Annotated in this window: 42 protein-coding genes and 2 pseudogenes; 20 read left to right on the plus strand and 24 right to left on the minus strand. The window is 60.5% G+C overall.

Annotated elements, in window-relative coordinates; translation table 11 throughout:
- Window positions 1-26 precede the first annotated feature (26 nt).
- The 4 genes from FJ398_03005 to FJ398_03020 all read right to left on the minus strand — a co-directional run bounded on the left by FJ398_03005 (window position 27) and on the right by FJ398_03020 (window position 4,509).
- Window positions 27-497, minus strand: a complete 471-nt coding sequence (locus FJ398_03005) for a hypothetical protein (GenBank protein ID MBM3836928.1) — start codon at window positions 495-497, stop codon at window positions 27-29.
- Window positions 498-507: 10 nt separating this feature from the next.
- The gene (locus FJ398_03010; GenBank protein ID MBM3836929.1) at window positions 508-1,050 is read right to left on the minus strand and encodes a hypothetical protein; all 543 of its coding nucleotides are present in this window, start codon (window positions 1,048-1,050) and stop codon (window positions 508-510) included.
- 371 nt (window positions 1,051-1,421) lie between these two features.
- On the minus strand, window positions 1,422-3,554 hold the full coding sequence (gene glgP, locus FJ398_03015) for an alpha-glucan family phosphorylase (protein ID MBM3836930.1): 2,133 nt from the start codon (window positions 3,552-3,554) through the stop codon (window positions 1,422-1,424).
- 250 nt (window positions 3,555-3,804) lie between these two features.
- The gene (locus FJ398_03020; GenBank protein MBM3836931.1) at window positions 3,805-4,509 is read right to left on the minus strand and encodes a sel1 repeat family protein; all 705 of its coding nucleotides are present in this window, start codon (window positions 4,507-4,509) and stop codon (window positions 3,805-3,807) included.
- 329 nt (window positions 4,510-4,838) lie between these two features.
- On the opposite strand from FJ398_03020, the gene FJ398_03025 reads away from it, so the two are divergent.
- On the plus strand, window positions 4,839-5,327 hold the full coding sequence (locus FJ398_03025) for a cupin domain-containing protein (GenBank protein MBM3836932.1): 489 nt from the start codon (window positions 4,839-4,841) through the stop codon (window positions 5,325-5,327).
- Here the strand turns inward: FJ398_03025 and FJ398_03030 are convergent.
- The 3 genes from FJ398_03030 to FJ398_03040 form a co-directional block, all read right to left on the minus strand.
- Window positions 5,309-5,536, minus strand: a complete 228-nt coding sequence (locus FJ398_03030) for a hypothetical protein (protein MBM3836933.1) — start codon at window positions 5,534-5,536, stop codon at window positions 5,309-5,311. The two genes, FJ398_03025 and FJ398_03030, sit on opposite strands and share 19 nt — an antisense overlap.
- 54 nt (window positions 5,537-5,590) lie before the next feature.
- The gene (locus FJ398_03035) at window positions 5,591-6,100 is read right to left on the minus strand and encodes a hypothetical protein (GenBank protein MBM3836934.1); all 510 of its coding nucleotides are present in this window, start codon (window positions 6,098-6,100) and stop codon (window positions 5,591-5,593) included.
- 180 nt (window positions 6,101-6,280) lie between these two features.
- A complete protein-coding gene (locus FJ398_03040) occupies window positions 6,281-8,230 on the minus strand; it encodes a tetratricopeptide repeat protein (GenBank protein MBM3836935.1) in 1,950 nt (649 codons plus the stop codon).
- Between the two features lie 116 nt (window positions 8,231-8,346).
- On the opposite strand from FJ398_03040, the gene FJ398_03045 reads away from it, so the two are divergent.
- Both FJ398_03045 and FJ398_03050 read left to right on the plus strand, forming a co-directional pair.
- On the plus strand, window positions 8,347-10,512 hold the full coding sequence (locus tag FJ398_03045) for a DUF2339 domain-containing protein (GenBank protein ID MBM3836936.1): 2,166 nt from the start codon (window positions 8,347-8,349) through the stop codon (window positions 10,510-10,512).
- Window positions 10,506-10,988, plus strand: coding sequence for a DUF2339 domain-containing protein (locus FJ398_03050; protein ID MBM3836937.1), 483 nt, complete (start codon window positions 10,506-10,508; stop codon window positions 10,986-10,988). Before FJ398_03045 ends, FJ398_03050 begins: the two co-directional genes overlap by 7 nt.
- 7 nt (window positions 10,989-10,995) lie before the next feature.
- Here FJ398_03050 and FJ398_03055 read toward each other — a convergent pair whose 3' ends face one another.
- Window positions 10,996-12,459, minus strand: a complete 1,464-nt coding sequence (locus tag FJ398_03055; GenBank protein MBM3836938.1) for an MFS transporter — start codon at window positions 12,457-12,459, stop codon at window positions 10,996-10,998.
- 601 nt (window positions 12,460-13,060) lie between these two features.
- Between FJ398_03055 and FJ398_03060 the strand changes: the two genes are divergently transcribed.
- Window positions 13,061-13,999: a dihydrodipicolinate synthase family protein gene (locus FJ398_03060; GenBank protein MBM3836939.1), complete on the plus strand. Its 939-nt coding sequence runs from the start codon at window positions 13,061-13,063 to the stop codon at window positions 13,997-13,999.
- Between the two features lie 388 nt (window positions 14,000-14,387).
- Here the strand turns inward: FJ398_03060 and xylA are convergent, their stop codons facing one another.
- From xylA to FJ398_03080, 4 genes and pseudogenes are all read right to left on the minus strand, one after another.
- A complete protein-coding gene (xylA, locus tag FJ398_03065) occupies window positions 14,388-15,701 on the minus strand; it encodes a xylose isomerase (GenBank protein MBM3836940.1) in 1,314 nt (437 codons plus the stop codon).
- A gap of 98 nt (window positions 15,702-15,799) precedes the next feature.
- A pseudogene (locus FJ398_03070) lies at window positions 15,800-15,934 on the minus strand (gfo/Idh/MocA family oxidoreductase).
- A gap of 314 nt (window positions 15,935-16,248) precedes the next feature.
- Window positions 16,249-16,584 carry a hypothetical protein gene (locus tag FJ398_03075; protein ID MBM3836941.1) on the minus strand — a complete coding sequence of 112 codons (336 nt, stop codon included), beginning with the start codon at window positions 16,582-16,584 and terminating at the stop codon, window positions 16,249-16,251.
- 157 nt (window positions 16,585-16,741) lie between these two features.
- Window positions 16,742-17,875 carry a hypothetical protein gene (locus FJ398_03080; protein MBM3836942.1) on the minus strand — a complete coding sequence of 378 codons (1,134 nt, stop codon included), beginning with the start codon at window positions 17,873-17,875 and terminating at the stop codon, window positions 16,742-16,744.
- Between the two features lie 457 nt (window positions 17,876-18,332).
- On the opposite strand from FJ398_03080, the pseudogene FJ398_03085 reads away from it, so the two are divergent.
- Window positions 18,333-18,503: pseudogene (locus FJ398_03085) on the plus strand (hypothetical protein).
- A 168-nt stretch (window positions 18,504-18,671) separates the two neighbouring features.
- On the opposite strand, the gene FJ398_03090 reads toward FJ398_03085, so the two are convergent.
- On the minus strand, window positions 18,672-20,750 hold the full coding sequence (locus tag FJ398_03090; GenBank protein ID MBM3836943.1) for a hypothetical protein: 2,079 nt from the start codon (window positions 20,748-20,750) through the stop codon (window positions 18,672-18,674).
- Between the two features lie 110 nt (window positions 20,751-20,860).
- On the opposite strand from FJ398_03090, the gene FJ398_03095 reads away from it, so the two are divergent.
- Both FJ398_03095 and FJ398_03100 read left to right on the plus strand, forming a co-directional pair.
- Window positions 20,861-21,490, plus strand: coding sequence for a hypothetical protein (locus FJ398_03095; protein MBM3836944.1), 630 nt, complete (start codon window positions 20,861-20,863; stop codon window positions 21,488-21,490).
- 49 nt (window positions 21,491-21,539) lie between these two features.
- Window positions 21,540-23,819, plus strand: a complete 2,280-nt coding sequence (locus tag FJ398_03100) for a hypothetical protein (GenBank protein MBM3836945.1) — start codon at window positions 21,540-21,542, stop codon at window positions 23,817-23,819.
- A 142-nt stretch (window positions 23,820-23,961) separates the two neighbouring features.
- Here the strand turns inward: FJ398_03100 and FJ398_03105 are convergent, their stop codons facing one another.
- Window positions 23,962-24,207, minus strand: a complete 246-nt coding sequence (locus FJ398_03105; GenBank protein MBM3836946.1) for a CopG family transcriptional regulator — start codon at window positions 24,205-24,207, stop codon at window positions 23,962-23,964.
- A gap of 858 nt (window positions 24,208-25,065) precedes the next feature.
- Here FJ398_03105 and FJ398_03110 point away from each other — a divergent pair.
- From FJ398_03110 to FJ398_03130, 5 genes are all read left to right on the plus strand, one after another.
- Window positions 25,066-26,394, plus strand: coding sequence for an ATP-binding protein (locus FJ398_03110; protein ID MBM3836947.1), 1,329 nt, complete (start codon window positions 25,066-25,068; stop codon window positions 26,392-26,394).
- On the plus strand, window positions 26,391-28,067 hold the full coding sequence (locus FJ398_03115) for a ribulokinase (protein ID MBM3836948.1): 1,677 nt from the start codon (window positions 26,391-26,393) through the stop codon (window positions 28,065-28,067). The genes FJ398_03110 and FJ398_03115 overlap by 4 nt, the downstream gene beginning before the upstream one ends.
- A gap of 10 nt (window positions 28,068-28,077) precedes the next feature.
- A complete protein-coding gene (locus FJ398_03120; protein MBM3836949.1) occupies window positions 28,078-28,257 on the plus strand; it encodes a hypothetical protein in 180 nt (59 codons plus the stop codon).
- A gap of 354 nt (window positions 28,258-28,611) precedes the next feature.
- Window positions 28,612-28,977 carry a hypothetical protein gene (locus tag FJ398_03125; protein ID MBM3836950.1) on the plus strand — a complete coding sequence of 122 codons (366 nt, stop codon included), beginning with the start codon at window positions 28,612-28,614 and terminating at the stop codon, window positions 28,975-28,977.
- A 118-nt stretch (window positions 28,978-29,095) separates the two neighbouring features.
- Window positions 29,096-30,523 carry a DUF1501 domain-containing protein gene (locus tag FJ398_03130; GenBank protein MBM3836951.1) on the plus strand — a complete coding sequence of 476 codons (1,428 nt, stop codon included), beginning with the start codon at window positions 29,096-29,098 and terminating at the stop codon, window positions 30,521-30,523.
- Here FJ398_03130 and FJ398_03135 read toward each other — a convergent pair.
- The 3 genes from FJ398_03135 to FJ398_03145 all read right to left on the minus strand — a co-directional run bounded on the left by FJ398_03135 (window position 30,520) and on the right by FJ398_03145 (window position 31,759).
- A complete protein-coding gene (locus tag FJ398_03135) occupies window positions 30,520-31,077 on the minus strand; it encodes a hypothetical protein (protein ID MBM3836952.1) in 558 nt (185 codons plus the stop codon). The two genes, FJ398_03130 and FJ398_03135, sit on opposite strands and share 4 nt — an antisense overlap.
- A 71-nt stretch (window positions 31,078-31,148) precedes the next feature.
- Window positions 31,149-31,568, minus strand: coding sequence for a type II toxin-antitoxin system VapC family toxin (locus FJ398_03140; GenBank protein ID MBM3836953.1), 420 nt, complete (start codon window positions 31,566-31,568; stop codon window positions 31,149-31,151).
- Complete coding sequence (locus FJ398_03145; protein ID MBM3836954.1) at window positions 31,550-31,759, minus strand: hypothetical protein; 210 nt, start codon at window positions 31,757-31,759, stop codon at window positions 31,550-31,552. The genes FJ398_03140 and FJ398_03145 overlap by 19 nt, the downstream gene beginning before the upstream one ends.
- An 84-nt stretch (window positions 31,760-31,843) precedes the next feature.
- Between FJ398_03145 and FJ398_03150 the strand changes: the two genes are divergently transcribed.
- The 4 genes from FJ398_03150 to FJ398_03165 all read left to right on the plus strand — a co-directional run bounded on the left by FJ398_03150 (window position 31,844) and on the right by FJ398_03165 (window position 37,034).
- On the plus strand, window positions 31,844-33,178 hold the full coding sequence (locus tag FJ398_03150) for a glycosyltransferase family 2 protein (protein ID MBM3836955.1): 1,335 nt from the start codon (window positions 31,844-31,846) through the stop codon (window positions 33,176-33,178).
- 2 nt (window positions 33,179-33,180) lie between these two features.
- Window positions 33,181-34,866, plus strand: coding sequence for a D-aminoacylase (locus FJ398_03155; protein ID MBM3836956.1), 1,686 nt, complete (start codon window positions 33,181-33,183; stop codon window positions 34,864-34,866).
- Between the two features lie 184 nt (window positions 34,867-35,050).
- On the plus strand, window positions 35,051-36,172 hold the full coding sequence (locus tag FJ398_03160; protein ID MBM3836957.1) for an AI-2E family transporter: 1,122 nt from the start codon (window positions 35,051-35,053) through the stop codon (window positions 36,170-36,172).
- Window positions 36,141-37,034, plus strand: coding sequence for a carbon-nitrogen hydrolase family protein (locus FJ398_03165; GenBank protein MBM3836958.1), 894 nt, complete (start codon window positions 36,141-36,143; stop codon window positions 37,032-37,034). The genes FJ398_03160 and FJ398_03165 overlap by 32 nt, the downstream gene beginning before the upstream one ends.
- 450 nt (window positions 37,035-37,484) lie before the next feature.
- Here FJ398_03165 and FJ398_03170 read toward each other — a convergent pair whose 3' ends face one another.
- Window positions 37,485-38,696, minus strand: a complete 1,212-nt coding sequence (locus tag FJ398_03170) for a glucuronate isomerase (protein MBM3836959.1) — start codon at window positions 38,694-38,696, stop codon at window positions 37,485-37,487.
- A 590-nt stretch (window positions 38,697-39,286) separates the two neighbouring features.
- Here FJ398_03170 and FJ398_03175 point away from each other — a divergent pair.
- Together FJ398_03175 and FJ398_03180 are read left to right on the plus strand one after the other, a co-directional pair.
- Complete coding sequence (locus FJ398_03175) at window positions 39,287-40,732, plus strand: hypothetical protein (GenBank protein ID MBM3836960.1); 1,446 nt, start codon at window positions 39,287-39,289, stop codon at window positions 40,730-40,732.
- 475 nt (window positions 40,733-41,207) lie between these two features.
- Window positions 41,208-41,969: a type II secretion system protein gene (locus tag FJ398_03180; protein ID MBM3836961.1), complete on the plus strand. Its 762-nt coding sequence runs from the start codon at window positions 41,208-41,210 to the stop codon at window positions 41,967-41,969.
- Window positions 41,970-42,400: 431 nt separating this feature from the next.
- Here FJ398_03180 and FJ398_03185 read toward each other — a convergent pair whose 3' ends face one another.
- Complete coding sequence (locus FJ398_03185) at window positions 42,401-43,489, minus strand: alanine--glyoxylate aminotransferase family protein (GenBank protein MBM3836962.1); 1,089 nt, start codon at window positions 43,487-43,489, stop codon at window positions 42,401-42,403.
- Window positions 43,490-43,853: 364 nt separating this feature from the next.
- Here FJ398_03185 and FJ398_03190 point away from each other — a divergent pair, with 364 nt between their 5' ends.
- Complete coding sequence (locus FJ398_03190) at window positions 43,854-46,244, plus strand: DUF1343 domain-containing protein (protein MBM3836963.1); 2,391 nt, start codon at window positions 43,854-43,856, stop codon at window positions 46,242-46,244.
- A gap of 289 nt (window positions 46,245-46,533) precedes the next feature.
- On the opposite strand, the gene FJ398_03195 is transcribed toward FJ398_03190, so the two are convergent.
- The 5 genes from FJ398_03195 to FJ398_03215 all read right to left on the minus strand — a co-directional run bounded on the left by FJ398_03195 (window position 46,534) and on the right by FJ398_03215 (window position 52,365).
- Complete coding sequence (locus FJ398_03195) at window positions 46,534-47,124, minus strand: DUF1080 domain-containing protein (protein ID MBM3836964.1); 591 nt, start codon at window positions 47,122-47,124, stop codon at window positions 46,534-46,536.
- A gap of 402 nt (window positions 47,125-47,526) precedes the next feature.
- Window positions 47,527-48,648, minus strand: a complete 1,122-nt coding sequence (locus tag FJ398_03200) for a YjgP/YjgQ family permease (GenBank protein MBM3836965.1) — start codon at window positions 48,646-48,648, stop codon at window positions 47,527-47,529.
- A gap of 131 nt (window positions 48,649-48,779) precedes the next feature.
- Entirely contained in the window at window positions 48,780-49,934 is a 1,155-nt protein-coding gene (locus FJ398_03205) for a response regulator (GenBank protein MBM3836966.1), read from the minus strand.
- Window positions 49,927-51,537, minus strand: coding sequence for a PAS domain S-box protein (locus tag FJ398_03210; GenBank protein MBM3836967.1), 1,611 nt, complete (start codon window positions 51,535-51,537; stop codon window positions 49,927-49,929). The genes FJ398_03205 and FJ398_03210 overlap by 8 nt, the downstream gene beginning before the upstream one ends.
- A gap of 45 nt (window positions 51,538-51,582) precedes the next feature.
- Window positions 51,583-52,365, minus strand: a complete 783-nt coding sequence (locus FJ398_03215) for a sel1 repeat family protein (GenBank protein ID MBM3836968.1) — start codon at window positions 52,363-52,365, stop codon at window positions 51,583-51,585.
- 104 nt (window positions 52,366-52,469) lie between these two features.
- Between FJ398_03215 and FJ398_03220 the strand changes: the two genes are divergently transcribed.
- A complete protein-coding gene (locus FJ398_03220) occupies window positions 52,470-54,506 on the plus strand; it encodes an alpha/beta fold hydrolase (protein MBM3836969.1) in 2,037 nt (678 codons plus the stop codon).

Below are 54,506 nucleotides of genomic sequence, written 5' to 3' on the forward strand. Positions count from 1 at the left end.
TCTTCTTCACACGGTTTGCGAGCGGCTCAATCCAAATCCGGTTCTTTCAACGTCTTCAAAACAGCGCCGCCATACTTGAGGCGTTCACGGACCGTTGGGGCGCCAAGGATTTCCGAAAGAGCTGTGCCGGCGGCGGCGCTGACGGTTTGATCCTCGCTTTCGAAAGCCTCTTCGATGGCCGCGATGACATGCCGCGAACCCGGCGCGATTTTCGCCAACGCACGAACTGCTGATGCCCGCGCAAAAGGTTCTCCGGTCCTGAGCATGTCCAACAGGTCTGGAACCGCTTCCGCGGCCGCCGGTCCAATGTTTCCCAGCGCGACAGTCACGGGATGCAGAACATAGCCGCCGAACACGCCGGGAGAGGCCGCCCGTTTCACGGATCGCGTTATCCAGGCGACGTAATCCGGGTCTCGCAACATTCTGCGCAACGCGGCAACGGCGGGCTTGCCTTCGGCTTTCAGATTTCCCAGCGCATAAATTGCCAATCGACGCACGGTATCGTCCTCACACTACAGCGACAGATAAAGTGTCGCTGTCGTGCTCATCCTTCGTCGGGGTGATCAGCGGGTAAACGGCCGCCTTCGCGTCAGGCCCAATCGAGCCAAGAACTGACGCGGCGTTTTGACGGGCGCGGACCCGCGAATCCCGGAGCATCTGGACCAGCGAAGGAACGGCGGGCCGGGCATTGGCGCCTAATGTTTTGAATCCAAAATGCGCGCGACGCTGCCGGTCCAGCGCCGACGGAAAACGTGTTCTCAGCCAGCGGAACCGCGGGTTTCTGTCGATGAACGCCGCGGACCTTTCTCTCCAGGAAGAGCCGTCAGTCTGAAGGTCTCTGAGCAGCCACGGAATTGCCTTGGGACCGATCTCGCGAATCGCGCGTTCGGCTTTTGAGGCGTCACCCCAGACGCCTTCGTTCAGCCATTGAGTCAGGCGCTTCCTTCCGAAAGCTGGCTCGCGAGGCTGCAGCGCAAGTCCCAGGATCCCGAAGATCAAGATCGCGGCGACGGCAACAATTATGGCCCGGTGTCGTTTCGTCAAACGCATGGCTTGGACCACTCATGCACACTAATTCAGAAGCGGCTGGAAGCAACAGTTTGTGCGAACCTCGACATGAACTGGCTCATGGGACGGCCTGGTTCCCCGCCGTTCATTCTAAACCTTCTGCTGTCGTCTGCCATCTTCCCCCTCAGCCTGGCCTTCTCCCTCAGGGAGAGGGAACACCGTTGGCCGCGCGGGAGCCAATCTGGCCGCGTCGGACCGCGGACGAACAGTGACGGATTCTCCCTCTCCACGAACCTGATTCAGCCACTGGTTACATGGATCACACGGATTTCACGGCTTTCGCATCCGCGAAAGCCGTGAAATCCGTGGTCAAGAAATCGGTTCAGACTGGCGGAGGCCGGTGTCACCGTATCTCACCGCGCCAGGTAATATTTCTCCGTGTACTCCTGGACCATTCGCCAGGTATCGTACTTCGGGACCAGCGTCGCCATCGCGCGCCGGATTTTCGCGATCCACTGGTGAGGAATTCCCATGGCATCGCGATTGTAGAAAGTGGGAATAACTTCCTCGGTGAGGACGCGGTAGAGATTCTCACTGTCGCGCCGGTCCTGTTCCTCCACGTTGTCCGGGTGGGAATCGTCGCCGATGACAAAGCCGTTCGTGCCGTCGTAGCCTTCGCGCCACCAGCCGTCGAGGATGCTCAGGTTGAGGCAACCGTGGCAGGCGGTTTTCTGGCCGCTCGTGCCGGAGGCTTCCAGCGGCCGGCGCGGATTGTTCAGCCAGACGTCGCAGCCCGACACCATCTGCCGCGCCACGTGAACGTCGTAGTTCTCGACGAAAATCAAATGATCCTTCAGTTCGGTGTATTTGCTCAGATGCAGGATGTGCTGGATGTACCGTTTGCCTTCGTCGTCCTTCGGATGGGCTTTGCCGGCAAAGATGAACTGGATGGGCCGGTGTTTGTCCGAGACGAGCTTCACGATGTTGTCGAACTGCTGGAAAATCAGCGGCGCGCGTTTGTAAGTGGCAAAGCGTCGGGCGAACCCGATCGTCAGCGCGTCGGGGTTCAGCAGTTGATCGAACGCAATGAAGTCGCTTTGGGTCAGGCGCTGGCCCTGAATCAACAAACGCCGCCGGGTGAATTCAATCAACTCGCGGCGGAGTTTGTAGCGCAAGGCCCAGATTTCCTCGTCGGAAATAAACTCCGGGTCTTCGACGCGCGCCCAGAACTCAGGCGTGTTGATGTTTTGTTCCCAGTCGGGTCCCAGTTTGCGTCTCCAAAAACGCCGCGCCGGTCCCTTCATCCAGCCGAGCAAATGAACGCCGTTGGTGATATGGCCAATGGGCACTTCGTCGGCGGTCTTCTTCGGAAAAAGCGGTTGCCACATGTGGCGGCTGACTTGCCCGTGCAGTTCGCTGACGCCATTGGCCGCGCGCGACAGTTTGAGCGCGAGCACGGTCATGCAGAAGAGTTCGGTTTCGCTCCCGGCTTCCACCTGTCCGAGTTTCATCAACTCCTTCAAGGAAAGTTTGAGCTGGTGCTGCAGCTTGAACAATGCATAGCTGATCAGATCGCTGCTGAACCGGTCGTGGCCGGCTTCGACGGGCGTGTGCGTCGTAAAAATGCATTGCGCCCGCGTGGCGGACATCGCCGCCGAAAGAGTTTTTCCTTCAGCGAGCTTTTCCCGGATCAATTCCAGCGTCAGGAAAGCGGCGTGGCCTTCGTTCATGTGAAAGACCGACGGCTCGATGCCCAGGTGCCGGAGCAAGCGGACGCCGCCCACGCCCAGGAGAATTTCCTGCATGATCCGCGTGGTGCTGTCGCCGCCATAAACGCGCACCGTCAGGTCCCGGTAGCGTTGCTCGTTTTCCGGAAGGTTGGTGTCGAGCAGATACACCGCGCAACGCCCGACATTCACGCGCCAGGCTTTGAAATAGACTTGCGCCATCGCGATTTCGACCGTGCAGACGACCGGCTCGCCTTTGGCGTTGAGCACCGGTTCAAGCGGCAGGTCTTTCGGGTGCAAAAGCGGATAAACCTCAATCTGCCAGTTTTCGTGGTTGAAGGTTTGTTGGAAGTAACCTTCGCGATAAAACAGGCTGATGCCGACGAACCCGATGTCCAGGTCGCTCGCGGACTTGGCGTGATCACCCGCGAGGATGCCCAGGCCGCCGGCGGCGATGGGCAGCGTTTCGTGAAAACCGAATTCGGCGCTGAAGTAAGCCACCGGATAGGTGTGAAGCGCAGGAGCGTGAGCCCGTCCCCAGGTGTTCTTGTCGGCCAGATACGCCTCGAATTTTCGGAGCGCTTCACGGACGTGTTGAGCGAATTCCTGGTCCTGGAGCCGCACGCGCAACTCATAATCGGAAACTTCCCGCAGCACGGCTACGGCGTTGTGGTAGAGGTTTTGCCAGCCGCGCGGCGAGAGTTCGTGGAACACCTCCTGAGCTTCCTGACTCCAGGTCCACCAGAGGTTGCGAGCCATCCGGTTGATCCCGACAATGAGGTCGGTCAATTCCGATGAAGACAGGGCGGTTTTGGTCATAGAAAGTAAACGAAGTTACGCGAGTGTTTCAGTCGCGGTGCGCAACGTAGCCAGAAGCGGAAAGCAGAGCAAACCAATTCCCGGTTTCAACGCGCCTGGGCTTGTTGGCAAAGTAGCGCAGATTTTCAATCTGCCGTATCGCCGAATTGCATTCGGCAGCGGGGGCGGGAAATCCAAGCGCGCTCAACTCGCCGAGGCCATGCGGATTTCAAATCCGCGATACAGCAGAATTCGATTCTGCGCTACTTTGTCAATGGCGCCGCCCCTGCGCCGCCGTGAATTCTTCCGCGCGGCGCTTGGCTTCGGCGACTTCATTTGGCGCCATGACTTGCGCGAAGAGGTAAAGGACGTTCACGGCCTGCGCATAGCGCTGCGACGCGGCCAGGCTGAACCATTTGTACGCTTCAATGTAATCGATAGGCACGCCGAGTCCTTTCGCGTGAAGCACTCCGAGATTGAATTGCGCCTGAGCCGATCCGCTCTGCGCCCCCAGCATGTTCCAGCGGTGCGCCTCGGCGTAATCTTGCGGCACGCCTCGGCCGTGCGCATAAAGGCAACCGAGGTTGCTCTGCGCCGCGACAATTCCGCGCTCGGCGGCCTGGCGGTACCAGGCGGCGGCTTCGGCGTCGCTGGGGCGCACGCCGAGGCCGTTCTCATACATCAATCCGAGATTGTACTGCGCGCGAGCGTGTCCCTGGACCGCCGCTTTGTGATACCATTTGACGGCTTCGACAAAATCCTGGGGCACGCCGCGGCCGGCGTCGAACAACACGCCGAGATTGGACTGCGCTTCCGGATCGCCCTGTTCCGCCGCCAGTCGATACCACCGGGCGGCTTCCGCCGGATCTTCGGTTACACCGAGTCCATTGTCGAACATGACACCCAGGTTGTATTGAGCGGAGACGTTCCCTTGCTCCGCTCGCGCTTTGGTGCCTTCAAAATCCAGAGCCAGCATAAAGAATCGACTTCATTGGTATGGCTGAGAGGCAATCACGGCGCGGAAAGTAATCGATCCGTTAAGGCAGCGCAATCTCCGGCAATTTTAACCTCGCGCCGCTGCGCAAAGAAAAGTATCCGTGTAGCCATCCTGAGTTCTGAGCGCATGGACATCGAGCAAAACAAGGCCGTGGTCAGAGGCTTCGTTGAAGCGATCATCAGCATTTATCGAGTCGCAGACGGGCGAATTGCCGAGGCGTGGGTGGAGTGGGATTGCTTGAACGGGCTAGTTCAGCTAGGACACATCAGCCTGCCGTTGGCACGACTCGATACAACACCATGAGCGCGCTGCGCAAAATCAACACGAAGGATATCCCCGAAATCTCGTGGTCGTCGCCCAAAGGAAAATTCGGCGGCGCCGGGAAGGAGATCTCCGAAGCGCTGGGGCGCAAGCCGAACTCGACCGACCTCCGAGAGCGGCATCCGTTCGACGTGGAGATTTGCCGCATCCCATCAGGCAAAAGCGCTTACCCATATCATTCCCACAGCGCCCAGTGGGAATTCTATCACGTGATCTCCGGCCGAGGGATCGTCCGGCACGAGCACGGAACAACTCCGATCGAACCGGGCGACGCGTTCGTTTTCGGGCCGGGGCAACCTCATCAGATCACGAATCCCAACTCGGATTCGGGCGAGGACCTCGTGCTCTACGTGGTCGCGGACAATCCGATCGGCGAGTCCTGCTATTATCCGGACAGCGGGAAATGGCTGGTTCGTTCGCCGGAGCGAAAACTGATTCGCTCGGACGGTCTGGATTACTACCAGGGAGAGGAATGAAACTCGTGAGCAGCGTTGCCCATGAACCGAAAACTGCGCGGACCGCAGCCTTCAGGCTGCTTCCAGCTCCGCGAGGTAGGGCGAGTCCGTCTCGGCGAGCCGTTCGACGATCTCGGAACACGTCCAGTCTGGCTCGCTGGGCACAGGCTCGCCCTACCGTAAGGTTTAAGGGAAGCCGCCCTGGCCACGGCGCCATGCACACGGCCCATGAACCACGCCCTGCACGTAGTTCCGGCTTTAGCCTAATGCCATTCGGTAATTCTTCATGAGCGGGTTGAGAGGACGGAGACTTCCAAGGGACCTTCCGTGCTTTTTTGATTTCGTTTTCGCGGCCAGGGCTGGATCGGTTGGCGCATCGCTCGAGGACACGAGCGATCTCGTTTCTTGGCCATGACGCGGCGGGCCGCCAAGCGATAGAACCGATCACACAATTGTTGCTTCTGCTCTTCGGTCAGAATATCAGCCCCCAGAAGCAAAGTCAGCCAGAGGGGTTCGAGCGTCTCCCACGTCTTGATGAAGCTGACGCGGTGTTGGAGCGGTTCCCCGGGTTTGAGTTTGGCCCGTTCGTGGGCGATCAAGGAGCTGCCGATGATCATCGCGCACACTTCCTGCGCCGCCGTTTCTGGCGTTTGACTGCGGAGCAGGTCATTGACGTTCAAGTGCCATTTCAATTCCCGGAAATAGAGTTCCTGTTCCCATCGGGCCGCATACAGGCGCACCAATTCCTCTATTGCGACGATTTGACCTACACGGCCAAACAGTGAAAGAAGCATCGTCCAGTTCTGAAACGAAACCCATCCGGATGCTCGTGGAGAGCGACGCCTTTGAGAGCGCCCTTCTTGAGAAAAAGCACAGAGAAATGGACCTCAATCGTCAGTCTCTGTGTCTCTGTTACCTCTGTTTCCTCCTGTTTAACATGCCTCGATATCGAGTCTGAATTTCCGGATCCGGGTTCAATTTCCGCCGAGAAGTTTTTGGAGATTGAGCCGGGCGGGGTCGTTGGACGGGTCCAGCCGAAGGGCTTCGCGGAAGTGGCGGATGGCTTCGCTTCGCCGGTCTTGTTTGAGGCAAATCAACCCCAGATTGAAGTGCGCCTCCGCGTAATCCGGGTTGACCTCCAGAGCCCGGGCGAACATCGCGGCGGCTTTGTCAGTTTCCTTTCGTTCCGCGAGCGTTTTTCCCGCTTCGCAATACGGCGTCGCAAAATGGGGAACGAGTTCGCTGACTCGGCGCCACTGCGCGAGCGCGCCTTCGCAATCTCCCAGGTTCGCCAGCAGGAAGGCGAGCAGATCGTGCAGCACCCAATCGTCCTCAGCCTGGGTAATCGCAGCGCGGCACAAGCTGGCAGCGCGGTTCAAGCCGGTCGATTTGATGCGGGGTTGAAGCTTGATCAGGTCTTCCTCCCATCGGCGAAGACGGTCGTCGTGGCCGAGCTGAGCCGTAAAGGGTGGCTGAAGCAATCGCTGCCGAATGTGTTGCTTGGCCCAGTAACGACTGTAGTCATTCCACGCCAGGCGCTGCGCGGCCTCCGATTCCGACATCCACGAGTTTCCGCGTCCGGTCCGGTTGGTGATGCTTGCAGGAAGCAGCAAGGCAATCTGATCGGCGAACAACCGCGCGAGCAAATAATTCCCTTCGAAATTGAAGTGGACGTGTTCGTAGAGCCATTCGTTGCCGGGGATTCCGCCAGGGCTTTGCCGGGAGAATTCCGCCTCGGCGTCGAGCAGGCGCAGATCCGGTGTGCTGACCCGCGTCACCGCGTCGCGGATGATTTCGTTGAGCCGCTCATCCGCGCGGAATCGCAGCGTGTCCAGATCGCGAGCTTTCTGGAAATGGGCCCTGGCTTCGGTGAGTTTTCCGAGCGACAGCATGCACCGGCCGCTGCGAAAATGAAGCTCTGCGAAGGTGTCGTCGATCCGCGCGGCTTCCTCATATTTTCCGAGCGCCTCGTCCAAGCGGCCCGCGGTTTCCGACGCGACGCCGGCCTGAAAAGTTTGCTCCCAGGCTGCGCGCTCGGTTTCTTTCAAGTCGGGACGATGAAGCGAGGTGAAAGGCGGGCAGTCTCTGAGATTCGCCACCAGCGTGCTGAGGACGATTTTTGCGCCGCTCTCTCGGCCGAGGCGCAGGAGGTCGTCGAGATTTTTTTGAAAGTGATCGTGAATTTGGTTCATGCGCGGATCGTCCTGGCGCACTTGATGGCCGAGCATCATGGTCATTCCGGCCCAACCTGTGCGCGACCCGCGCATCGAGAGAAGCTTTTCGCCGGCGTGAGCCAGCAGTTGCCCGGTTCGTGTGGCCTTGAGGGCCAGGCTGGCGCGGATCACGGGAAGCGGCGGGCTTTTCCGTCCAAAGGGCGACCCGGCGCCGAAAGGCCCGACGACTTCGTTGTGGCCCATGTACACCAGCCACAAATCGCCTTGCAGGGCCGCGCATTCCCTGGCGATGGGCAGAAGCGCGTGCGAGTTGATTGCGGTGAACGCGACGTTGATCACTTCAAACCGAACGCCGGAGTATCGTTCGCTCAGCAACGCTTGCAGAATTCGCGCGAAGCTGAACACAGGATCGGGATCGCCTTGGGCCGCGGATTCGCCGAAGACAAAAATCCGGTAGGTCCCCGGCGGATTCTGCTTGGACAACAGCAGAGGACGAGGATAGCGCGCTGCGGTGCGTTCGAAGAATCGCCAGCTAAAGCGCTGATTTTCCACCAGGCTGCCGGGCGGAGCGGAGGGATGGTTCACGAAGAAATGCGTCGAATAGCCGTAGCCGGCCAGCCGCAACCCCAATTCCAACACCGCCAGCGCCAGCGCCGGGAGCACGGTCGCGGTCAAAATCCAGAACCATCGCTCGCGTCGTCGTGCCGCGCCAGGTTCGGGGCGATGCGGTTTTGGCCAACGCAAAGTCACGGCTCCAATTCAAGCCACCAAACACACGAAAGGCACGAAAAAGGGAGAACTTTTCGCCAGATTGGGACTGCTGCTGAAACCCCAGTTACCTTAACTGAGGATGCGTTGAACAGGAGATTGCGGCCATTCCGCCCGAAGTCCGGGTCGCGCTGGGATTCCTCGTTGGCATTGGCCTGGTGGTCGGCGGCGTGTTGATGCGCCAGAAGCAATACACGATCACGTCGCACACGCTTTGCGCGACCGGCGTCGTCATTCTCTATGCGGTCACGTTCGCGTGCCGGGCGATCTATCACTTCGCGTTTTTCGGTCCTGCGCCAACGTTTGCCTTGATGGCGCTCCTCACGGCGGCGGCTTTCGTTCTTGCGGTGCGCCTTGCGGCGCACGTGGTGGCTTTGCTGGGCATGTTGGGCGGCTTCCTGACTCCGATCCTGCTTTCGACCGGACAGGACGCTCCGGTGGCTTTGTTCACTTACATCGCGCTGCTCGATGCCGGATTACTGGCAGTGGCTTTGCACCGCCGATGGTTCTATCTCGCGCCGCTGGCCGCGGCGGGAACCATCCTGATGCAGATCGGCTGGGTGTCGGAGTTTTTCGAGCGGGAACAATATTATCTCGGAAACAAGATTCTCATCCCGCTCGCGGTGCTGCTTGGATTCAACGCGCTGTGGTTGGGTGCCATGCGCCTGGCCAGAACCGGCCCCCTCTCCCGTCCTGCGGACACCCTCTCCCGCTCCGAGGGGGAGAGAGACAGGGAGAGGGGGTCGTTCAAGGACTCCACACAGGATGCTGGGAACAAACATCTCGTCAGCGGATCCATGCTGGCCCTGGCGGCGGTCGCTTTCGGCTTCACGTTTTACTTCATCAGCTTCGAATCGCTGGGGGCGCGGCCGTGGTGGATGTTCAGCTTCGCGTTTCTGGTGGACGCAGCGGTGTTTGCGCTGACGCGGCTGGATCGCCGGCTCGTGGCGGCGCAGCCGTTGGCAGGCGCGGCGATGTTTCTCCTCCTGGCCGTTTGGCTGGGCACGCGCGTTTCCAATGAACTGCTTCCCGCGGCTTTGACCTTCACGCTGGTGTTCGCCGCGTTCCATTCTCTGCTGCCGCTGGCTTTGCGGCGGCTCGACGGCGAACCCGGCACGCCGCCGAGGTGGACTCTCTTGTTCGCGCCCGGAGCGCTGCTCGTCCTGCTGATCCCGATTTTCCAATTGACGGAGCTGATCGTGCTCGTTTGGCCGGTGATCTTGCTGGTGGACGTTTTGGCGGTTGTTCTGGCAGCCCTGGCGGCGACGGCGGTGCCGGTGGTGGCGGCGCTCCTTCTCACGCTCGCGGCTGCGGCGGGAATCCTTTTCAAGATTCCTGCCGACCTGACGGGCCTCCCGCTCTTGCTGCTTGTCCTGGGCCTCTGCGCGGTGTTTTTTGCCGCCGCTGGAATCTGGCTCCAGCGCAAGCTGCCCGGGCAAAGCCCAGGAAACGACTCGCAGACTTCGCCGGATGACGAGATCGCAGCGTCCCTCCCCGCGTTCGCACTCGTGCTTCCGTTCGCCTTGCTGGTGATGTTGACCGGGCGTGTGCCGTTGGCGAATCCATCCCCCGTGTTCGGTCTGGCGTTGCTGCTCCTGGGGATGTTGTTCGGTGTGACCCGGCTGTTTCAAGTCGAGTGGCTGCCGGTCATCGGACTGGGTTGCGTGGCGGCGCTGGAGTACGCGTGGCACATGCGCCTGTTCAGTACCGAGGCGGCTTTGACGCCGCTGCTCTGGTATGTGGCTTTCTTCGCGGCCTTCGCGGTGTTTCCATTTTGTTTCCTGCGGCAGTTTGGAGAAACCACCGGGCCCTGGGCCGCTGCAGCACTGGCCGGACCGGCGCAATTCTTCCTGGTGCATCGATTGGTGAAAGCGGCCTGGCCCAATCAGGTCATGGGCTTGCTCGGCGTTATTTTCGCGGTGCCCGCCTTGGTCAGTCTGGCGGCGATTCTGAAGCGGCTCGCCGCGGATTCACCGGCGCGAAAAGCGCAGCTTGCGTTGTTCGGGGGCGTGGGTTTGTTTTTCATCACGCTGATTTTTCCGCTGCAGTTCGAGCGGCAATGGCTGACCGTGGCGTGGGGGCTGGAAGGCGCGGCTTTGTGCTGGCTTTTTCACCGAGTTGCGCACGAGGGGTTGCGATTGACCGGCGTCGCGCTGCTCGTCATCGCTTTTGTCCGGCTGTCGTTGAACCCCGCCGTGCTCGGCTACCATGCCCGGAGTGAAATGCCCGTCTCAACTGGTACCTCTACGCCTACGGTCTGGTGATTGTCAGCCTGTTCGCCAGCGCGCGTCTGCTCGCGCCGCCTCGCGACCGCGTTTTGAATGTGCGCGCGCCGGCGTTGCTTTGCACGCTCGGCGCCGTGCTCGCCTTTCTGCTGGTGAATATCCAGGTCGCAGACTTTTTCACCGCACCCGGCGCAAGGACGCTCACGTTCAAATTCTCCGGCAATTTCGGGCGCGACATGACGTACAGCATCGCCTGGGCGCTCTTCGCGCTCGTGCTGCTGGTCATCGGGTTGAACCGCGCAATCGCGGCGGCGCGGTATGCGGCGCTTGCGCTTCTGGGCGTCACGGTCTTGAAGCTGTTTTTACACGACCTCGCGAAGCTGGCGCAGCTCTATCGGATCGGTGCGCTCATTGGCGTTGCCGTGATCGCGATTGTGGCATCGTTTCTTTACCAACGCTTCACCGCCAGCCTGGCCCGGACTCATGCAAACAAAACTATTCCGCCGGCGGATTGAACGGACCTTAGCCGTAACTATGCTTCACAATGGTGCCATTGGGGTTCAGGCAACTCCAACAAAGGGCGGCGGAAAAGAATATGCCAGTGAAGAAAAGCAGAACCAGATTCCAATTGCCCGTGGCGGCGACAATGCGTTCGACCACAACCGGACACAGGAACGCGCCCAAGTTGCCCGCCGTATTCATCATGCTGAAGACCAGCGGCACTTGTTTCCCGCCCATGTCGATGGTGGTGGCATACGCGCACGGCCCGCCACACGCCGCGCACAACGATCCCGCCGTGATGAGAAACACAGCAAAGCCGGCGTCTTTTGCGAAGTAAGCAAGGAGTGAAAAGAACCCGCAGCCGACCATTGCCGCAATGGCCACCCCTTGCCGGCTCCATCGCCGGCTGCCGGTCTTGACCAGAATCCAGTCGATCACAAACCCGCTCACCAGCGCGCCGACCACGGTCGCGAGCAACGGCAGGCTCGTGAGATAACCCGCTTCGAGCGTGCTCACGCCGCGGGTTTCTTTCAGAAATTTCGGAAACCAGGTTCCGTAAAAGATGTAACCGGCGGCGCGAAAGAATTGCTGCCCGCAAATCAACCACATCGGCACGCTGGTCAGGATCGGCTGCCATACCCGCGCGGCTTCGGCCTTCCCTGAAGAGGAATAGGCAGTTGGCGCTTCAGGCAAGGCATGCCTTTCTCTCTCTCTTCCCTGCGAAGGGAGGAGAGGGCCGGGGAGAGGAGGGCCCTCCTCTTGAGCTTTCCCCTCTCCTCGATCCTCTCCCCGCTCATGCCTCGCGGGGAGAGGAAGAATAGCTTCAGAATCGGCCCCCCGAATGTTTTCCAGTTCGGCTGCGTTGACGCCGCGGTGTTCGGCAGGCGTATCGCGAAACCAAAGGTAGAACACTGACGCCCAAATCAAGCCGGGCAAACAAAACACCGCGAACACCCAGCGCCAACTCATCTCTTGCAGCATCCATCCGGTCAACGCGACCGCTACCGCCCCGCCCGCGGACATGCAGCTCGCCAGCCAGCCGCAAGCCACCGCCCGCCGCGTGCTCGGCATCCACTGTCCGATGGATTGAGTCGAGGCCGGGAAGACCCCCGCTTGCGCCAGGCCCATGCCCAACTGCGCCGCGAAGAGCGAGACGAAACCAGTCGCCAGTCCCATGGCCGACGTAGCCAGCGACCACACGGACGCGAACAGCGGCAGGGCGCGGCGGCTCCCCACCGTTTGCACCGTCCAGCCGCTTGGGATCTGAAACACGGAGTAGGTGGCGAAAAACGCCGACATGATCCAGGCCATCTGCCGGTCGCTCAACTGAAGTTCGCGGCCAATCTTCCCGTCGGCCACCGCGACGCCCAGGCAGTTTCGGCTCATGTAGGAAATGGCCGCCGCCGCGCAGAGCGCCGCCAGGACGACAAATCGAACGCGCGTGGGCCGCGAAAGTTCAGCGACTGTGCTGTTCATGTGCCCCATAGGAAAGCAGGCTCTTCTAACCAAACCTCAATCCCAAGGAACCAAGATAAGTGTTCTGCCTCGCGCCAGCGTCTTGGACTGCGGCAGTCGTCTGCCGTGTTTGGGCATGCTCTGCGCATCGAAAGTGCCGAAGACAACACGCAATTCTCCGTCGAGAATCCCAACGGGATTCTGCCTCAAAGCCCAGGGCTGCGAGGAACGAAAGGTTCATATTCGGAAGCGCGCCCTGTGATGACAGCAGATTTCCTCGCTTCGCGCGACCGATTTCGGCAAGGTGCAGCGCGCACGGTGCATCCACAAGTTGGCCGTGAGGCGTAGCGCGGATTTTCAATCCGCCGTATCGCGACTTGTAGTCGGCTGCGCGACAAACTCACCCGACCGCACCGGATTGGCGGGCGTGCCGCAGATTCCAAATCTGCGATACGGCAGAGTGCAACTCTGCGCTACGTGGACGGCGACAACCAGTGGATGCACTGAACGCGCACGACTCAATTCGATCCAGGACTTGTCGTACAGCCGTTGAACCGATTTAACCGCTTTAACCATTTAACTCATTTAACTGATTTGACGTTTGTAACGTTGTAACGCTGCAACGACCTCAATGAACGAACCAACGCTCCTCCCAAAGAACACCCACCTGAGCGGTGTCTTGTCCGTCTTTCAAACGCCCTATCACGAAGACGAGTCCATCGACTTCGCGACGCTCGAACGCGAAATCGATTGGCTCTTTGAAAAGGGCGTCGATGGCGTGGTCATGGCGATGGTGTCTGAAACGTTGCGCCTCACGGACGCCGAACGCAGGCAGGTCGCGGAATTTGTGTGCCAGAAAGTTGGCGGGCGTGGAACTGTGGTCATCAGCGTGGGCGCAGAGAGCAGCTTCGCGGCGACCGAACACGCGCGACACGCTACCGCCGTTGGAGCCACCGCGCTCATGGCGATCCCGCCCGTCTCGGTCGGTGTCAGCGAAGACGCCTTGCGCCGTTATTACGACCGCATCCTTGCCGCGGCTCCTTTGCCCCTGGTCGTGCAGGACGCGAGCGGTTACGTGGGCCGGCCCATGTCGATTCAACTGCAAGCGAAATTGCTGGACGACTTTCCCGAACGCGTCCTGTTCAAACCGGAGGCCACGCCCATTGGGCCTCGACTCTCGGCGTTGCGGGACACAACCAATGGGCGGGCGCGAATCTTCGAGGGCTCAGGCGGGATTGGGCTGGTGGACAGTTTCCGGCGCGGCGTCGTGGGCACCATGCCGGGCGCAGAAATCATTGCGGCGATCGTTGCCCTCTGGCGCGCGCTCAAAGCCGGGGATGAAAAGAGAGCCTACGAACTTTCCTTGCCGATTTCGTCACTGGTGGCGGTCCAAACCAGCCTGGACGCTTTCCTGGCCGTTGAAAAATACTTGCTCGTGAAGCAAGGCGTGTTCAAAAACGCAGTCATTCGCGGGCCGACGGGTTACACTCTGGACGAGGAAACCCGGCGAGAAGTGGATCGGTTGTTCGATTTGTTAGAGGAGGCGCTTGAAGCCGGGTGGAATTCTTAGAGCGTGCTTTGAAGCTCGTAGCCGCCGACGTGAGGAGATCACTTCTTCCCGTTTCTCCAAGCCTCGTTACCCCGGCTGCTACGAAGCGGCGAAATTTTCAAACCTGCTCTTCGTGGAAGCTTCACTGAAGGCGCGAGGACGCTTGCCGCACCTGCACTCCAACCGGAACGATTCCGTTGGAACTGGGGGAGCAGACGCGCCCTCGCGTGTGCCGACTGGCACCTCGCCAGTCGGAGCGTCGTTGAATCAATGGCACGGAATGGGACGGTTCAGTGCGATGGAATGAAGTCGGCGAGGGCCCCGACTCCAGCACGCGGGGGCGCGTGCGCTCCCCATCCGATCCGGCTGAGGGAATCACCCTTTGCCCGCGTATCCTGGCGCCGGCCCGCTAAACGAACTCGTTAATCAGATTCTCCAGGAACTCCTGGCGTCCGCTCGCGTTCGTCGTCACTTCTCCCATCTTGAGCGCGTACGCTTCCAGTTCCTTGAACCCGACTTTGCCTTTCTCGATCTTCTCGCCAATGCCGGAATCCCAGGAACTGTAGCGCTGCCGGACGAATTCCGCGAGACGCCCGTCCTTGCGGATGGCCGCCGCGATCTTCAGGCCGCGCGCGAAGGTGTCCATGCCCGCGATGTGGGCGTAGAAAAGATCGATCGGCTCGAAGCTCTCTCGCCGCACCTTCGCGTCGAAATTCGTGCCGCCCGTGGTGAAGCCGCCCATCTTCAGGATGGTCAGCATCACTTGCGTCGTCAGGTACAGGTCCGTCGGGAATTGGTCCGTGTCCCAGCCGAGCAAAATGTCGCCGGTGTTGGCATCGATCGAGCCGAGGGCCTTGGCTGCGGCCGCGACTTCCAATTCGTGCTGCATCGTGTGGCCGGCGAGGGTGGCGTGGTTGGTTTCAATGTTGAGTTTGAAATCCTTCAGCAGATCGCATTCACGAAGGAAATTCAGACACGCCGCAGCATCGGAGTCGTATTGATGCTTGGTCGGTTCCTTGGGCTTGGGTTCGATGTAAAACTGGCCTTTGAATCCGATCTTCTTCTTGTAATCGGCGGCCATGTGCAGGAACGCGCCGAGGTGATCCATCTCGCGTTTGAGGTCCGTGTTCAGCAAGGTGGTGTAACCTTCGCGTCCGCCCCAGAAAACGTAGCCCGCGCCGCCCAGTTGATGCGTCACTTCCATCGCCTTCTTCACTTGGGCGGCGGCGTAAGCGAACACGTCGGCGTTGCAGCTCGTGGCTGCGCCGTGCATGAAGCGTGGATGCACGAACAATTGCGCGGTGCCCCAGAGCAGCCTGACGCCGGTGCGTTGCTGTTCCTCCTTCAGCACCTTCGCCACGGCGTCGAGGTTCCGGTTCGATTCCTTCAGCGTCCTGCCATGCGGCGCAACGTCCCGGTCGTGGAACGCGTAGAACGGCGCGCCCAGTTTCTCGCAAAACTCGAAAAAGCAGCGGGCGCGGTGTTTGGCGGCTTCGACGCTGCCTTCGCCGAGTTCCCAGGGCCGCACCGCCGAACCCCAGCCGAACATGTCGGCGCCCGCGCCGCGCATCGTGTGCCAATAGACGACGGAAAACCGGAGATGATCTTTCATCGGTTTGCCTTCGACCAGCTCGTGCGGGTTGTAATGCTTGAAGGCGAGCGGATTCTTGGACCGAGGGCCTTCGTATTGAATCTTGGAAATTTTTGGAAACGCGGATGGCATAGACTTCATTTCAGGTTTCTTCGTTTCGGGCGGCGACTCTATCGCTCGACACGCGGCTTGGCAAGGAACCGCAACCCATCGTTAAATCGTTAAAGGGGTTAAATCGTTGCATCGCTCAGATGGACAGTTTTGCGGGTCTTCGCTGAGTCGTAGGCCGCATAGACCAAACGGAGCGTTTTCAGATTATCTTCGCCGGTCGTTTCGGCTGAGTTCTCACCGCGCAGAGCCGCAAGCTGAAACTGCGACCAGAAGCCCGCGCCGAAAATCGCGAAGCACAGTTCGCGGTTTGTCTCGACTGCCGGCTGACGCGTTCGGTTCATCTCCAAGTCAACTGGTTTTCGTCCGCCCTCTTCCCCTCACCCTCACCCTCTCCCTCAGGGAGAGGGAACGTCGTTTGCCGCGCTGGAGCAGGTCTTGGCGCGCGGATTGGCCGACGGACAACGACGGGTTCCCCCTCTCCCCAAGGGAGAGGGCCGGGGTGTGAGGGGGAACAGCGGTCGTCCACCAAACCCTCGGCCTCTCAGAGTGGCGATGAACCGCAGATCCTTCATACCGGTGGAGCGAAGAGGGCTCGTTCAAAATCCACCACACAATGCCGCTTGCCGTTCTGGACCACGCGATGGCCTTCCGCTTGCAGCCGCTCGCGCAGCGCCGGAATTCCGCCCGGATACTTGGCGTTCAGTTCCCCGCCGGACTTGAGCGTCCGCCAGTAGGGCGTGACGCGTTTCCGTCCTTCGGCCGCGGCTTCCTCGGCGGCGTGCGCGGCAATCCAGGCGAAGATGCCGGTGGTAATCGGGCAGGCGATGTCCACGCGATGTTTCTTGGCCAGAACGCCGCGAATTTCATTGATCGTGATCAATCGGCCTTTGGGAATCCGCCGCATGATTTCATCAACCTCCACTTAGGCAACACGGATTTGTCCATCGGTTGTCGCGACCGTTCTCCGGGAGGCGCCTTTGTGCGGAAGGATGTGGTTGGCGAGGGCGCCGACCACGGCACGCGGGGGCGCGTGCGCTCCCCATTTGAACTGTAGCGCGAACTTACGGCAGCGATGCGACGCGGAGGAACATCGCCTGCGAAACGGCGCCGACTTCCAGCGTGCGGCTCAAAACGCCATCCGCGCCCGCCACGTCATCCACCACCGTGTTCCACGCGTTGAGATCGGTGCTGGCCTGGATGCGGTAATTCTGTTTCGCCGAACTTTCCCAGGTCAGCTTGACGCCCTGCAACCCTGCCGCCTTCGCCTCCACGATCCGCAACGCCTTGTAGCGCGGCAGTTCCTCGCCCATGGCCCACTTCGCCGCGCGCACGAAAATCACTTGCCCGATTTCCGTGACCGCCATGAAAACACGGCGCGACCCGCCCGAACCTTGTTCGTTGGTGAACATGTGCACGAGGCGGGCGGAGGCTTTCTCCCCGTTGGCCAGCGTGCCGCCTTTCTCAACCACCGCCAGGCAAACGCGATCGTCGGCGCCGTCGAGCACTCCCAGCACCGTGGCGCCGGCGGCCGCGTCGGCTTTCACTTGCGTGCACCAGCGATACTCAAAATTTCGTTTGCCCCCCGTGGGCACGTGCGATTCCTCCTCCGGATACGGCTCGCGGAAAATCTTCACGCGGCCCTGCGCGTCCAACGGAATGCCCGCCATGATTGGATGATCCGGCGCGACGACTTTCATATACTTGGTCGCGGGAGGCGTGCTCGCTTCATTCGGGTCGCTGCTGGCGGTCCCGTTGTACATGAAAATGCTGCCCTGGCGCCCGGAATTGTTGCCCAGGCACACGTGCTCGCCCATCATCACCGGAATGCCCGGTGGGGGAGGCGGCGTGTCTGCCGAGCCCCCGCTGCCGGACATGATCACCAGGCTGGGGGCAAATTCCTTGTTCGAGGGTTGCAGAAAGTTTTGCGGATCCTGCCCGACCGTGCTCGCGGCCGGGCCGAGCAATTTGTCGAGGATGAGCCGGCAGGCGTAGCCGTAATCGGAGAGCCTGGACGCCATGGCGACGTCGCCGGGCGTGACCATGCCCGGACCTTTTTCGTCGGTGACGAATTCCGTGCCGAACTGCGTGTCTTGCGGGTTGCGCGTGCTGATGAGGATCACGCCGGCCTGGGTTGGAATGGAAGCGGCGATGAGCGCCAGCGCGAGCGCGCCGGCCCAGCGGGAATGATGTTTCATGCGATGGTTCTCCTATGTGCCGCGCGGAGCGGCGATCGACACCCGGTCCCGGGAGCAATCCTCAGGTGTCTCCTTGATTGATCTGGCTTCGCTTTCAATCGCGGCAGAACCGCCTCCCGAAACCGGAACTGCCTGCGGTTGGAAATCTGATAGCGCCACGGCTTGGGATTGTGCGCCGCGGCTCGATCCACCGTCAACGGCAAAACGGCAAAGCGGCCAGCCCTGAATTTTTTGTTTGTCTCCGGCGACGCTTGATGGGATTCCCTTTCCGGTCCGTTTGCCGACAAACATCATGTTCCTTATGTCTATGAATCGCCAAATTCAAATCTGTGGGTTTCTCACGCTCCTGGTCGCCCTGTCTGCCGCGGCTTCTGATTGGCCGCAATGGGGCGGGCCGCACCGAAACGGTGTTTCCCAGGAAACCGGTCTCCTCAAAGAATGACCGAAAGAAGGGCCGAAGCTCCGGTGGCGAGTCACTGACCTTGGCTCCGGGTACTCGACGCCCGATCAGCCGAAGCACACCATTCCGGGCGAGAAGTCCTGGGCCTATCCCGTGGTCGCCAACGGGAACCTTTACATCCGTGATCACGGAACGCTCTGGTGCTACGACGTGCGTGCGGCGCGATAAGGGCGTGTCGATGCAGCGAGAAACGAAGGAGCAGACAACTGCCTTTTGCTTTATCGGCTGTGGAGAGTCGCACCGCCTGAAACCTTGCGTGGACGAGTTGAGGAGGGCCTCACGACTACCAACTTCAAAGCAGTGACTTCGCTGCGCTGCATCCGCGCACTCCAGGCCTCAATCGAAATTCGGCCGCACCCACTCGATCGATTTCATCTGCGATTCGAGTTCCTCGGCGAGCAGGCAGCGTTTGGAAATCAGCGCTTCGGCAGCGGCGCGGAATTGACGGGAGTAATCGTCGAAAGACCGATAGCGCTCGCGCAAGGACGGACGCGGGTCGCCGAGTCGTTCGCGTTCGGCGGCCGTCTTCGCGAACGGCACGTAGCCACCCGCCAATGAGACCAGTTCGTTCTCGGCGCCGTGGGCGCGGCTGCGGAGGTTCCAGCTTGTGTAAGTGCCCGCGGGTACGGCGACCGCCGGGATGAGCAGCGCGCCCCGTTCATTGTTGTCAGCGCCGCAGGCCAGGACTTTCACGCCATACAGTCCGCGACTGATGGGCGGTTCGATGGTCGAGCGGCGGCGCGGAAAAAACTCCGAACCGCGATCGAGAAATTCGGGCGTGTGAATGACTTCGGGGTAACGAACGCCGGGAAGCGCGCTCCAGCCGCTCTCTTTTTCGCGCCAGCCGGCCAGCGTGCCATCGGAAATGCGCGGATAAACGCTGGCCGGCGGTTCTTGGCCCGTGCGCACCCACTGATCGAGGGCCGTGAGCAAGGCGCGCAGTAGCGGGCGATAATCAGCGGGATTGCCGATGAGTTGGCCGCGGTCGGGCGCAGAGCCCGGTTTGCCGCTGCCCGCGCCGTGTTGTGTTCCGCCGAAACAATAGACGCGCACTTCGCGGGGCAACACGGAATCGCGAACGCCGGTCGGGTCCGTGTGGACCAGCGAACCGGCGCGGTGCCAGTACTCGCTGCTGCTTTGCGTGTGCATGACTTTCGGCACCGTGCCGCGCGCGCGGTCACGGCGCAGGATGCCGTCCTCACGTCCGGAGAAGGGATCGCGTTCGTCTCCGTACGTGAACGGGAATTGGTCAGCCGGAAAGAGATGATTGTCGTGCTGGCTATTGTGCCGCGTGGGGGAGGCGAAGCGATGATTGAAGAAGCCCAGGCCGCCGCCGGCGACGTGCGGCATCACGGCATCGAAAACTTGCCGGGCTTGTTCGTCCGCGTTGAAGCCGTCGTACAGGAACTGGCGCAAGCAGCGTCCGGATTGAGAAACGCCAAAACCGTAAGCGAACTTCATCGCCGAGGATTTTGCGCCGGCGCTGACGAATGGGTTCTGGTCGGAGGCGTCGTATTTCAGGAACGCCACCAGATCGCGAATCCCGGCCAGACCGAGACCTTGCACGAGCGAACCCTGGGCTTCATAAACCACTTCGTAAATGTAGCCCGGCTGCAAACCGGCGGGCAGGACCAGGTCGATCTGCGGCATCTCGCCGCGCTCGCCATTGACTTCAATCCAACGTTTCTCGAAGCGCCATTGTTCGCGCGGGATCGTGATGCGCGCATCTTTCTCGCGCAACCGCCAGGTGAGCACGGCGTCGCGTTCGCCGCGTTCGGTTGGCTCGAAGGAGCCTTGATTGGCCCATTGCGCCAGCGTGTGCCGGTCTGCCGCTGTTTCCGGCACGACTTCCGCGCGCACCAATCCGACCAGCGGTTTGCCATCTTGCAAGGCGGGCGGAGCGCGCAGGCGCAATCGTCCTTCACCCGGCTGAGTTTGCGCGATCCACCCGCTCCAGAGCACAACGTAGCCTTTGCGCATCAGGAATTCGTCCGCGCCGGTATTGAACATGCCGGGCGCGACCTTGTTGCCGCGATTGTTCACGTCGTAAAGAACTGCGCCGTTGGCTTTGGCCAGATCTTTGGGCGCGAGCCATTCGACATCGGCTGAAAATTCGACCAGGCCGGCGGGGTTGCGCGGTGCCAGTCCCAGGTCAATGACCGTCTGATTCGCCGGATGTTTCGGATCAACCGCGAAGAAGGCCTGGCCGCGGCACCGTTCGTACGGTCCAATCTCGTCGAAAGCGCGTCCCTGGGCGTACGGCTCGCGGGAATTGATTTCGATGCGGGCGACGGTGGCCAGAAGGGAAGGCGCGATGGCGACGAGGCTCGCGGCCAAAAGACAGGAGAGGCGAAGGTGAGTGGTCATGGGCTTTTGGGCGGTCATGACCCTACGCCGGCAGATCAGTTTGTTCAAAGTTCAAAGTTCAAAGTTCAAAGTTGCGCCAGGAGTTTTCCTTGCGCCGTGGTCTGATCCGGCCTTACGCTCCTGCCCACCGTAGAAATGCAAAACTGGCTTCGTGACTCATGAATCGAAACGTTTGGCTTGTCTTGGTCGCTTTGGCTGCGGGCGTACTTTTGTTGGCGCTCCTGGGTCGCCGCGAACCGGTGCCGTCGCAAGCCGGCGCGGCGCTGCAGCCGCCAGCTTCTCCCAGCGTGTCGGCCCCGGAAAAATCCGCGGCCGCCCCTCGGCCAGCTCCTCCTCCGCAGGCTGTCGCCCCTGCCCATTCGGCTGAACGGCCGGCTCCCGCTCCAGCGCCGCAAGCTTTGCCCGTCGAGCCGCCGGTCGCCACGCCCGAAGCCGCACTGCAAAAACTGGGAAGGAACTCCGGACTCGCCTTTTCCGCCGGGGCCAAAGTTCTCAGCTTCGGCGATGGCGGTGTGCCGGACCCGACGATTGGTTTTTATGAATGGGTCGTGGTGTCGCCGACGCCGCTGGCGTTGCCGAATGGTCTGCAGGTCGGCGATCCGGGAGTTTCGAACCTTCCCGTCGCCCAGGCCGTGCAATTGGTGGAATCCAAGATGGGCGACACCAAGGTCGAGAATCCGCAGACGGCGTTCTCACTGAGCTGGCAGAAAAACGGATTCGCCTTCAGCGGGACATGGGTTCGCGCGCAGGGCGCCGATTACTTGATCGTGCAGCAGACGCGGAATTGAGGAACTTAAACCAAGGCCGCGTTCCACCGCGTCCCGGATTAATCCCCGCATGACTCATCACTTTTCTCTTGGCTTCAGACACAACCTGGTATTTGAGCGTCGATTCAGATTCGACGCTCCTATTCCCCTCACCCCGGCCCTCTCCCTTGGGGAGAGGGAGGAATTCTATCCCGCGCAGGAAGCTCCCCATGCCCTGCCTTCAAACCCTGATGGCCATGGTGCCACCCTCTCCTTGGGGAGAGGGCAGGGAGAGGGGAAAGGGAGCGCAGTTCAGCTTGGTGCTCACAAGTTGAGATGTGCGCTCGCCGTCCTTCTCGGAACGTCGTTGATTCCGATTTCCGCGGCGAACCACAGCGAGCTTCTCGGAGCGAAAGTTCCCCTGGCCAATGTCGTCGGCCCGCTCGAACCGCTTGGGAAGCCCAAGCAATTGCCCATCCGCGTTCTGCCGTTCATTGAACACGTCCGCGAGAACTTGCCGGGCGCCCCAACGAACGGCGTGAGATCCGTCCGCTTTGATGAGAACGGATTACTCGTGGTCGTGACGGACTCCGGCCCCCTCCGTCGCGACCGCGATGGCAAATGGCAAACGGCCGAAACCGCACCTTCCGCTCCCCCGGGGATTCCGCCAGGGACCAAAGCGACCTCGTGGGTGCACACCCGGAGTGGAATCTGGCTCGGCTCGGATTCCGGCCTTTACCACAAGACCCCGCCCGAAGCGCGGGCCCTCAAGCACGAGCACTATGGTGTGGACGGGCCGCTCTCCACCCGCATCACCGCCCTCGCCGTGGACTCGAAGGACACCCTCTGGATCGGCACGCCGCTCGGACTCAGCGTGCGGCCGGCGGACGGCAAGTGGCGGCACCTCTGCGGCCGCGAGGGGTTGCCTGTCGAGGACATCACAGCGCTGGCCGTGGACAAGGACGACAACCTGTGGATCGGCACTTCGGAAGGCGCGATCTTTTACGGGCCCGACGCGCCGGATCGCAAATGGTTTTACCGCGCGGGACGGCGTTACCTTCCGGAGGACCGTGTTCTCTCGGTGGCGTGCGCGCCCGACGGGACGCCTTTCTTCGCCACGGCTGCCGGGGTCAGCCGGATCGCGTTGGTGAAAACCACCTTGCTGGAAAAGGCTCGCGCCATTGAAAAGCGCCTTAACGAGCGCCACCGCCGCTTTGGTCTCGTGGCGGAATCCATGTTGAACGATGCCGAAAATCCCGCCTCGCACACGATTGGCGACAACGACAACGACGGTCTCTGGACCGCGTATCACGTGGCCGCCATGTCACTTTGCTTCGGCGCGACCCAAGACGCCGCCGCCAAAGCGTCGGCGACGCAGAGCATGCACGCGCTCTATATGCTGCAGGACGCGTCCGGCACGCCCGGACTCGTGGCGCGCAGCGTCGTGACCGCCGAGGAAGGCCGGACCAAGAGCAAGCAATGGCGCCCCACGCCGGACGGCAAGCTGTACTGGAAGAGCGATACTTCGAGCGACGAGATCGATGGGCATTACCTGGCGTTCTTCACCTTCTGGGAGCACATCGCGAAACACGATTCCACCGAGCGCGAGCGCTGCGTCCAACAAGTGCGCGAAATCACGGACTACCTTCTGGACCACAATTACCAGCTTATCGACTGGACCGGCAAACGCACGCTCTGGGGGTTCTGGAATCCGGAGAACCTGAACGACGACCCGGAGCATTATCTCGAGAACGGCCTGAACTCGCTCCAGATGCTCTCGTTCCTCAAAGTGGCCCACTACATCACGGGCGACCCGAAATATTTCGCCCATTACAAGAAACTCATTCTGGAACACCGTTACCTCAGCAATGTGTTGCTCACGAAAAAGGTTTTCCCAGACGAAGTGAACCACTCGGACGACCAGCTCGCGTTCGTCGCCTGGTATCCGATCCTTCAATTGGAGAAAGACCCGGTGCTTCGCGCGGCGCTGCACGCGGCCGTGCGGCGCGATTACCAGGTCGTCGCGCCGGAGGGTCCCAGTTTCTACATTTTCACCTACGCGACCATCGATCCGAACCACGCCGACCTCGAAGCCGGCATCCGGAATCTCCGGGAAATTCCCACGGACCGCCGCACCTGGCGAATGCGGAACAGCCACCGCGCGGACGTGGTGTTCGAGCCTCGGTCCGATCGATTCGCGCGCCGCCAACTCGCCCACGTGCTCCCGGCGGACGAGCGCAACTTTCAAAAGTGGAATTCAAATCCCTACGTTCCGGACAGCGGCGGAGATGGACGGCACGAGGACGACGGCGCGGCGTATCTGTTGCCCTACTGGATGGCGCGGTATCACGGGTTCGTTGCGGAGCCTTGATCGTTCGGGTCAACCGGCCAAGCGCGAATCCGCGCACCAGGGCACGGATGAAATCAAAGTTCTGTTGCCGTTTGTGCAACGGAAGAGTCAAGGCGGTGGCGCAACCATGGGAATCAAATCGCGTTCATTCCCGCCTTTTTCTTCAGGAGCGGCGATAGGTCTTGTTGGTGCTCAGGTCGGACGGTCCTTTTACAGCTCCGAAATGGTGTCGCATGACCGTCAGTTGATCGCCGCGATGCAGGTGCGACTCCAAGGCCCGGCGCGCGATTTCGCCCTGGGTAAGAACCGTCTGCCGTGCCTGCTCCCGGAGAGCGTTGGCCAGTTTCTCTCCCAGCCGGATGGTCAAGGTTTCACTCACGGGCGGACCATAATACATCTTCCATAGCAAACCAATCTGCGGAGAAACGCTGGAGCAACTCCGAGCGCTGCTGACCCAAGGTTGTCAGGAGCAATGCAGCGAGTCGGTTCGACAGACCCACGGCCAGTTCCGGGTTTGGCGGAATCGTCAGGCGCACCAGCCTGTCCCCTTGCGTTTCCTCCCGCCGCAGACTCGACCTCTCCCAGGCTGCAAATTCTTCTCGCGTACTGCCAAACGCGTCGTTCAGGCGCTGGCGCTCTTCTGCCTGATGGCAAACTTGCCAGACGAGCCAAAAGAAGCCCCGCGCCGGCCAACGCGGGTGGGGCTGCTTGAAGCGCGGCGTTCCCAACCAAGGCCGCTGTGGCCGCCGACACGGAAACTGCCGTGGGTTCCAAAACCGCAGCGAGCGCCGTGCTCGTCGCCGTTTTGAAGCCGCGGCGTCGAAAGAACTGAGCCAGTTTCTCCAGAGCGCTGCCGACGCGTTTGCGCGCCGCGTCTTCGTTGACGCCCAGCGCACTGGCGACCGCACAGTCTGCTCCGAACATAGATGCCATCGCCGTCGCGCGGCGAGAAGATGACCGAACAACGCACGTCGCCTTTAGCGTGAGACGAATGGCATGGTCGGCGAAGCAGGCTCGGGCTTCCGGGGTGATTTCCGGGAAGTGGATCGCGTACTTCTCCCCTCGGATCAGAACTTCAGCATGACGGAGGTCCACGGTGACAAGGCAGACATTCTCGGAGGATTGTTCTCAAAGGCGCACACGATCCCCCTCTCGCTTCCAGCAAAGTTCGATGCTCATGGGTTGCCGGCCTCGACGTGGATTAGGCCAATATTAGCCTTTTAAGAAGTCTAATTTCATGCGATTTTGGCCTTCTTAAAAGGACAAGATGCGAGACGTAATCCGACAGAAATTAGTTGAGGCGCTGGCATTGAAGCCGCCGCGAATGACGCGGCGCGAGGCCAGACTGCCCGCCATTCCGAACAAGGTCCACGCCGTGATCGGCATGAGGCGCGCGGGCAAAACCTGGTTTCTGTATCAATGCCTTCAGGATCGCCTGGCGGCCGGAACACCGCGCAAAGCCTTGGTCTATTTCAATTTCGAGGACGAGCGCCTGGCCGGATTGGAGGCCAGGCAATTAGGCTGGGTGCTCGAAGAGTACTTCGTGTTGTGTCCGCAATTTCGTGATCAACAGCGGGTCACTTTCTTTTTTGACGAGATTCAACAGATTCGCGGGTGGGAATTATTCGTCCGTCGAATTCACGATTCAGAGAAAGTGGAGATCTTCGTCAGCGGTTCCTCCGCACGGCTGCTGAGCCGAGAGGTTGCGACGGAACTCCGGGGGCGCGGGACGGAGACGGTTGTGTTTCCATTTAGTTTTGCGGAGTATCTTCAACATCACGGCGCCGAACGCCCGGCGCGGCCGTCGTTTACGAGCAAGGCGGAGCGGTCAAGACTGGAGCGGTCCTTCCGGGAATATCTGGACACCGGCGGATTCCCGGAAGCCCAAGGGCTGCCGGCGGCCGAGCGCGTCGGTCTGCTTCAAGGTTACGCGGACACGGTGGTCTTTCGCGATGTAATGGAGCGCTACGGGATCACCAATGTGGTGGCTTTGCGGCGGCTCGTGCGGCATCTGCTTGGGGCGGCTGGAGGGCCGTTCAGCGTCACGAAATTCTACAACGACCTGCGTTCTCAAAACGTGGCCGTGGCGCGAGAAGCATTGCACCACATGCTGGCCCACCTGGAGGACGCTTTCCTGGTGCGTCTCGTGTCGCTCGCCACCACTTCCGAGCGCCAGCGAAAGGTCAATCCCCGCAAAGTCTATCCTATCGACCCGGCCTTGATTTCAGCCTTTGACCGCAGCGGCAAGGCGAACCCAGGGCACGCTCTGGAAACCGCCGTGTTGGTCGAATTGGATCGTCGCAAGTGCGGGACGAGCTACGTGTTCACACCGTCCGGTTACGAGGTGGATTTCCTGGCGCGCAGTTGGAATGGCCGGCTGACCCTGATCCAGGTCGCGACGGATCTGTCAGACCAGGCGACGCGTGAGCGCGAGTTTCGGGCGCTCGCGGATGCCTTGCCGGCGCATCGCCGCGCACAAGGACTGGTGCTGACCCTGACGGGCACGGACTCAATGGCGGCTCAAGCGGACGCACCCAAAGGCGTGGCCGTGAGGCCGGCTTGGGAGTGGATGCTTGAGCAGGAAGCGGAGACATGAGCGCCCAATACACCCTCGGACTTGATTACGGCACCAATTCGGTGCGCGCGTTGATCGTCAACGCCGCCAACGGCAAGGAGGTCGCCACGGCCGTCTGGAATTACGAGCACGGCGAGGTCGGTGTGATCCTCGCGCGCGATCCGAATCTCGCGCGCCAGCATCCGGCCGACTACGTCAAGGGCGCCGAAGTCACGATCAAGAAAGCTCTCGCCGGCGCCAGGCGAAACGTGCGTGGCTTCCGCCCCGAACAGGTCATCGGGATCGGCGTCGATACGACCGGCAGCACGCCGATCCCGGTAGATGAGAAGGGCAGACCGCTCGCGTTCGACAAGCGATTTGCCAAAAATCCGTCCGCAATGGCGTGGTTGTGGAAGGATCACACAGGGGTGGCTGAAGCCGAGGAAATCACGGCGAAGGCGAAGGAGCTTCGGCCGCAGTATCTCGCCAAATGCGGGGGCACGTATTCGAGCGAATGGTTTTTCAGCAAGATTCTGCATTGCCTGCGCACGGCGCCCGGCGTGTTCGACGCCGCTTACTCGTGGGTCGAATGCGCGGATTGGGTGCCAGCCATGCTCACGGGCACCGAAGCGCCCGAGAAGCTGACCGTGGGCGTTTGCGCCGCCGGGCACAAGGGGATGTACCACGACGATTGGGGCGGCTACCCGGACGCCGAGTTTCTAAGGGCGCTCGATCCGAAGCTGGGCGAGCTTCGCGCGCGGCTGCAGCCCCAAGCGCACACCATCGATCGCGCGGCGGGCGATTTGACGGAGGATTGGGCGCGCCGCACGGGATTGCGCGCGGGCATCCCGGTGGCAGTCGGAGCATTCGACGCGCATCTGGGCGCCGTGGGCAGCGGCATCGCGCCCGGCACGCTGGTGAAGATTATTGGCACCAGCACGTGCGACATGATGGTGGTGCCCCTCGATCAGCCGCTGGCGGACGTGCCGGGGCTTTGCGGCATTGTCAACGGAAGCGTCCTGCCGGGTCACTTTGGACTCGAAGCCGGACAGTCGGCCGTCGGCGACATTTTCAATTGGTTTGTGAACTACCTCCAGCCGGGCGGAAGAAAGCTCGGCTCGCATGAGGCGCTCACGGCGGGAGCCGCCAAGCTGAAGGCAGGCGAATCGGGATTGCTCGCGCTCGATTGGAACAACGGCAACCGCACGGTCCTCGTGGATCAACGCCTGACCGGCTTGCTGCTGGGACAGACCCTTTACACGACGCCGGCGGAGATTTACCGCGCGCTCATCGAAGCGACGGCCTTTGGCGCCCTGACCATCATCAATCGCTTCGAGGAATACGGCGTGAAGGTGGAACAAGTCGTGAACTGCGGCGGCATCGCGGAAAAGAACCCGCTGGTCATGCAGATTTACGCGGATGTGACAGGACGTCCGATGATGGTTTCGCGCTCCGCCCAGACCTGCGCGCTGGGCGCCGCAATCGCCGGCGCCGTGGTGGCCGGTGCTTATGGCGATTATGCCTCGGCGCAAAAGGCGATGACGGCGCTGAAGCCGCGCGTGTTCCGGCCAAATCCGAAATACGCGGAGGTTTACAGGGACCTTTATGCGCTTTACAGAAAACTGCACGACGCCTTCGGCACGCAGGAGTGGAGCGGCAACCTTTATCCGGTGATGAAACAGCTCATCGACATTCGGAGTAAGGCCAGGAATTGAGAGGAGCGTGATGCTTGCAGCACTCAAAACTGACGTCTGGCGGGCCAATCACGACCTGGTAGAGCGCGGCCTGGTCATCGAGACCTGGGGCAACGCGAGCGGCATTGACCGCGCGCGCGGCCTGATGGTCATCAAGCCTTCCGGCGTTCCCTACGAGGGCATGCGCCCCCCAGCGGAGGGGTTCGGGTGAGGGAGAACCGACCGATTTCACGGCGTGGCGAAGCGCAACTCACTAAACCCGCGGATTACGCGAATCACGCCGATAGGAATCAGTCTGATCCGCGCCCATCCGCGAAATCCGCGGTCAGAAATCCTCGCGAAAATGCGTCGTGTTAACGGACAGGAGCGCAACGAACAAAGACTTCGTTGGCTTCGTTGCCTTCTGTTGAGACTCTGCCCCGCTTGAGACACATCACTAGCCCTAAAACAAGCGTACTGCGCTACGTGTTGAGTGGCTGGTAAAAAATTTTGGGAAATTTGCGCATCAATTCTCGCGCTTCGGTGAGTGCCGAATAAAGGATGGCGATTCAACCGTCAAAAGGCTATGAACCACCCCATGAAGACCCTGGATCGGAGATCTTTCCTGAAGACATCAACACTCGCCGGCTTTGGGTTGGCGGCTTCGTTTGCTCGGGCCGCGGAGACGCCAGGCCCCGGTCGGAAATTCACGATTGCCCTGTCTTGCGGGATGATCGGCGTGCGCGGCGATCCGCGCAAAGAGATCGAATGGGCAGCGCAATTTGGCTTTGAGGCGATTGAGCCGTCGGCGGCGTTCCTCGGCAAGCTGGCGGATACCGAACTGCAAGCTTACCTCGGCGAGATGAAGAACAGGAAGCTGTCGTGGGGTGCGGCGGGCTACCAGCCCGCCGGGCCTTTTGGCGGCAGGTTGCCGCCAAACACGGGCTGGTAGCCCGTTTCACCCATTTTTCAGACAGGCTCTAAGACACCCCCGTTCGCCGCGATCATTTGACCGGAGTCACTGTCTCCCGTAAATTTTCGCTGACGATTAAGTTAAGCCAATTCCCGACATGTTTGACTTCAGCCAGCCCATCACCCGCCGCCAGGCGTTGAAAACCGCCGCGTGCGGCTTCGGTTACCTCGCGCTGGCGGGCCTGGCTGCCCAACGCGCTGCCGCGGCAAATCCTCTCGCGCCGAAAATCCCGCACTTTCGCGCACGCGCCAAACGCGTCATCTTCATTTTTATGCAAGGCGGGCCGAGCCACGTCGATTCTTTCGACTACAAGCCCATTCTGGACAATGAAGATGGGAAGATGCTCAGCTTCGACGACGCGCGCACCATCGCTAACATCGGCAAACGCGCCACGCCTCAGCGCGTCATGAAGCCCCTCTGGAAGTTCGCGCGGCACGGACAGAGCGGGCGCTGGGTGTCGGACCTTTTTCCCGAAATGGCCCGGCACGTGGATAATCTTTGCTTCATCCACTCGCTGCACACCGAGGGCGTGGCGCACGGGCCGGCCACGCTGTTCCTGCACTGCGGTTCCACCAACTTCATTCGCCCCTCGATGGGTTCGTGGGTGACCTACGGGTTGGGCACGGAGAACGACAATCTGCCGGGCTTCGTGACGCTCAGTCCGTCCGGCGGCAATGGCGGTCCGCGCAACTACGGCAATGCGTTCCTCCCCGCGGTGTATCAAGGCACGGCCATTGGCCGGGCGGGCGCGCCGGCCAGCGAAGCCACCATTCGCAATCTCTCCAATCTTTCCGTTTCGCCGGAAGCACAGCGGCGGCAGTTCGAAATGATCCGCGAATTGAACGCCGAGCAATTGAAGCGAAACCCGGGCGACTTCGAGATCGAAGCGGTCATCAACTCCTTCGAACTCGCCTGGCGCATGCAGAACCACGCGCCCGGCGCGCTCGACCTCGCTCAGGAATCTCCCGCCACGCTCGCCTTGTACGGGATTGGCGAAAAGGCCACGGACAATTTCGGCCGCCAATGTCTGATGGCGCGCCGCCTGTGCGAAGCCGGCGTGCGCTACGTCCAGGTTACTTACGGCGATAACACCGCCAACCCGGCCTGGGACCAGCATTCCAATTTGCCGAAACACGCCGATCACGCGCGCGCGGTGGACAAACCCGTTGCCGGCCTGCTGGCCGATCTCAAGCAGCGCGGGTTGCTCGAAGACACCGTGGTCTGGTGGGGCGGCGAGTTTGGCCGCACGCCTTACGCCGAGAAGAACGGTACCGGCCGCGACCATAATCCCGGCGGCTTTACGGTCTGGCTTGCGGGTGGCGGTTTGAAGGCCGGATTTGCTTTCGGCGAGACGGACGAGTTCGGCCATCTCGCGGTGAAGGACAAAGTTCACATGCACGACCTGCACGCCACGATCCTGCACTTGCTCGGACTGGACCACGAGCAGCTCACGTATCGGTTCGACGGCCGCGATTTTCGGCTGACCGATGTCGCCGGGCGAATCGTCAGAGAGATTCTCGTTTAAGTTTCAGGCGAATCCAACAGGGTCTGCAGCCGCTCCGCCAGCGGCTGCGGCAATCGTTCGAGCCAGTGCCGATCCACCAATCCCACCTCAATCAAGTCGCGCAAGTGCGTGCGGTCACGGTCGCGAAATGCGGCGAGCTTCATCCGGACCAGACCCTCAAGTGTAATCAGCCGGAACTGGTCGCCGGCCTCTGCTTCGTCCACGCCGGGCGCGGGCGCGGGGCTGTCCGGACGCACCTTCTCGGAAGCAAACACGATGTGAACGGCGTCTCGGGCGCTGGCTGTCGGGCCATCCAAAAAGATGTCCAGCGTGCCGGCTTTTCCAAGGCTCGCCAGGCGGCGGTAAATGAATCCCGCCCTTTCCAACGCCGCCTTGGCGCTGTCCAGGTCCCCGCGGCGCAACAGAATATCGACGTCCCGCGTGTTGCGCACCGCCGCTTCATCCACGCGGGAAACCCAGGCGGCAACGGCGTTGCCCCCCACGACGGCGTAGGGAACACCTGCCGATTCCAGCGCGCGTGCGGCGCGCAACAACCGCTCCCGGACCTTTTCCACGGCGCGGATGATACGGGGCCAGGAGACCGGGGCAAGTTTCACGGAGGACTTCACGCCGGGGGTTCTGGGAGTCATCCTCGGCTCGTTCGCCAGAGGATCGGCACGCCTCGCCACTGATGAATGCGCATGTCATTGCTGATGAGACGCAGACCATGCGCCAACGCCGTGGCGACAATCAGTTGATCGGCCGGATCCTTGTGAAATCCGGACGACTCCAACGAGGTCACGCGTTCGGCGATGGCGGGCGTCACGGGCAACACGGTCAATTCGGGAGTAACAGCCAGCCGGAAGAACTCCGCCAGCGGGATCGACAGTTGCAGCCGGCCCAATTCGACGAGCTTCGCCGCCTCCCATAACGAAATGTCCGCGAGTGCCAAAGCGTCGGCGTGAGCCGTTAACGTGCGCTCCACCAATGGCGGCACAGGTTCGTCGCAGGCGCGTTGGATCCAGGCATGCGTGTCCAGCAAATGGGTCATTTGGCCGACTCCCATTCCAGCCCGGTGCTGTAAAGCTCACCAAGGATCTTGGCCTTGCCTTTCAGCGCGCCTTGCCAGGTCTTGGGTTGGACGCGCTGGAAGAGGAATTCCTGATCTCCGGAGGTCACATAGACGAGTTCGCCGGTGGCCGCGGCTTCTCGCATGCGGCTGAAATCACGCTGAAATTCGCGGGAGGTGACTTTCATGCCTGACAAACTGTCTGACAGCCGGTGATCTGTCAATGGCCAGATTTTTGCACAGACCCTTGACGCTCCTTTTGAGGCGCTAAAATGGCATTTGACGGAAGCCCTCGCGTCGTCCGACCATCTTCGACGTTCCTAAAGATGTGTCCGGACACTTATTACGAGCGCTTCGGTTTTTGCGAAGGACAAATTGCCGCGCCGCCGCATCCTGAGCTGGGCCTGGTGGTCGTCATCCCGTGCTTCAACGAGCCGGATTTGATCGGCAGTCTCGGATCGCTTTGGAATTGCGACCGGCCCGCCGGCGCCGTCGAAGTGATCGTGGTTCTCAATTCTCCGGCGAGTTGTGACGCGGCGGTTCGCGAGCAGAATGAGCGAAGCTTTCAGAAGGCTTCCGACTGGATCGCGCAGCATCCGGACCCTCGCCTGAGCTTCCACTTGCTTCATCTTCCGGACCTGCCGCCGAAGCACGCGGGCGTCGGTCTGGCGCGAAAAATCGGCATGGACGAGGCCGCGCGGCGGTTCGATCAGTTGGGCAAGCCGAGAGGGATCATCGTCGGCTTCGACGCGGATTGCCAGTGCGACGCCAACTACCTGACGGCGATTGAACGGCATTTTCTCGATCATCCGCGTTGTCCCGGTTGCAGTGTCTATTTCGAGCATCCTCTGGAAGGTTCCCTGGAGGCGGAAGTCTATGACGCGATCGCAGCCTACGAGCTTCACCTCCGTTTTTACAATCAAGCGCTGCGTTACGCCGGATTTCCTCATGCCCACCACACGCTTGGCTCCTGCATGGCCGTGCGAGCTAACGTCTATAAAAGCCAAGGCGGCATGAATAGGCGGCAGGCCGGCGAGGATTTCTACTTCCTGCAAAAAATCATCCCGCTCGGCGCGTTTGCCGATTTGACGGCGACACGCGTCATTCCTTCGCCGCGTCCATCGGATCGCGTCCCGTTCGGCACGGGGAAGGCCGTGCTGGATGCTTTGCGAGAAGGGAAACGCGCGACTTACCCGCTGGAAGCTTTTCTGGATTTGCGAACGCTTTTCCTAGCCATCCCCGCGCTCTGCGACGGTCACGCAATTTCAAACCCAGATTTCCTCTCTGCTGCGTCAAAGGCGATGCGCTCTTTTCTGGACAAGGAAGACTTCGTGAAGTCCCTGCAGGAGATTCGCCAGAACACCGCGAACGAAGCCACTTTCCGGAGCCGCTTCTTCCGCTGGTTCAATGCGTTCAGGGCGATGAAATTCGTGCACCACGCCCGAGACTACTTCTACGGCGAGCCGAAAGTTGGCCCCGAAGCGGTCCGACTTTTGCAGTTGGTAGCCGGCGACGTTCAAGGCCTCGACGGAATGGCAGTCCGCGACCTGCTGGCGATTTACCGCGCGCTGGAACGCAAGGTCGGAAACAGCCAAGCAAAGGATTAATCATGCACCCAATGAAGATTCACTGGAACTTGGCCGCTCTGATCTGGGCTCTCACCACCGCCACGGGCCAGGCCGCGGATCTGAACTACGATTTGCTGATCCGTGGCGGCAAGATCGTCGATGGCACGGGCAATCCGTGGTTTTACGGCGATCTGGCTGTGGCCGGTGATCGGATCGCGTCCGTCAGCACCGCCAAGCCCGCCACGGCCAAGCGGGAGATTGACGCGCGCGGCCTGGTGGTCGCGCCCGGATTCATCGACATGCATTCCCACTCCGAATGGTTGTTGCTGGAAGACGGGGACGCGCAGAGCAAGATTCGCCAGGGCGTCACCACCGAAGTCTTCGGCGAGGGAACTTCCGCCGGTCCGTTCAAAGGCAAACTCCCCGCCCGGCAAGCGCGGATTGGGAATCGCCCCGCGGTCATTACGACGCTGGGCGAGTATCTCGCGGCGATCGATCAAGCGCGGACGTCGGTGAACGTCGTTTCCTATGTCGCCGCAGGGAATGTCTGGCAGAGTGTCATGGGCCATTCTTTCGAGCGCCCGACGGCGGCGGATTTGCAGAAGATGAAAGATCTCGTGGGGGAAGCGATGCGTGACGGCGCCTTTGGCCTTTCGAGCCAATTGATGATGCCGCCCGGCTCCCTTGCCACCACCGATGACCTGGTCGAGTTGTGCAAAGTCGTCCACGAGTTCGGCGGCATTTTCGTGAGCCACATTCACGATGAAGGCCTCGGCGTCTTCGATTCAGTGAAGCAGGTCGTGGAAGTTGCCGAACGCGCGAACGTGCCGCTGGACATTCTTCACCTGAAAATCGCGGATCAACAATATTGGGGCCGGATGAATGAAGTCGTGGCGTTGATCGACGAAGCGCGGCGGCGCGGCGTCAATGTCCAGGCCAATGTCTATCCCTACACGCGGGGCAACAACGATCTCGCCAGCATCATCCCGCCGTGGGCGCACGAAGGCGGGAAATCTCAAATGCTGGCCCGGCTCAAAGATCCGGCCCTGCGGCCCAAGCTCAAACACGATATTCAGAGCGGCATCCCCGGCTGGTACAATCATTACACCGCCGTCGGCGGCGATTGGAGCCGCATGCTCGTCAGCGCGAACAACCGCTACAAGGGGTTGACGATGGACCGGGTAATCGCGATGAGGAGTGAGGGAAAGACCCCGCGCCCGGATCCGTTGGACATTCTGTGCGAGGTCTTGATCGAGCACGACGGATCGGTCGGCACGGTTTACGCCCATCACACGGAGAAGGACATGAATCTGGCGCTGGCCCAGCCCTGGTGTTCCGTGGGCTCGGACGGTTCAGCCTACGCGACGGAGGGGCTGCTCCGCCGGGGAAATCCGCACCCGCGCAACTTCGGCACCTTTCCGCGCGTGCTGGGAGTGTATGTGCGCGAGCGCGGCCTGCTCCGACTGGAAGACGCGGTTCGGAAGATGACCTCGCTGAACGCCGCCAAACTCGGTCTCCGTGATCGCGGCCTGCTCCAACCTGGCGCGTTCGCCGATATCGTGATTTTCGATCCGGCGCGGGTCATCGATCGTTCCACGTACGAAGACCCCTTCCAATACAGCGAAGGGATTGAATTCGTGATCGTGAATGGACAGGTCGTATTGGACCGCGGACGGCATACCGGCGCGAGACCAGGCCGCGCCTTGCGGCATTCGACACCACGTTAGGTTAGGCAAAGTCGTTAAAAGCGTTACAACGTTAAACCGGTTAAGTGGGTTTACCCCCCCCCTTTAAAGATTTAACAGTTTAACGATGTAACGATGTAACGATGTAACGATGTAACGAAACTCCCTTTCCCCTTCCCAAAACCGGTTGCCAAACCTAACTTTCGGGACACATTACACTCGATATATGATACGGCCTGCCCGGCTCTCCTACCTTTTCATCTTCGGCCTCCTTGTGCTCGTGGGCTGGACGCACATGGCGACGCCCTTGATCACGGTGTTGTTCGCGTATTTCGCGCTCGATCGATTGAGCGCGGGGCTCTTTTTGCTGCCCGCCCTGGACGCGCTCAATGCCACGGTCAAGAAATGGATGGTGGTCGCGATCTTCGCGCTGCTGGTCACGGGAATCCTTTACGCCTTCGGCCACTTCACCAAGGAAGCGGTCGAGGCGTTGCCGGCGATCGCGGACAAGTCCATCCCGAGAATCGTCCAGTTCGCAGAAGAGAATCGACTGCCGCTGCCGTTTGACAACCCCGAGGCTCTCCCGAAAGAGGAATTGCAATCGGGAGCGGCGAAACCATTCACTCTCACCAAGGAAGATTTGCAGCAAAGAGCGGTCAAAGCGATCAAGGAGAACCTCCACTTCCTTGGGAACTTCGCCAAAGCGACCACCATGCAGTTCGTGCTGCTGGTCATCGGCCTCGTCGTGGCAGGCAGCCTGTTTATCAATCCCCAGATGGACATCGAACGCGACCGCCGTCGGTTGAAGAATAATCTTTACACGCTCTCCTGCGACGAGATTACGACGCGCTTCCGGAACCTCTATCACAGCTTCGCGACCGTGATGGGCGCGCAAATCATCATCTCGGCGATCAACACGACGCTGACGGCCATTTTTGTCCTCTCCGTGAAATTGCCCTACGCGAGCGTCATCATAGGCGTCACCTTCCTGTGCGGCCTGTTGCCGATTATCGGAAACATCATCAGCAACTCCGTGATCGTCGGGATTGGCTTTACGATTTCTCCCATGCTCGCCATGGCCGCGCTCGCATTCCTGGTCATCCTGCACAAGCTGGAGTATTTCCTGAACAGCAAGATTATCGGCGACCGCATCAAGAACCCGGTCTGGCTCACGCTGCTGGGATTGATCGTCGGCGAACGGGTGCTGGGTATCCCCGGCATGATTCTCGCCCCGGTCATTCTCCACTACGTCAAAATGGAGGCGGCGCAGATCGAGGTCAGCGAGGAGAAGGAGGAATTCGCTCTGGCCGGGGAAAATGATCCGCGGAATTCCGGCCGCGGCTTCTAATTTGAAGCCGATCAGCAAACTTCGTGTCGCTGCCGCGCAGATGAAATTCCGCGATTTGCCCGCGGAGAATCTGGACTGGATCGGGGAGGTAGCTCACCGCAAGGCGCGAGAGGGCGTGGACGCCATCCTGTTCCCGGAATGCGCCGTGACCGGCTACAACCGCGATTTCGATGGATTATCGAGAGCGACAGCGACGGCCCGGCGAGCTCTGGAATTCCTGAGCCAGACCGCCCGAAGGGCGCGCTGCCATCTCCTGGTCGGGTGTCCAACTTTCACCGGTGCGCGGCTCTTCAACTCCCTGGTGGTTTTTGACCGGCGCGGGCGGGAAACCTTCCGTTACTCCAAGATTCATCTGACGGCGCGCGACCGGCGTTTCTTTGCGCCGGGAAACTCGATCGCGTTCTTTCACCTCGACCGCGTCCCGTGCACGGCCATCATCTGTCATGAACGCCGCTTTCCCGAGCTGGTTCGCCTGCCGGTCATGCTGGGCGCGCAAATCCTTTTTCATCCGAACGCGGGCCTGGACTCCCTGCCGGTCTCGAAGGCCAAACGAAAGGGTCGCGACGGCATCGTGGCGCGGGCGTTCGAGAACGAGATCTTCTATGTCTTCGCGAATTCCGTCGGCCCGCAAGGGGACGGTTTGTGGTCTGCCGGAGACTCCAAAATCGTCGGCCCGGACTCGCGGATTTTGGCGCTGGCGAACAATCGCGACGCAAGGGTCATCGATGCGGAACTCGACCTCACGAAGGCCGGACGGCAATACGCGCGGGAGGCGCTGGTGCAACCGGCGTTCCTGCGAGCGCACTGGAGGTCGCTCCTGGCCGCATGCCGGCGGCAATTGCGAAAGTCCAAGACCACATAGCCAGACCAGATCAACCGCGAATGAACGCCAATAACCGCGAATGACGACCGGATTGTCCAACGTCCTGAACTCACTAAGAGTTTAAGTGAAGCAAATCTGAATGGGGAAGAGGGCTTCCCCTTGTGCCCTTCTTCGTTCCCTTCGTTGGCTACGGTTTTTTAACAAAAGGCAACGAAGAGAACAAAGAGATGTGAGCGTCTTCCCGCGCTCTCCCTCCCCACGAACCTGATCCGACCACGGATTACGCGGATAACCCGGAGAAGAGCGTTTCCTCATCCGCGAAATCCGCGAAATCCGTGGTTGAAAAATCTGTTCAAGGGTTCAACGCGCGAAGTTAAGTTTTGCCTGGGAGAATTCTCTCCCTGAGTGAGGGGTGAGGAGGAAGGGGGTGTTCATGCACCGACGATACCAACCCCTGAAAGCAGCGGACCCAAATTGTTTGAGGCGCGCTCACACGGCGCAGAACCGTTCGAAGGCGCCGCCGAGAAGCTCCCGGGCATCGCGCTCGATTTCCGCCGGCGTCGCTTCCCACCCGCTTTCCGCGAGCGCCGCGTATTTGTCCACGAGCACTCGGGCGATGATTCTGCGGGAGTGCTGCCATTTGTAGATGAGTTGATCGAGAATGCGCGCATCGGAATGTTGCGGCGTAACGCTCAAGCCCAGAAGCTCGATCCGCATCCGGGTCATTTCTTCGACGACGTAAGGCACATTCGTGAACCACCAGCAGCCGAAGATGTGCAGGTTGCGGAATTTTCGGGCCAGCACGCAAAGCTCATGCTGGTTCTCGCGCGCCAGCACCGTCACCAGGAATTTGTTCTCCGGGTATTGCGAACACATATTGGCCAGCGCGGTCAAATCGCTCCTGCCCATGCCATCGCCTGCCATTCTCAAGCCGGGATTCTGCGCGCGCCTGACGCCGATCATGAGCGCGAACGGCAACCCGAATTCGCGGCCGTGCGGCAGAATCGCCTTCTCGAGGAGTTGCGCGCAAGCGCCGGCATCCGGGAAGGCGAACTCCGGCGTCAGCGAAACCATCAGGTATTTGGCGTGGATGCGCCGCGTCCACTCCCGGAGGAAACGGCGAACCTCGCGGATTGTTTTCGGGGAGAGATCCGGATCGACTTCGTAGCCCCATTGGCGGAGCCGCGGGGCGGTGTCGTTCCAGGCGAGCAAGAGAGGATCAATGCGCAGCGCGGCCACGAAGCGCTCGTCGCGTTTGAAACTGCGCTGCCAGACCGGACGCTCCAAATCATCGAACGGCGAGTTCGTCATGCAGATTTTGGCGACGCCGGCTTCGTTGAGGCAATGGTTGATGAAGTGCTTGAGTTTCCAATTGGCGAGGCCTTTGCGAATGGCCGTGAGGTTCTTTTGTTTCGGATCGAAGCCGAGGGTTTGAAGCGTTGTGACGACGCCCCGGCAGGCTTCGGAAACGGGGGAATGTTCGACGAACAGCTTCTTCCAGATAAGGTCCGCTTGCTGGGTCTTGGTCAATCTCCAGAAGCGCGCGTAAGGCGCGTCCAGATAACGGAACACTTCGGCGGCGAGATAATGATAGGTCAGTAAGTCGTCGATCCCCCACAGCAGAAGCTCGCCGAACGCCGGATCATAAAGATGCGTGTGGATGTCGAAGACGGGCGCTGAAAAGACCGCCCGGTTCACCAAGGCAGCGAGGCGCGAACGCCTGCGTTCCTGGACTTCGCGCAGGAGATCGAGGCTCGATTCGGCTCGCGGGCCGTTGGTGTCTTTGCCGGCGGCGCAGGGGTCGCACAAGTGAAAGGTCTTTCGGCCCTGTCCGTGTTCAAACAGGTAGATATGTCGATGGGCTTCGTTCCGATGGCATAGATCGCAAAGCATAAAAGTTTCGAGAGTCAGGCGGCGATGTAGTGTGAAAGTGAGAGCGCCGGGAGATTTGGTCAAGCGAAAGGGTGCGATTCAACAGGCGGTCAACGAAGTCTTCTCCCGAGGGCGCCGATTTCGCTCTTCCCAGAAGCCCCTCTCTCCCGACTCGGTCCTCGCGGGGAGAGAGGGGAGCCAATCGAATCGCGACGGACCGACACTTTTAATCGCATCCCAAGAGAAAGCTGGAGACTTTTGTAACCCCTCAGTTAAGGCAGTTAAAGTGGGGCGAGGACTCCCGCCGAGCCAATGCCATCGAGGAGAAGCTCCGCAGGAGCGTCGTGCCACCGTCGTTAACTGAGGGGTTACAGACTTTTCACTCGTTGCCCGAGCGTTGTCGCGCTAACGTTGTTCTCATGCCAGGTCAATCCATTCGAATTCAGAGCTGCGACATTCATCTGACGAATCTGCTGACGCGCATGCCGTTCAAGTACGGCATCGCGACCATGACGCGCGTGCCGCACGCATTTGTCCGGGTGCGCGCGGACGTCGAAGGCAAGGCGGCGGCCGGCATCTCCGCTGATTTACTCCCTCCCAAGTGGTTCACCAAGAATCCGGACAAACCGGTTTACGAGGAGATTTTTGAAATGATCAAGGTGATCCGCCACGCCGCGACGGCCGCGATCGGGTTGAGCGGGGAGACCGCGTTCGCGGTCTGGCGAAGCCTTTACCAGCAGCAAGATGATTGGGGCCGGAAGGAAAACCTGCCGCCGTTGCTGACCCACTTCGGCACCTCACTGGTCGAACGCGCGCTGATTGAAGCCGTGTGTCGCGCCGCCGGAAAGCCGTTCCACGAAATGGCGCGGTCCAATCGACTCGGCCTGCGGCTGGGCGAAATCCATGCGCCGCTGCGCGAGAAAAATCCGGGCGACTTCTTGCCGCCGAAGCCGCTCGACCGAATCACGCTTCGGCACACCGTGGGGCTCGTCGATCCGTTGCTGGATGAACACATCGAGCCGGCGAACCGCCTCCAGGACGGCTTGCCACAGTCCTTCGCGGCGTGCGTCAGAACCTACGGCTTGCGCCATTTCAAAATCAAAGTCAGCGGCCATCTCGATCATGACCTGGACCGATTGGAGCAACTCGCCCGCATTCTGCAACGGGAGGCGCACCCGGAATACAAGTTCAGCCTCGACGGAAACGAGCAATTCAAGTCGCTGGCCGACTTCCGCGTGTTCTGGGAAACCTTGGAACGGACCGAGAGTTTGAAGGAGTTTTTGCGTCACCGGCTGTTTGTCGAACAGCCGCTGCACCGCGACGTGGCCTTGCGAGCCGAAGTCGCCGAGGGGTTCGCTCAATGGCCGAATCGTCCCCTGACCATCATCGACGAATCTGACGGGACGCTGGGCAGCTTGCCCGCGGCGCTGGCTCTGGGTTACGCGGGGATCACTCACAAGAACTGCAAAGGCGTGTTCAAGGGCATCGCGAACCGATGTCTGCTGACGCATCTCGAACGAGAGAAGCCGCGGACCAAATGGATCATGAGCGGCGAAGATTTGGCGACGATCGGGCCGGTCTCGGTCATTCAGGATTTGGCCGCGATGGCGGCGCTGGGCATCCAAAGCGTCGAGCGCAATGGCCACCATTATTTTCCGGGTCTTTCGATGTTCTCCAAAGAAATCCAGGAGCAAGTGCTTGCGGCGCATACGGGACTTTACGAGCGGGGCGGTTTGGGCTGGCCGAAGCTCACCGTGAAAGAAGGGTTGCTCGATGTGACTTCGCTGCACAAACAGCCTTTCGGCGCCGGCTTTACGGTGGACGTGGAAAAGTTCACGCCAGCGGACCGATTCACACCAGATTAACCTCAGAGGCTCCTGGTTCGAGGAACGCCGCGCCACGACAAAAAGTATGTCCCGTACGGGACATGCTTTTTGCGCCGCCTGCCCCTCCCTGGAGGGGAGCCTCGTTCTCGGCTCCTCTTTGAAGTTCCCCTCCTGGGAGGGGTGAAGGGGTGGGTTCGTGGGGAGGCGAATGGACGGTTCGAGGACGCTTCGATTGGGACTGGTCAGCCCGGCTTGCTTGCAGTAGCGTGTGATCAATAGAACTTCCAAACAAGAAAGCTGATTTACTGTGCAGACCGTGGGATTGACGACAGATCGAGCGGAGAACCGTAGCGCAGATTTTCAATCTGCTGTATCGCCGATTTCCAATCGGCAGGGCGCCGGCAAGTCCCAGCGGGCTCGGACTGGGAGACGCCCCGCAGAATACAATTCTGCGATACGGCAGAGTGCAACTCTGCGCTACGAGCTTTGTCGTCCATCCTGCGGACCAAGCAGTATGCGCGCAGTCATTCGCCCTTCACGGCCATACCGGGGCGGCTTCACCTTGATCGAACTGCTCGTCGTGATTGCCATCATTGCGATTCTGGCCGGCATGTTGTTGCCGGCGTTGAGCCGCGCCAAGGAAAAGAGCAAGCGCTCCGGCTGCTTGAACAACCTCCGCCAGATCGGCATCGGCATGACGATTTATGCCGACGACAACAATGACAACATGCTCGAGGCGCGGTTCGGCGAGGTGCAGATCTGCCTGAATCCTCCCGAAGGCCGCGCGGCCGCCACGGTGGGACTGACCGTGGGCACGAATGACACGGTCGCGAAGATCTGGACCTGCCCCAGCCGGCCGACGTTCCCCACTTACGAGGCGGAATATCCTCAGTGGGTCATCGGCTTTCAATACTTCGGCGGCATCCGGACCTGGCGAAATCCGGCGGGAACCTTCACTTCGAGAAGTCCGGTCAAGTCCTCCATCTCGCAACCGGGTTGGGTGCTGGCGGCGGACGGAATCATGAAAATCGACCGCCGGTGGGGCGGCGGGCGAGATTCGGCTTTCAAGGATATGCCGCCGCACCGTGGACCCAATCGGCTGCCGGAGGGCGGGAACCAACTTTACATGGACGGTTCCGCGAGCTGGATGAAATTCCAGCAAATGCTGTTCATCCACAGTTGGAGCACGGACGGTTCACGGGATGGTTACTTTTATCAGCAGGATCTCGGCGAGCAGTTGGAAGCCAAGAAAGCGCAGATTAAGGCGAAGTATTGAAACCGCACAGTGCGGCAAGGCGCCAGCGTTGAAACGTTGAAGCGTTCAAAGGATCCACAAAGGAAGGCATCCGCATGGGGTCAACGCGCCACGAGGTCGTGAAAGCGTACGGTCCGCCGGAGAACACCCGGGACCAAGGCGAAGGTCTTGAAGAACTCAAGTAAGATACGGGCCGCACGCAGTATGTGCTCAAGAAGGACAAAGTGGTGCACATCACGTTGCGCCGATGAACTCAAGGAGCGCGGTTCAGCCGCAGGGTTCGTGAGTTAGGTCGAGGTCTCCTATTAATAAACCGCGGATGTCGCGGATGGGCGCGGATGAGAAAGGAACCGGAGCAGCGGCTCTTGCGATAGCCGGGGAATCGGCGGAGTTCGCAGCCCATTTGGTTGCGGTTTCACCGGGCTGCCTCTGTGGAACTGACGGGTCTCGGCTTAAAGCTGCTTCATGGCCGCGTCGAGTGCGGCATAAAGCTGCCTCATACTCGCCTCAGTCTCATCACCCATATTGGAGATGCGGAAGGTGGTGCCTTTGATTTTCCCGTAGCCACCGTCGATCAGGAATCCTTGGTCCTTCACCAGCTTTTGCAGCTTCGCCACGTCCACGACGCGCCCGACGGCTTTCGCGCCGTTGTTCACGCAGGTCAAGGTGACGGATTCAAATCCCTTTTCGGGGAACAGAGTGAAGCCGTGTCCGGCAGCCCATTGTCGCGTGAGTTCGGCCAGTTGAGCGTGGCGGCGGCAACGCGCTTCCAGCCCTTCGTCGAAGATGTCCTCCAGTTTCGATGCGAGGGCGTAGATGTGGCCGATGCTCGGCGTGCTCGGCGTCATGTGTTGCTCCGCGTTCTTCTGAAATTCAACGAAGTCGAAGTAATAGCCGCGGTCATCGATCGTCGCGGCTTTGGCCAGCGCAGCAGGCGAGCAGGTGAACACCGCCAGGCCCGGCGGCAACGCCAGCGCCTTCTGCGTGCCGGCCAGCAAGACGTCGATGCCGAGCGCGTCGAATTCGATTTGGATGCCGCTGAACGAACTGACCGCATCGACGATGAACATGACATCGGGGAACTTCTTCTTCAGCGCGGCGATGTCCGCCAGCGGGCTCATGACGCCGGTCGAGGTTTCGTTATGGATCAACGTGAGCGCGTCGAACTGGCCGGTCGCGAGTTTGGCTTCGACCTGTTCTGGACGGATGGGTGAACCCCAATCGACCTTGAGCGCGTCAGCCTGTTTGCCGCAGCGTTGCGCGACGTCGAGCCATTTGTCCGAAAACGCGCCGCACATGCAGCAGAGCACGCGCTTGGAAACGAGGTTGCGAATCGCGCCCTCCATCACGCCCCACGCGGATGACGTGCTGAGAAAAACCAGTTGTTTGGTGGAAAACAGCGCCTGCAATTGAGGTTGGATTTTGGCGTATAGATCTTTGAACCCCTGGCCGCGATGGCCGATCATCGGCGAGCGAAACGCCCGCAAAGTTTTCTCGCTGACTTCGACCGGCCCCGGAATGTGCAATTTGACGTGTCCCATAAATTTTGACCGGGAAACCTTTCACACGCAGACCCTGGACGCAAGTGGAGTTTTGGCGAAGGTCCAACGGATTTTGATGTGGCACGGCAGCCTCGGCTGGGGACACGCTCTCAGCTTTCTGCATGGCTCCTTCGAGCGAAGTAGCGCAGGCTTTCGAGCCTGCGGGTTCACGGAGCTTTCCAGCTCCGTTTCGCGAACTGCGCCACTGGGGACTACTGGGGACTGGAAAGTCCCCGTAACCGGCAGGCTGGAAAGCCTGCCCCACAACGTCACTCTCCTGCGGAAAGAAAAGAAGATGCGCTCGGTTGAGCTTGCGAGCCGGCCTGGCTTGCCACGCACTGGGTCGTGCGCGTAAAAGCTTCGCATGTTCAAACAAGACCCCTTCGTGGTCCGCGGCCTGGCGCTGGTGGGCCTTCTTGCCTTGCCTGTGGGTTGCGGAACGGTGCCTGGCTCATCCTCGTCCTCCCGTGCGGAATTTTCTCAACCCAAACTTGCCGAAATGGACGCGGCGGTTCTCGGGACCATTTCCAGCAATCAAATCCCCGGCGGCGTGCTTTGGTTGGAGCGAAGCGGGCACGCGTATCACAAGGCATATGGCCGGCGCGCGCTGATTCCGGCGAATGCGCCGATGACGGAGGACACGATTTTCGACGCGGCATCGCTCACCAAAGTCGTGGCCACAACGCCGGCCATCCTGCTGCTGATCGAACGGGGCAAGATCCATCTCGATGCGCCGGCCCGAACGTACCTCCCGGAATTCGGCAACTACGGCAAAGAAGCCACCACCGTGCGCCACTTGCTAACTCACACGTCTGGCTTACGACCGGGCCTGAGCGCCACGCCCGCGTGGTCCGGCTATGACAAAGCCATCGAACTGGCCTGCGCGGAGAAGCCGCTCCACGCGCCGGGGACAGTCTTTCGTTACAGCGACATCAATTTCATCGTGCTCGGAGAAATCGCCCGGCGTGAGAGCGGCGTTCGTCTGAATGAATTCGTCGCCCGCGAGATTTTTCAGCCGTTGCGAATGGCGCACACAGGCTTTCTGCCGCCGCCCAGCCATCTGGCGCGCATCGCGCCGACGGAGCGCGTCGATGGCGAGATGTTGCACGGGAAAGTTCACGATCCCACTGCGCGGCGCATGGGTGGGGTTGCCGGGCACGCCGGGCTTTTCACGACCGCGGCGGATCTGGCGCGATTTTGCCGAATGATGCTGAACGGCGGCTCGCTTGACGGCGTGCGCGTTTTCAAACCCGAAACCGTGAAGTTGATGACTGCCGTGCAATCCCCGCCGAATGTCCCATCCCGCCGCGGCCTGGGCTGGGACATTGATTCAGGCTACAGCCGGCCGCGCGGCAGACATTTTCCACTTGGCTCCTACGGCCACACGGGCTTTACGGGAACGTGTCTTTGGATCGACCCATTTTCGCGAACTTTCTGGATTTTTCTTTCCAATCGCGTGCATCCCGACGGCAAGGGCAACGTGCTGCCACTCCAAGCGGCGCTGGCCTCGCTGGCTGCGGAAGCGGTGGTTGGATTCAACTTCGCGGGTGTGAGCGGCGCCTTGCCGCCGCACGGGCTCACTGATGCAACTTTGCCTTCGCCCGGGACTCGGCGCGAAACTGGCGTCGCCCCGGTGCTCAACGGCATCGATGTCTTGGTTCAACAAAACTTCGCGTCCTTGAAAGGAAAGCGTGTCGGACTGATCACGAATCACACCGGCGCCGACCGTCAGCGCAACTCCACCATCGACCTGCTCCGCGCCGCGCCCGAGGTGAAGCTGATCGCACTCTTCAGCCCGGAGCACGGAATTCGCGGCGCGCTGGATGAAAAGGTCGCGGACAGCGTGGATGAGAAGACCGGCTTGCCGATCTACAGTCTCTACGGCCAAACGCGTTCGCCGAAGCCGGAGCAACTTCGGAATCTCGATGCGCTCGTGTTCGACATCCAGGACATCGGCTGCCGGTTTTACACTTACATCTCGACGATGGGGAATTGCCTGGAGGCGGCCGCGAAAGCGAAGCTCAAGTTTTTTGTGCTCGACCGCGTCAACCCGATTGGCGGGGCCGTCATCGACGGGCCGGTGCTCAACGGCGAAACCAGTTTCACGGGCTTTCATCCGATTCCTGTCCGCCACGGAATGACCGTTGGCGAGCTGGCGCGGATGTTCAACGTCGAGCGCGGCTTCAATGCCGATCTCACCGTCATTCCCTTGCAAGGCTGGCGCCGCGAGCTGTGGTTCGATGAAACCGGCCTGCCGTGGATCAATCCATCGCCCAACATGCGGAGCTTGACGGAAGCTGCGCTGTATCCGGGCATCGGACTTCTGGAGACCACCGCGCTTTCTGTGGGCCGTGGGACAGGCACGCCGTTTGAAGTCATCGGCGCGCCGTACATCGATGACCTCAAGCTGGCCGCGGAATTGAATCGCCTCGCGCTGCCCGGCGTGCGCTTTGTGCCAATCCGATTCACGCCGAACGCAAGCGTGTTCAAGGACCGGCCTTGCGTCGGCGTGAACATCCTTCTCACGGACCGCGAACGGTGCAGCGCGGTCGATGTGGGCCTCGCGATGGCGCAGACGCTGCATCGGCTCTATGCCGCGGAGTTCGGGCTGGAGAAATTGGACCGGTTGCTCGTCCATCGATCCACGGTGGAAGCGATCCGCGCTGGGCGGTCGCTCACGGAGATTCGGCAAAGCTGGGGCATCGACCTGGAGGAATTCAAGAAACGGCGCGCAACCTTTTTGTTGTACCCGTGAACCTGGAGACTCGCTCACCGAGTGGGTGGGATCGTTTCCCTGGCAACTCGTTAGGTTTTCGTGTGTTTCGTGTGTTTCGTGGGCCCAACTGTTTTCCCGATTCCAGCTCAGTCGAAGATCCACCAGGGATATTCTCCTTCGTCGCGCCTGAGCCCAAATGCGACGCAACAAAGTGTATTCTATCCCACGGTCTGATCAGTAAGGCGTCCGGACCAATTCGTGAGAAATTCGTGCAATTCGTGTCACGAACTTTGGTCCGGGTGCAATGCGCGTCCGAGCAGCCACCACTTCATTCGGTGCCGAAGCTGAAATCGTCGAAGAGGGTCACGCTGTCGGCCTTGGTCCAAACGCCGACGGCTCCCGCTTCCGCGAACGTGGCATCCTCCGCCTCGTAAAGTGGCTTGCCGTTGAAGATGACTTTGAACCGGCTCCCCTCAAACTCCACGCGCAAGGTGTGCCATTGGTTGGCCGGCACCTTGAGGTCCGCGGTCTTGAACTGCGTGCGTTTGCCGTTCTTGAAATGATAAATGCGGACGTTGTCCTCGAGCGCGTTGGCGCGGGCGATGTAGTAATTGTCCGCGTCTTTCCACCGCCAGACCACGCCGCCCGCCTGATCCGTCTCGCCCGACAGCGGCTTGAATTTCACCTCGACATATCCGTCCTTGAGCGAGACGTCGTTCTTCACGCACCACGGATACGTGCCTTCGCCGGATTGCTTGAGCACGCCCGGTTTGCTCGGCGCGGAATCCTCTTTCTCGATCGACCATTTGGGTGCGCCCTTCCCCGTGACGCCCGCAATCCAGCCCGCGGGAAGCGAGCCGCTCGCCGCGTTATCGAAATGGATCGTGGTGGCCGCCGGCGCATTCTGGACAAAGAGAATCGTGGCGAGGATTGGCGTCGAAAGGAGGAAGGTTTTCATGCGCGTGAAATTAGAGTCTGTTCACCATGGTTTCAAGGTTGCATCGGCTCAGCCCATGAACCGTCTCCTCGGACCGTGGCCTTTAGGCAGCCTTTAGCCGCAAGAATTCAATTGAGAAACCGCGAATGAACGCGAATCCGAGGGCCAAGGCGGAGGCTTCCGATGTGCAGGAGCGGTTACCGGAAGTTTCTAGGGCTCCCATCTGTGCATACGGCCCGTGCACCCATGAACCGAAGTTGTGCGCGCCAGCGTCTTGGAGTGCGGCAGTCCTCTGCCGCTTTTGCAGGGTCCGGCAATTCCGAAAGCGCCAGAGGACTGGCGCACTCCAAAACCTGGCGGCGATTTGGCCGTTTCATGGGAATGTCAGCGGACTCGGGCGGTGAGCCACAAGCCTGTGCCGCCAAAGGCGATGTTCGGCAGCCACGCGGCCAGCCACGGCGTCACCCAGTTCCCGGAACCTAGGGCCACGCCCAGCCGCATCAAGATGAAAAAGACGAAGCAGATGAAGATGCTGCTGGCCACACCGACAAACACGTTGCGCCGGGCGGACGCGGCTCCGAACGGGATGGCGATCAGCACCACGACCAGGCACGTCAGCGGCCACGCGAGCCGGCCGTGAAGCTGCGTTTGCAGCAGCGCGAAGTCTTTTGGCGACGGATCGGGATGGAGCCGCAAGTAGTTCAGGATTTCCGAAAGGGAAAGCTGCGCGCCTTTGGGTGAGATCAGGCTGCGGAGTTGATTGATCCGAATCTCGCTCTTGATTTGTTCCGGGGTCTCGGTGAATTCGGGCACCACGAGCGCATTGGTCTTCATCGGGGTTGTGTCCACTTCTCCCGTCGTCCGATACGTGAATTCCTCGACCTCCAGGAAGAGCCAGGTTTCGTTCGTTCGCACGGCCCGGCGAGCGTTCAAACTGCGCTCGGTGCGGTCGGAGGCGCGCCAGGACACGTGCGGGTTTTTCATTTCGAATGTGTCGAGGTTGAAGGCGCCCAGGCTCCAGAAGCGTCCGTGGCGGGCATTGTGAAAGTGCAGTTTGGGATGCCAGCGCCCGCCGGGGTCGGTCGATTGCGCCGTGGAGCTTCGATGGAGAATGGCTTCGACGGCTTCGACGCTTTTGGGAACCCAAAGTTCGTTCAGGGCGAAGAGCGCGAACGTGAAGACCACACCGACTGCGAAGTAGGGAGCGGTGAACCGCCACAGGCTGATGCCGGCCGCGCGCATGGCGGTCAGTTCCTGATGGCGCGCGTGGGTGGTCAGCGCGTAGAGCAACGCCAGCAGGAGGGCGATGGGCAGCACGACGACCAGCAATTCCGGGGTCTTGATTAAATAGAGGCGCGCGATTTCCGGCGTGCGCAGGCCGCGTTGCTGATAATCGTCCAGCTCCGAAAAGAGGTCGAAAGAAATCCAGAAAACGAGGAATCCCGACAGGCAGTAGAACAACGGGATCAGCAGTTCCCGCAAGAGGTAGCGATCCAACAGACGCATCGACTCGGCAGCCTGCCGTTGGCGGCTAGTGCTGTGACACGGGATTATCGTTACATCCGCGGCAAGGAGTTTTTCGCGTGGACGAGGCGCGAGCGACGCGCATACCCTTCATGGGTCTGCGTTTCACAGCCCTAACCCTCGACGTAGATCGGCTCTCGGATCGGGCTGACCTCGGTGAAATTGCTCAGTTTCTTGAGCATCCAGGGAGAGATCCGGTTTCCGGCGTTGAGGATCAGCGTGCCATCCACGGTTTCGATAGGTTCCACCAGCACCTGGCCAGCGCAGAGATCTTTGAGGTGAACCGCCCGGCCTTTCCGTGGGGCTGAGGAAAACGCGGCGCAGACTTCTTCGAGCACTTTCGGATCATAGTTGCCCGAGGTCTTGCGCATGTCTTCCAGCGCTTTGGCCTTCGACATGCCTTCCGACTCGAATTGCACGAGATCGATCAGCACGCGAAGAATGCGGGAGCCGAGCGGGATGTTCACGCCCGCCGTGGAATCCAGCGGGAATCCTGTGCCATCGAATTTCTTGTTCTGGTAATAGACAATTCGAGCCACATTTTCGAAGCGCGGAAAGCTGGTGAGCAGGTTCCGCCCGTGTTCCGGCAGCCGCTGCAAGGTGTCCTTTTCGGCGGGTGTCAATGCCATCCCGGCGCTCATTTTCTGGATCAGAATCGCCGGCAGAGCCACGTAACCAATCCGGCAGAAACCGGCCGCGATGTCCAACTCCCACGCGTTTTCGATCTTCATCGCCGTGGTGCAAATTTTCATGTACTCCTTGTACTTCTGCCCGAATTCAAAAGATTGCGGTTCGGCGATGGAAAGGATCTTCGTCAGGACCTTGATCGTGGCTTCGATGGTTTTCTCGAAGACTTCGGCTTCGCTGGCGCGCGCTTTGGCGCGTTCCTGTTCGACTTTGTGTTTGTGCAGAGCCATCTCCAAGGCGGTCTGAAGCTCCCACTCTTCGAACGGCTTGAGGATGTACGCGAACGGCTCCGTGATTTTTGCGCGCTTGAGTGTGCTTTCGTCGGCGTGCGCCGTCAGAAAGATGACCGGCAAGCCGAAGCGTTTGCGGATTTCCTCGGCCGCATCGATGCCGTCCATCTGGCCCTGCAACACAATGTCCATGAGGACCAGGTCCGGGCTGAACACAGGTATTTTTTGGATAGCCTCTTCGGCCGTGGCGACCGTGGTGGGGACATCATAGCCAAGACTGGTCAACCGGTCCTGAATATCGGCAACGATTATTCCTTCGTCTTCAACGACAAAAACTTGTGGGTTAGACATGAGATGACTTTCCTTCTTTATCTTTCGGCTCTCTGAAGGTTACTGTGAATTCAGTCCCACCGTTCCGGTGAAACGTTAGTGTTCCACCAAGCTGGCTGGTCAAAATCTTGACCAAACGAAGACCGAGCGTCGGTACTTTGTCAAGGTCAAACTCTCCCGGAAGGCCCACGCCATCGTCCCGCAAAGTCAGCACAAATGCTTCGTCGCCCACTGCGCGAAAATCGATTCGGATGATCCCGCATCGGTTCTCGGGAAAGGCATACTTCAGCGAATTGGACACCAGTTCGTTCACGAGCAACCCGACCGGAATTGCGGTGTCGATATCCAGAAAAATCGGGTCCACGTGGGTCTCGAGAGTAACCGTTCCGGAAAGCGCCCCGTAAGAGCGGAACAACATCGCGAGCAAGCTGAGGAGGTACTCGTTGAAGTCGATCCGCGCCAGGTCCTGGGATTGGTAGAACTTTTGGTGGATGAGCGCCATGAACCGAACGCGGTTCTGGCTTTCGCGGAACAATTCCTTGGCGGCCTCATCCTTCACATAGCCCGACTGCAACCGGAGCAGGCTGGAGATGACCTGGAGGTTGTTCTTGACGCGATGGTGAATCTCTTTGAGCAAGACTTCCTTTTCGCGCAGGGAACTTTTGACCTGCTCGTCAGCCCGTTTGCGCTCCGTGATGTTTTGAATCTGGGCGATGAAATAAAGCGGCTTTCCTTTGCCGTCGCGCAAAAGTGAAACACTCAAAAACACCCACACGACCGAGCCCGACCGATGGATGAACCGCGCCTCCATTTGAAAGGCGCCGGTTTCTCCGGCCAGCAAGCTCCGCATCCGGGCCTGATGGTTCGCCACGTCCTCCGGATGCGTGAGGGAATGGAAATAGAGGGACCGGAAATCGCCTTCGGCATACCCGACAATCTCACCCAAGGAGCGGTTGACCTTCATCCATTTCCCGTTCGTCGCCACCAGCGCCATGCCGATGGCCGCATAATCGAACGCGCTGCGAAACCGTTCCTCGCTTTCCCGAAGCGCGACGATGGTTCGGGTGTGTTCGGCGAGCAAAGCTCGTTTGGATCCAAATGCCACGGCCTGATTGATGGCCGCCGACATGAAATGAGCCACCAACTGCAGCGTCTGGATGTCCGCATCGTCGAACGCGCCGGGACGAGACGAGATCACCTTTAACGCGCCTATGGAATTGTACTGGTGGCGCAGGGGGACCACGACGACGGAGCGGATGCTTCCGGTCCGGCATTCCGTTTGGTCCACGCGCGGATCGGTATCAGTGTCGTCGCAGCGCAGAATTTCATCGGTGCGAATCGCCAGTCCCGAGAAACTCTTCCCCACCCGGATGCGTTTGCCGGCCTGGGAAGCGAGGGAGCCACTGGCCGACCGATAGACAATTTCGTCGCCTTCCACGAGCTCGATGGTGGCGCCGTCCGCGCGGGTGATTTGTTGAGCGCGGCTCACCGCCAGTTTCATGATGCTCTCTTGATCCGGAGCGGCCGCGCCGATTTCCTGTTGAATGGCGGTGATGGCGGAAAGCCGCTCGGTATGCTGTTTGAGCGCACGCTCGGCGTCTTGAAGGAGGATCGCGGTGTTCAAGTAATCCGACGTTGCCTGCCAGGCCCACTGGAATCCGGACGCGCCTCAATTCTCCGTGGCGCGCGAGAGGGGCGCGGCGGCGGGCTGGTTTGTTGACGCATTGATTTCACTTTTCTTCGGCGAAAACTGCACGGCGCGGCGTTGTCCCTCGGCAACCTGTTCTTGCGTCATGCTGACGCTCATTCTAGCCCGGTGCTTGACGGCGTTCGTATTTCCCTGGGCGGCGGACAAGTTGATCCATTTGTAAGCTTCCACGTAGTCCGGGTTCAAATCTTCCCCGCGGAGCAACATCAGTCCGAGACTCAGTTGCGCTTCCGGGTCTCCTTGCTCCGCGGCCTTGCCGAACCAAAGAACTGACTCTTTGAAATTCTCTTCCACGCCGCGGCTGAACAGCCATCCGAGAAAGTATTGGGCCTGGATAAAGCCCTGATCGGCGGCCTTCCGATACCACTTCAAAGCTTCTTGCGTATCCTTGGGAACGCCGGTTCCGTAGTAATAGAGGCTGCCCAGGTTGTATTGAGCCGTCGCGTAACCTTGCTCGGCGGCCAACCGGAACCACTTGAAGGCTTCCTCCACGTTCGCTTTTCTGACGCCCCGCCGTCCCGCTCCGTAGGCCATCCCCAGTTCGTTCTGGGCAACGGGATCGCCGTTTGTGGCCAGGTTAGTGAGCGTGGTCAAATTCATCGTCTGGTAATTCTTAAGCGCCGGTTTTGCCGCGCTGCCCGGGGCCGGTTGCTGCGCGCGATTGGGCAATCCAAGCACCAAGAGGCAGAAGGCGACCGCGACCGGGAAAACGGCCTCTTTCCAGCCCAAACGAAAGACTTTCATGCTATCCAGGTTATTTTCATTCCCCTGGCCTGACAATGCTTTAATGCTTTAATTTCAGCGATTCCGCTTGGCGCGGAAGTTTCGACTCAGTATCGGTAAGCGCCATGCAACACTCCTTGGATTCGATTTTGCGATGGCGTCCCTTTTGCAGAGCTGGCGCGGGGCCGGTTTCTTGGCGCGCAAGTCTCCTGGCCTGCTTGATCAGCAGCTTCCACGCGCTGGCCCAACTCGGGATCGGCGGTGAAGCGGACAATGCTGCTCGAACATCCATCGAACGCCTTTCTCCGGAACGTTTGCAGGCCGTCCACGACGCCCGGTCGCGATTTGCCCGCGAACGTCTGAACCTGCCCAATCTTGGCGTTTATGAAGATTTTCGCGCCGTCATGCACGTCCACGCGGAGGACTCGGACCACACCAAAGGCACGCGACCTGAAGTCCTGGCCGCGGCCAGGAAGGCCGGCGTTCGCGTCGTGATCTGGACGGACCATCGCGGACCGAAACCCGATACCTGGCGCGGCCTTCGCGAAGGCGTGCTGTTCATCGCGGGGTCGGAAGACGGGAATGGCGTCCTGCGCTTTCCGGATTACAGCCCGGAAGGTCAGCCGCTGGCGGAAGGCGGATTGCGGTTTCTCTCTCACATTGAGGAACGCTATGACGCCGCGAGCGAAGGGTTCGTCGGCATGGAAATCTGCAATCGCCACACGGACGCCGTGCTCGATAACACGATGTATCTGTTCCTGGCCGGCGCGTTGAACGATCCGGAGAAGTGGCGCAAGCTCGTCGAGAATTTTAAGGCGTATCCCGACGAGTTTTTCGGCGCCGGGACTGGATATCAGCCGAAGATTTTCGCCAAATGGGACAAGGAACTTCAGCAGCGACCCTTCACCGGCATCGGCGCCAACGACGCGCACCAGAACCAGATTTTCAAAGGGATCACCTTTGATCCGTATGAAGTCAGCTTTCGCAACCTCTGCACGCACATCCTGGCGCAGGAACTGACTGAGACCGCCGTCCGCGAATCGCTCAAGGAAGGGCGCGTTTATGTTTCGCATGATTGGCTGAGCGATCCGACGGGGTTTGCTTTTGGCGCCGCCAACAATCTCGGCGTCTTCAGCCTGGGCGATACCGCGCCGATGCTCGGAACGACGCGGCTGGTGGGGGTCGTTCCGATTTTTGCCCGGCTGAAACTGCTTCACAACGGCGCGAAGGTCCATGAAGTGGAAGGAACCAACCTGACCTTCCAGGCGAAAGCGCCGGGCGCGTATCGGCTCGAAGCCTGGCTCCGCGTCGATGGCGAGGACCGGCCCTGGATTTACTCAAACCCTGTGTTCTTGAGAACGCCGTCCCTTGCGGATGTCCGCCTCCCTTCCAACGAGATCTCTCCGGAGGTCGAGGCCCACAAGGATATCGCCTATCGCCAGGGGGCGGCGGAGGATGAGGCGAAACACCGGCTCGATCTCTATCGCCCCAAGGGCAAGCCAGCCGCGCCCGTCTTCTTCTTCATTCACGGCGGCGCGTGGAAAACCGGGGACCGCTCCCAATATCCGGCCATTGGAAATCGCTTCGCCAAGGAAGGCCTTGTGACCGTCGTGCCCAGTTATCGGCTCGCGCCGCAACACCCGCATCCGGCGCAGATCGAGGATGTCGCTGCGGCGTTCGCCTGGGTCGCGCGGCACATCGCAGAATACGGCGGCGACACCAATCGCATTTATGTCGGCGGGCATTCCGCCGGCGGGCATCTGGCGTCGTTGCTTTCGCTGGACGCGAAATACCTTCAAACGCACGGACTCGCCCCCAGGCTCATTCGCGGGACGCTCGCCCTCAGCGGCGTTTACAATCTGGCGACCGGCGAAAGCCAGGCTTCGGTCTTTGGGAAGGATCCTGAAGTCCGCCGCGACGCGTCCCCGCTTTTCCACGTGAAAGAAGGCGCCGCGCCGTTTCTGATCACGTATTGCCAGTGGGACTATGCGACGCTTCCGGCGCAGGCGCGCGAGTTCCACGCCGCGCTGAAAAGGGCAAACGTCTCGTCCGAACTCGTCTTCATTCCGCGCCAGAGCCACATTTCGGAAATGGTCAATGTGCCGAATGAAGATGATCCGACCGCGGCAGCCGTCCGGAGATTCATTCTCGGTCGTCCTTAG

This window comes from Verrucomicrobiota bacterium (assembly GCA_016871535.1).
In the GTDB taxonomy this organism is placed as follows: domain Bacteria; phylum Verrucomicrobiota; class Verrucomicrobiia; order Limisphaerales; family SIBE01; genus VHCZ01.

Bases quoted from the DNA above. Each gene is read 5' to 3' on its own strand.
- FJ398_03010 (MBM3836929.1), bottom strand. From the start codon at position 1,050: ATGCGTTTGACGAAACGACACCGGGCCATAATTGTTGCCGTCGCCGCG.
- glgP (MBM3836930.1), bottom strand. From the start codon at position 3,554: ATGACCAAAACCGCCCTGTCTTCATCGGAATTGACCGACCTCATTGTC.
- FJ398_03020 (MBM3836931.1), bottom strand. From the start codon at position 4,509: ATGCTGGCTCTGGATTTTGAAGGCACCAAAGCGCGAGCGGAGCAAGGG.
- FJ398_03030 (MBM3836933.1), bottom strand. From the start codon at position 5,536: ATGGGCCGTGTGCATGGCGCCGTGGCCAGGGCGGCTTCCCTTAAACCT.
- FJ398_03035 (MBM3836934.1), bottom strand. From the start codon at position 6,100: ATGCTTCTTTCACTGTTTGGCCGTGTAGGTCAAATCGTCGCAATAGAG.
- FJ398_03055 (MBM3836938.1), bottom strand. From the start codon at position 12,459: ATGGGGCACATGAACAGCACAGTCGCTGAACTTTCGCGGCCCACGCGC.
- FJ398_03060 (MBM3836939.1), top strand. From the start codon at position 13,061: ATGAACGAACCAACGCTCCTCCCAAAGAACACCCACCTGAGCGGTGTC.
- xylA (MBM3836940.1), bottom strand. From the start codon at position 15,701: ATGCCATCCGCGTTTCCAAAAATTTCCAAGATTCAATACGAAGGCCCT.
- FJ398_03075 (MBM3836941.1), bottom strand. From the start codon at position 16,584: ATGCGGCGGATTCCCAAAGGCCGATTGATCACGATCAATGAAATTCGC.
- FJ398_03080 (MBM3836942.1), bottom strand. From the start codon at position 17,875: ATGAAACATCATTCCCGCTGGGCCGGCGCGCTCGCGCTGGCGCTCATC.
- FJ398_03095 (MBM3836944.1), top strand. From the start codon at position 20,861: ATGAATCGAAACGTTTGGCTTGTCTTGGTCGCTTTGGCTGCGGGCGTA.
- FJ398_03100 (MBM3836945.1), top strand. From the start codon at position 21,540: ATGACTCATCACTTTTCTCTTGGCTTCAGACACAACCTGGTATTTGAG.
- FJ398_03110 (MBM3836947.1), top strand. From the start codon at position 25,066: ATGCGAGACGTAATCCGACAGAAATTAGTTGAGGCGCTGGCATTGAAG.
- FJ398_03115 (MBM3836948.1), top strand. From the start codon at position 26,391: ATGAGCGCCCAATACACCCTCGGACTTGATTACGGCACCAATTCGGTG.
- FJ398_03120 (MBM3836949.1), top strand. From the start codon at position 28,078: ATGCTTGCAGCACTCAAAACTGACGTCTGGCGGGCCAATCACGACCTG.
- FJ398_03125 (MBM3836950.1), top strand. From the start codon at position 28,612: ATGAACCACCCCATGAAGACCCTGGATCGGAGATCTTTCCTGAAGACA.
- FJ398_03130 (MBM3836951.1), top strand. From the start codon at position 29,096: ATGTTTGACTTCAGCCAGCCCATCACCCGCCGCCAGGCGTTGAAAACC.
- FJ398_03140 (MBM3836953.1), bottom strand. From the start codon at position 31,568: ATGGGAGTCGGCCAAATGACCCATTTGCTGGACACGCATGCCTGGATC.
- FJ398_03145 (MBM3836954.1), bottom strand. From the start codon at position 31,759: ATGAAAGTCACCTCCCGCGAATTTCAGCGTGATTTCAGCCGCATGCGA.
- FJ398_03150 (MBM3836955.1), top strand. From the start codon at position 31,844: ATGGCATTTGACGGAAGCCCTCGCGTCGTCCGACCATCTTCGACGTTC.
- FJ398_03155 (MBM3836956.1), top strand. From the start codon at position 33,181: ATGCACCCAATGAAGATTCACTGGAACTTGGCCGCTCTGATCTGGGCT.
- FJ398_03160 (MBM3836957.1), top strand. From the start codon at position 35,051: ATGATACGGCCTGCCCGGCTCTCCTACCTTTTCATCTTCGGCCTCCTT.
- FJ398_03165 (MBM3836958.1), top strand. From the start codon at position 36,141: ATGATCCGCGGAATTCCGGCCGCGGCTTCTAATTTGAAGCCGATCAGC.
- FJ398_03175 (MBM3836960.1), top strand. From the start codon at position 39,287: ATGCCAGGTCAATCCATTCGAATTCAGAGCTGCGACATTCATCTGACG.
- FJ398_03180 (MBM3836961.1), top strand. From the start codon at position 41,208: ATGCGCGCAGTCATTCGCCCTTCACGGCCATACCGGGGCGGCTTCACC.
- FJ398_03185 (MBM3836962.1), bottom strand. From the start codon at position 43,489: ATGGGACACGTCAAATTGCACATTCCGGGGCCGGTCGAAGTCAGCGAG.
- FJ398_03190 (MBM3836963.1), top strand. From the start codon at position 43,854: ATGTTCAAACAAGACCCCTTCGTGGTCCGCGGCCTGGCGCTGGTGGGC.
- FJ398_03200 (MBM3836965.1), bottom strand. From the start codon at position 48,648: ATGCGTCTGTTGGATCGCTACCTCTTGCGGGAACTGCTGATCCCGTTG.
- FJ398_03205 (MBM3836966.1), bottom strand. From the start codon at position 49,934: ATGTCTAACCCACAAGTTTTTGTCGTTGAAGACGAAGGAATAATCGTT.
- FJ398_03215 (MBM3836968.1), bottom strand. From the start codon at position 52,365: ATGAAAGTCTTTCGTTTGGGCTGGAAAGAGGCCGTTTTCCCGGTCGCG.
- FJ398_03220 (MBM3836969.1), top strand. From the start codon at position 52,470: ATGCAACACTCCTTGGATTCGATTTTGCGATGGCGTCCCTTTTGCAGA.